Source organism: Flavobacterium chungbukense, from assembly GCF_020805785.1.
In the GTDB taxonomy this organism is placed as follows: domain Bacteria; phylum Bacteroidota; class Bacteroidia; order Flavobacteriales; family Flavobacteriaceae; genus Flavobacterium; species Flavobacterium chungbukense.
Genome location: NZ_JAJGZV010000006.1, coordinates 172241 through 229911, shown reverse-complemented (window position 1 = coordinate 229911; position 57671 = coordinate 172241). Strand labels below are relative to the sequence as shown.

Sequence of the window (57671 nt, the reverse complement as noted above, 5' to 3'; positions counted from 1 at the left end):
CATTTTAAATTCCAATTTTTTAAATTCCAAATTCCAATTCTTGCGAATAAATCCCAATCTTTTATCCCGATAGCTATCGGGACCAAATTCCAATCTTAACGAGATGGCTAAAATTGGAATTTGGGATTTATCTATTGGAATTTGCCGTTAGGCTCTTTCAGCTACAACAATATAATATCTTGGAGTAAAATATCTTAATAAGGGTCTTAATCCAAACTTTTTTACCGGATGTGTAAATTGTAAACGATCCGTTATTTTCCATCCCGTTTTTTCTAAAAGCCAGTCTAACTGCCAGTCTTCAAATTCGTGATAATGTCTGTCCCACATATCAGTTTTAGAACGATATGCTGGTGAAAACCATAAACGTAACGGAATCGAAATTAGTAATTTATCGCATTTTACGTTTTGTAAAATGGTGTATGGATTTAATAAATGTTCGAAAATTTCAAATGCTGTAAAAACAGTATAATCTTCTGTTTGTAATGCCGTTTGATCGTTATCTAAGTCTTCGCCTTTTGTATTTTTTACGGTATACCCATTTTCTTCCATTATTTTAGAAAACGGATTTGGTACGCCAAAATCAAAAATGGTTTCTGATGTTTTAACGTGTTTTTGTAAAAACTCTAAAGTAAGTTTGAATCTTTTATTCGGAAATGTTTTTTCGTACATTTTTTATTTTTTATCAGCAAAGGCGCAAAGATACTAAAAAAGTATTCAGTGTTCAGTTTTTAGTATTCAGTTGCGGAGCTAAGTTTGAAAAATAAATTTCTTTTAAAGATGTAAAGTTTTGATCAAAAAATAAACCATATAAGTAATATAAGTTCAATTAAGTAAAAACTTAAAATATCTTATATTACTTATATGGTTTAAAAAACTTTGCGACTTCGCGTCTTTACGAGATTATTTCACTCACAATAAAAATAAAACTTAATTTACTTTATATAAACACGTTTTTTAATGTCTATAAACAAAAGCATTGATATTCATTCCGGCTCCCACAGAAGCAAAAATGATAACATCACCTTTGTTGATTTCTTGATTTTCAATTTTTCCCTGAAGAATTAAATCGTATAAAGTTGGAACTGTTGCTACGCTGCTGTTTCCTAAATCGTGAATACTCATAGGCATAATGTCTTTAGGCGCAGTTTTGTCGTATAATTTGTAGAAACGTTCGATAATCGCTTCGTCCATTTTTTCGTTTGCCTGATGAATAAGAATTTTTTTCACATCGTCGATGGCAATTCCGCTTTTGTCTAAACAGCTTTTCATAGCTAATGGAACATTACTTAAAGCAAATTCGTAAATTTTGCGTCCATACATTTTAATATATTTGATGTCTGGATCTAAATCTGGATTGTATGATTTTCCGAAGAAAAGATAATTTGCTTCATCATTAGCGTAAGTAGCGCTTTCGTAAGCCAACAATCCCGCTTCGTCTGTTGAAGCTTCTAAAATAGAAACTCCAGCTCCATCAGAATAAATCATAGAATCACGATCGTGGTCGTCAACAACTCTTGAAAGCGTTTCTGCACCAATTACCATTACTCTTTTTGCCATTCCAGATTTGATGAAAGCATTTGCTTGAAGAACACCTTCAATCCATCCTGGACATCCAAAAAGAATATCGTAAGCGACACATCTAGGGTTTTTAATGCCTAATTTGTTTTTTACGCGAGTTGCCAGACTTGGTAAAATATCCGTTTGATGCGTTCCAGTTTTTACATCGCCAAAGTTGTGTGCAAAAATGATATAGTCTAAAGTTTCGGCATCAATTCCTGCATTTGCTATTGCTTTTTGAGCAGCAAAAAAAGCTAAATCAGATGCGGTATATTCTGGTTCTGCATATCGGCGATTTTCAATTCCGGTAATGCCTTTAAATTTCTTAATAACAACTTCGTTGGGGTAACCAAATGGAGTTCCATCTTCATTTAAAAAAATATGTTTGTCAAAGTCTGTGTTTTTTACTTCTAAATTAGGAATGTAACTCCCAATGCCAATTATTTTTATTTTCATTATTTCCCTTTAATTATCCGATAAATTTAGCGCTAATGTATAAATAATATTATGATAACTATCATAAAAAATAGTATGCATGCATATAATTATGAAAAAACAATTTTTTAGAAGATATATTGTGTTTCTTCTAATGATTTTTTAATATTTCCTAGATTTCAAACGATTGAAGCAAGTTTGGGAAAATGATTCTTTGGAATTATTTTTTATTTACTAAAATTAATTTCACAAAAATCTAACAAAAAGTTATGTTTTTATAAATCCGAATCTTCTTTATTGTTTTGACTGCGTGAGGGATAGGAGCTGGCTACCGAAGTAGCGCGGATAGCCCGACAGCATCCCGATAAAAGGGCGAATAATCGTAAAGTGAGTTGGCCCTTTTATCGGGATGGTGGCACGCCCAGCTTGATTTTATATTTTAGATTTTGGGATTTTTTAAATTTTTGAATTTAAAAAACAAAACCCGACAGGTTTTTAAAACTTGTCGGATTTGAATATGTATAAGAAAACTATTTCTTAGTTTTCCATGTAAGCTTCGATAGGAGCACAGCTGCAAACTAAGTTTCTGTCACCGTAAGCGTCATCTACACGACGAACTGATGGCCAGAATTTATTGTCAGCGATATAATCCAATGGATAAGCTGCTTTTTCTCTAGTATAAGGGAAATCCCAAGAATCTGTAGTTAACATTGCCAATGTGTGAGGTGCATTTTTCAATACATTGTTTTTGTCATCAGCAGTTGCAGCTTCGATCTCTTTTCTGATTGAGATAAGAGCATCACAGAAACGGTCTAATTCTGCTAAATCTTCAGATTCAGTTGGCTCGATCATTAAAGTTCCAGCAACTGGGAAAGAAACCGTAGGAGCGTGGAAACCGTAATCCATTAAACGTTTTGCGATATCACCAACTTCAATTCCGTTTTCTTTGAATGCACGGCAATCTAAAATCATTTCGTGAGCTGCTCTTCCGCATTCTCCAGTATAAAGAATTGGATAGTGTCCTTCGAAACGAGATTTCATGTAATTAGCATTCAAAATAGCGTGCTCTGTAGCGCTTTTTAATCCTTCAGCACCCATCATTGTGATGTAGCCGTAAGAGATTAAACATACTAAAGCAGATCCGTAAGGTGCAGATGAAATTGCTGTAATTGCTTGTTCACCACCTACTTTTAAGATTGGGTTGGTTGGTAAAAACGGAACTAATTTTTCGTTCACACAAATTGGTCCAACTCCAGGTCCGCCACCACCGTGAGGAATAGCGAATGTTTTGTGTAAGTTTAAGTGACAAACATCAGCGCCAATTGTTGCTGGATTTGTTAATCCAACTTGTGCATTCATGTTTGCACCGTCCATATATACTAATCCGCCATTATCGTGGATTAATTTAGTGATTTCGATAATTGAAGATTCAAAAACTCCGTGAGTAGATGGATAAGTTACCATTAAACAAGATAAATCATCTTTATGTTCAATCGCTTTTTCTCTTAAATCTTCTACATCAATATTTCCTTCCGGAGTCGTTTTCGTAACGATAATTTTCATTCCCGCCATCGCTGCAGAAGCAGGATTTGTTCCGTGAGCCGATGAAGGAATCAAACATACATTACGATGCCCTTCGTTTCTTGATAAATGGTAAGCACGAATTGCCATTAAACCAGCATATTCTCCTTGCGCTCCAGAATTTGGCTGTAAAGTTGTTCCAGCAAATCCAGTAATTACATTTAATTGCTGCTCTAATTTTTTAAGCATTGTGATGTAACCTTCAGCTTGTTCCACTGGTGCAAACGGGTGAATGCTGTTCCAGTTTGGCATTGAAAGAGGCAACATTTCAGAAGCTGCGTTTAATTTCATTGTACAAGAACCTAAGGAAATCATCGAATGATTCAACGATAAATCTTTACGCTCTAATTTTTTGATGTAACGCATTAACTGACTTTCTGAATGATGATTATTGAAAACATCATGTGTCAAGAAAGAAGATGTTCTTTCTAATGAAGCAGGTAATTGACTAGCTTCAGTTAATTCAGAAACCGTGAAAGTTTCTTTTCCTAAAGCTTCAGCAAAGATCGCAACGATTTGGTTGATGTCGCTAATTGAAGTCGTTTCGTTTAATGAAATTGAAACTGAATCAGCATCAGGGTAGAAGAAGTTTACTTTGTTTTTCTCAGCAACTGCTTTTACTTTTTGAGCATCAGCTTTTACTAAAATCGTGTCAAAGTAAGCCGTGTTAGTTTGGAAAACGCCTAATTTATTCAAAGCTTCAGCAGTAGTAACTGCCGATGCGTGAACTTTATTTGCAATGTATTTTAAACCTTCTGGTCCGTGGTAAACGGCATACATTCCAGCCATAACTGCCAATAAAACCTGAGCAGTACAAATATTTGAAGTCGCTTTTTCACGTTTAATGTGTTGTTCACGAGTTCCTAAAGCCATACGTAAAGCACGGTTTCCATTAACATCAATAGAAACTCCAATAATACGACCCGGCATAGAACGTTTGTATTCGTCTTTAGTTGCAAAAAATGCAGCATGAGGTCCGCCATAACCCATTGGTACACCAAAACGTTGTGAAGTTCCAACCACAACTGCAGCTCCCATTTCTCCCGGAGAAGTTAAAGCAGCAAGTGATAAAATATCGGCAGCGAAGGCAACTTTGATTTCGTTTTCTTTTGCTTTAGCAACAAAAGCACTGTAATCGTTCACCTGACCGTATTTTCCTGGGTATTGTAAAATAGCCCCAAAAAACTCAGTTGAAAAATCAAAAGTTTCGTGATTTCCAACAACTAATTCAATTCCAATTGGAGTCGAACGTGTTTGAAGTACAGATAAAGTTTGTGGTAAAATTTCTTCAGAAACGAAGAATTTGTGTATATTATTTTTCTTTTGATCTCTTGTACGAACATCAAATAATAAAGCCATAGCTTCTGCAGCAGCTGTACCTTCGTCCAATAAAGAAGCGTTTGCAATTTCCATTCCTGTTAATTCGATAACAGTAGTTTGGAAATTTAAAATAGCTTCTAAACGACCTTGAGCAATTTCTGCTTGGTAAGGCGTGTAAGCAGTATACCATCCTGGGTTTTCGAAGATATTTCTCTGAATTGGCGCAGGAACGATAGTTGGGTGATAACCCAAACCAATGTATGATTTAAATGTTTTGTTTTTCTTCCCTAATTCGCGAATATGATTTGCAAATTCGAATTCTGTCATTGCAGGATCTAAATTCAAAGGCGCTTTTAAACGAATATCGTCCGGAAGGGTTTCATAAACAAGTTGTTCAATAGATTCAACACCAATGGTTTGTAACATGTGTTGAAGATCTGTTTCTCTTGGACCAATGTGTCTTAAAGCAAAAGCATCTGTTTTCATTTGTAGCAGTCTATTTTTTAAAGATCAAAAGTAATTTTCCGAGCGTTTTATTTGACGTAATCTAATGCTACACAAGGTTTATTACATTTTAAAGTAAATGTGTTGTTTTTTTGTGGCGCAAAATTAAGTATTATTAATAATTTAATGGGTATTTTTAACTTCAATTTTTGTCAATTTTCTAACTAAAGAGTTGATTTGTTACCAATTGATTAGATTTCGGAATATGAAACTTCTAAAACAAATATTCAATTTTTATTTAAACAGCAGTATTCACGTGGCTTTATCGTGTTATGCTTTGGTTAGGATAACGTTTTATTTCTTTCATATTCAATATGATGAATCAATGGCGTTGTTCGTTTTTTTCGGAACAATTGTAGGATATAATTTCGTAAAGTACGATGCGCTTGTTCGAGTGAAAAGAAAACCAGTTGGCATTCAATTAAAAATTATAGCTGTTTTAAGTTTGATTTCGCTGATTTTAGTCGGCTATTATTTTTTCCATTTAAAGCGAATTACTCAAATTGTTTCGGTTGTAATTTTTGCCATAACGGCACTTTATACTTTACCTTTTTTCCCAAACAGAAAAAATGCCCGAAACTGGGCAGGAGTAAAAATCTACATTGTAGCGCTTTGTTGGGTTGGCGCAACTTTGGTTTTGCCGTATATAAATGCCGAAATTCCGTTTACAGCCAATTTTTTTATAAAATGCATTCAGCGTTTTGTTTTGGTTTTTGTACTGATTTTGGTTTTCGAAATTCTGGATTTAGCTAATGACGATCCGCATTTGCAAACCGTTCCGCAGACAATCGGAGTAAAACGAACGAAGATTCTAGGATTTTCTCTTTTAGTTCCGTTTTGGGTTTTAGGAATTTTGAGTTTTACACTTCACGATCTAATTATCAATCTGATAATGGTTGTGACTTTGATGTTGTTTATCTTCTTTGCCAATACCAATCGATCGAAATATTACACTTCTTTTTGGGTCGAAGCCGTACCTGTTTTTTGGTGGTTAATGATTGCGTTTTCTAAATAATATTATTTTGGGCGTGTCCCTCCGGGTCAGGCTATCGGCTAAATTCCCGATTAACAAAAACTACGGCTGAAAAAGCCTTGTTTTTCTAAATCGGGAGATACCGCCTCTATCCCTCACGCGAACCATAAAACGAGAAGATTTGTTTTTAAAAGAAGATTTGTTGCCACAATCTTGTCATTTCGACGAAGGAGAAATCTCCGCGAGAAGCTCGACAAAGATTGGATTCTCGTTGCGGAGTTACTTGTGGAGATTTCTCCTTCGTCGAAATGACAAGATTGCGTTTAAATATTGGACTTCGCCAAATTAATTTGTTAAAATCTGCGAGAAAAATCTATTTCACCTTTTGCTCAGCCAAAGCTTTATTCAAATCAGCTTTAGCTTCATTTAATTTCTTTTTTTTCTTGTCGATTTTTTCTTTGCTTTCATTGTCTTTAATGGCTTTGTTCAAATCGGCAGTTCTTTCGTTTACTTTTTGCTGTTTTTCTTTTACTTTTTTGTCAAGATCAGTATTGACTGTTTTAGTGGTACAGTTTTTCTTAGTCTGTGCTATAGCTTCTTCAACTCCTTTTATCTGGTTTTGATTTCCGGCTTTTTTCGCAGCAGTTAATTTTGTATTTAATTCACATAATTTTCTTTCGCAACCTTTTAGAGTTGTACAATTACTTTGTGCAAATCCGATAAAAGACATAGTAAATAAAAGTGCTGATAATATAATTTTTAATTTCATAAGTATATTTTTTGATTGTTTTGCTTCAATCATTCAGAAGCGAATTACTTATAAAAGTAAGAAAATTATTTTAATTCTCTTTTTCAGATACTTCCTTTAGGATTTTGTTTCTCTCCAAAAGGAAGTTAGTAAGATGTTTTTCTAAAAACAAAATATCAAAAAGTTCTCCAAATATCCCAAAAGGCGTTTCATATTGCAATTTATCTTTCATAATCGTAACGCCATTTTCTTCTTCAAAAAAATGTTCATGTTTAAACGATTTGAATTTCCCTTTTTCCATTTCATCCACAAAATAATCGTAGAAATTCATTGCAGTAATTCGGCTTTTGTGTGTGATATAAAATCCGAAATGTTTGCCACGCCAGGTTACCGTTTCGTTTAAATTTATTAAACCCGATGTTACGCCATCAATAGCTTTTTCTTTTGTTGGACTTGCAGATTGCTGGTGAATATCGATATTTCTTGACGCATCAAAAACGATTTGTTTTGAGGCGTTTATTTTGGTTGTGAGGTTTATTGTTGTCATTAATTTATTTTTTGCGCAATCTTGTCATTTCGACGAAGGAGAAATCTTCGCAAGTAACTCTACAATTCGAATTCAATCTTTGGCGAGTTTCTCGTGGAGATTTCTCCTTCGTCGAAATGACAAAACTATGTGAATTTGGATTCTAAATTAAATCTCGGAAAGCCTCATCAATATCACCAAACTTAAATTTAAACCCATTTTCCAAAAGTCGTTTCGGAATCACATTCCTACTTTTCAAAACCAATTCAGTTTCAGTTCGAATAAAAAAAGATCCAATTTCAAGAAAGAATTTATTCATCGGAATTCCAAAAGGAAAACCAACTGCTTTTCTAAGTTTCTGCATAAAATCAATATTTCGAATTGGTTCAGGAGAAACAATATTGATAATGCCAGTGATTTCTTTTTCAATAATAAGATCAATTGCATTCGCAAAATCATCTTCATGAATCCAGCTGATGAATTGATTTCCTTTTCCTTGTTTTGCTCCAAAACCAATTTTAGCCAAAGTCTTTAACGGAATAAAAACACCGCCATTTTTTCCTAAAACAATCGAAGTTCGCAAAGCTGTTTTCAATGTATTTGGAGTTTCAGTTTTAAAGAATGCTTTTTCCCAAGAAAGCGCCACATTTATAGAAAAATCATTTCCGATTTCGCCGTCAACTTCATCCATTTGTTTGTCTAAAGAAAAACGATAAATGGTTGAAGTCGATGAATTCAGCCAATGTTTCGGTGGATTTTGACAATTTAAAACCGCTTTATTTAGAATTTTGGTGCTTTCAATTCGAGATAATAGAATCTCTTTTTTATTTTCTTTCGTGTAACGGCAATCAACAGATTTTCCTGCGAGATTAATTAAAACTGTCGCGTTTTCTAATTCTTTTTCCCAGCCAGAAAAAGTTCTGGCATTCCAGTTAACATATTTAATTCCGTCAATTGTTTGAGATTTTCCTCTTGTTAGAATTACAATTTCTTCAAATTTATCTTTGAAATGATTGACTAAAACTTGTCCTAGAAAACCTGTTCCTGCTGCGATAATGAGTTTTTTCATTGGTGATTTTTTTTGCCACGAATTACACGAATTTACACTAATTATTTTTGCCACAGATTAAAAGGATTTTTAATGATTTTTACGCAATTAATAAATCCGAATAATCACTTTAATCTGTGGCAAAAATTATAAAAAGAAATTTGTGAAATTCGTGTAATTGCTTCGCCTGTTCGCTATCGCTCGAGTCGTGGCACACCACTTTTATATATTTAAAATTAAAAGTAAAGCAAGAATTCGATAAAGAATCCAAGTGAAAGATAAATAAAAAGGAAGTTTTAGAACTTTGACTCTTCTAAAATGTTCCAAAAACATAATCAAAACCGTCATTCCAAACCAACCTAAAATAATCGTTTGTGGAAGCTGGAAAAACTGATTCAAAATTAAAATTGGCATTAAAGTTAAACTTCCAAATAAAGAAACCGTCATTAAATTTCCTGCGTAATTGATAACAGCTTGTTTGTTGAACTTGAAAAGGAATAAGCTTTGAAAAACAATTTGTCCAAAAGCCAAAATAATTTCTCTGGTAATATTAGATTTTGGTAAAATCGGAATCAAATTAGAATATCCAAATAAAATAAAACTCGTCAATGTCAAAGCAAAACCGATAAATAGAAATCTGTATTTATAATTGAAATCTGGAGTACATTGCAATTTGTTTTCTTCTTTTACATTTCCTGGAATAATTACTTTTCGGTTGAAAGAAACAAAAGAATAAAGTTTTTTAAGAATAAAATGAATTGGTTTTACTGTCGCAATTTTTTCAATTAACGGAAAAGAAAATCCAATCACTTTTATCAAACTATCAATTCCGTAAGTAACCGTTTTTGTTTCATTATTGATTAAAGCAATTTCATTTGGTGCTCTTTTCAAGTCAACAAAATTTTGTTCTTCTGTAGATAATTGACAATATGATTTTCTTCCGTTTTCATCAAGCATGCCGCTTTTTACAAATCCAGTTGTGTACAAACTGCAAAGCGGACAATCTTCATCATAAAGCAAGGTTTGGTTTTCTAACGTTTTCATGATTTTTGGTTTTAAAGATGAATAGTTTTATGCGTATAATTCTTTCTGAACAGGAATCAATTCAATTTTTCTTTTATTTTTAACTGCAATTTTTGAGCCTTTAGCCAAGAAAATTGAAGTCGGTTTTTGAGTTTGAAGAAATCCAAAATCGGTTCCGTAAATTTTTTCGAAATCAATATCAATTCGATGATTTAAAACTTCAAATTGTTCCCATCTTGGATGTGTCACTTCATATTCAAAAGTGGTTTCTTCGTCAATTTTAGTATATCCGAAATAATGTTCTGTAATAAATTCAGCTTCAGAATCCATTTCGATTTTACTCAAATCTTTTTTGGTTTCAATTTCAATTGTGTTCCATTCTTTTTCATTTTTCCATTGATAAATGAAAGTATTGCTATTTTTATTTTCGATGATTTCATGTCTCATTTTCTGAGTTTCATAATGTTCCTGATACAAAGTGTTAGCAATAAAAGTGATCGCTTTTTTAGGGACAATTTCTTTAATAAAAACCACACCACGTTTCCATTGTCCATTTTCGAAACGTTTTACATAAAATCTCAGATTCACTTCTTCAAAATTGGTATGAAAAGGAACTTTCAATCCTAAAACTTTGGTGTTTTTAAACATAAATCCAACCAGACTAACATAACATTTGTTGTTCCAGATATCAATCTCAGTTCCTGCGGGAAGATATTTTTCTAGAATTGCGGCATCAACTGCATAATTGAAAAGTGCTAAATTTTTCCATTCTGCTTTTAAGAAGTTCATTGGTGTGCTTTTTTATAGATTAATATTGATAGATAAAATGCTAGTATTGGAGGTACTCCGAATAGTACATAGTTTAAAAAATTATATAACTCCAATTTAGAAATCACTACGAGGGAAATGAAGAAAAGAAAAACACTCACTACATATATTTTAAGATTTTTATCTTGAGGTTCATCAACTAACATTTTTATTCCAATAATTACTTGAAATATTCCAGTAGGTATTAGTGCAAGCATTGCAATTGATATAAAGCCAATGTTAAATGTTGCGAGCAAACAAAAGAATACTGGGAATCCAACAAAAAAATAATTGAAGTAATTAACGTTTTTCATAGTTATTGATTATTTTAAACTTTCAGAAATAATTGAAAGTTTGGGTTAAATTTTTTTAGTTTGAAGATTTATTTCATCATTTTTATAACCAATTTACCCAACCAGTTATCATTAAATTCAGTCATTTTATCCAGCATATTATCTGCTTTTAAAACGAAATCGTACAATTTGGTAGTTTGATCTACAAAATGTTTTTCTTCTGCCGAATCTTTTGCTTCAATAGTCGAAACTTCTTTTAAGATTTTCAGCGTTGGTTTGATTTCTCTTTTGCTTCTTTCTCTGGAAATTTTTACTGCTAATTCGTCTAAATCTTTTTCTGCCGTGAAAAATTCTTTTCTTTCTCCGGCTTTGTATTCTTTATAAACAATTCCCCAATCCATCAAACCTCTTAAGTTCATGCTGGCGTTTCCACGAGAAATCTGCAATTCTTCCATAATGTCTTCCATAGAAACAGGCTCGTTCGAAACCATTAATAAAGCGTGGATCTGTGCCATCGTTTTATTAATTCCCCATTGAGAACCTAATGCTCCCCAGGTTTGTACAAACTTATTTTTTGCTTCTTTGAATTCCATGAGTCAAATGTAAGTAAAAGTTTTCAAACTTTCAAAAATAATTGAAAGTTATTTAACGAATTATAAAGTTATGTTAATTCAAGTCTTGAATTTTTGATTAACTAATGATACAGCTATTTTTGTAAAAATCACATTTATGGAATTATACTACACATTTTCGGTACTAATTGTACTGGCTTCTTTCTTCGCCTATTTAAATTTAAGATTTTTAAAACTTCCAGGAACGATCGGCATCATGATTATTGCGATGCTGGTTTCCGTTGGAATTCGTCTTTTGGGAGATTCTTATTTTCCTGCAACTACAAAACATTTTTTTGATTTAATAAAAGAATTTGATTTCAACGAAATCCTAATGGGAGCAATGTTGAACTTTCTTTTGTTCGCTGGAGCGCTTCACGTAAATATGGCAGATCTTAAAGAGCAAAAAGTTCCCATTATGATTTATTCTACAGTAAGTGTAGTATTGTCAGCTCTAATAATTTCTGGTTTACTTTTTTACATCGCACCACTTTTAGGAATAAAAATCCCTTATATATTTTGTTTGGTTTTTGGAACCTTAATTTCTCCAACCGATCCAATTGTTGTTTTGGGCGTTTTAAAGGAAGCGAAAGTTCCTAAAAGAATCGAAACTAAAATCGTTGGTGAATCTCTATTTAATGATGGAGTAGCCGTAGTGATGTTTGCTGTTGTTTTGAAAATGGCAACCGACCCGACATTTGATATGACTTTTGGTTCTATTGCTTGGTTATTTGCAAAAGAAGGAATTGGCGGACTTTTATTAGGTGCTGTTCTAGGGATTTCGGCATCAAACGTTATGAAGAAAATTGACGATTATAAAGTCTCAGTTTTAATCACACTTTCTATTGTAATGGGAGGATTTTTGATTGCTCAAAGTTTACACGTTTCTAGTCCGCTGGCGATGGTTGTTGCCGGATTGATTATTGGAAATTACGGTAAAAAAGTTGCAATGAGCGAAATAACACAAGATTATTTAGGGAAATTCTGGGAACTTATTGATGAGATTCTGAATGCAATTTTATTCTTATTTATTGGTTTTGAGTTATTGCTATTGCCAGATTTAAATAAACAATTGCTAACCGGTTTCGTAGCTATTTTTATAGTATTGTTTTCAAGATTAACATCAATAGTTTTACCGTGGAAATTCTTTGATATTTTTAAGTTCTTCGGAATCAAATCTGCTTACAACAAAGGATCTCTGATGGTTTTAGTTTGGGGCGGAATTCGTGGTGGAGTTTCTATTGCTTTAGTACTTTCAATGCCAGAAGGAGAATATAAAAACCTTTTACTTGAAGTAACTTATATAGTAGTTTTATTTTCAATTGTAGTACAAGGACTTACTGTTGGGAAATTGGCGAAACGAGTTTTGGAGAAAGAGTAGAGAAATAGAATCAAGATTAAAGAGAAAAGAAAATAGACTTTAGAATATAGATTTATTTAAAACCATTTGATAAAAGACCTGCAAAAATATTTGCAGGTCTTTTTTTATGATTTGTCTTCGATAAGATATTTTAATTTTTTAAAACACACTTATAGTTTGAAAGATTTTTCTTAGTTTTATATTGTTATTTAATTTGTAACTAAATTATAGTTGCAGATTAAAGATTTAATTATAAATTTGTATGAGTAAGATTGATAAACTTATTGAAAAGTTAAAATCAAAACCAAAAGATTTTTCTTGGGATGAAATGGTGAAAGTTATAAATCACTTTGGCTATAAACAAATTGCACAAGGGAAAACTGGAGGTTCAAGAAGAAAGTTTGTAAATGAGAATAAACAAATTATAAGTTTACACGAACCACATCCGCAAAAAGTTTTGAAAGGATATCAGCTTGATATTATTATTGAACATTTGGAATTGTAACATGAAAAACTATTTAGAATATAACGGCTACATTGGGACTTTAGAATTTTCTGCGGACGATAAAATATTCTTTGGAAAAATTCAAGGTATAAATGATTTAGTAACCTTTGAAGGTTCTTCGGTCGCCGAATTGGAAGCATCTTTTAAAGAAGCTGTTGAAGATTATTTAGAGACATGCAAATTATTGAATAAAGCTCCAGATAAAACCTATAAAGGTTCTTTTAATGTAAGAGTTTCTCAGGAACTGCACCAAAAAATAGCGCTGTTAGGCGTTAAAAAAGGATTGAATTTAAATGAAGTTGTAAAAGAAGCGTTGTCTTATATAGTCAAACATGAAGAGATTTTAAATTAGAAAGCCCAAAACAGAAATGTTTCGGGCTTTTATTTATCTTTTATCTTCTTTAGAATAATTCGATTCTCCATTAATATTGATTTCGCCACCTAAAAAACGAGGTTCTCGATTTCTCAAAACATCAAAAAAGGATTTAAAAACCGAACCGTATTCTCTAAACCGAACATAATTGTAACCCAAATATTCTCCTTGATTTGCAGAATAACCAGCAGATTTAATTCCGAGTTTTTGTCCGATATAAATAGCACGATTTAAATGATATTCCTGCGAAATTAAAGTTGCTTTTTTAATCTTAAAAATGTGTTTCGCGCGATACATGGTAGAGTAGGTATCGAAACCTGCATAATCAATAAATATTTTTGTGGTGTCAACACCATGATTGAAGCAGTAATTTTTCATTACAGTTAATTCATCGTATTCTTCGCGACCGTTATCTCCAGAAAGTAAAATTTTATTGATGCGTTTGGCTTTCCAAAGCATAATTCCGGCATCCAGACGATCTTTTAAATATTTGCTTGGCTGATCACCATTTATTCCTGCTCCAAAAATAATTCCGACATCATTTTTAGGGAATTTTTTAATGGAGTAATGAATGTATTTTCTAGTTGAATTTTTTACGTAGTAGTTTACAGAAACAATTGCAATTAATCCGATAATTACGAGATAAAGGGCTATTTTAAAATATTTTTTCAATTTAGATCTAGGCATTATTCTTTAATATCAATTGCATTTATTGTCTGAATTTTTCCATCGGCATAAATCACAATTTGTCCGTTAGATTTCTTTTTACTTTCAATCATTTTTTTTGAAGAAACTTTTAAACCTTCCACAATTTTATGTTGTAGCTCTTTAATTTTATCTTTTGTCATAATTTTAAGCTATTTATTTTACTAAATAAGTTTTGATCTATAATTTGAATTTCTTCGTTCATTTCTTTTTCGGCAATTAATATTGGCAACTTATTTGAATTATCAAATAACATTACATTGTCACAATTATTAAGATAGATCTCAAAGAAATTTTTAATTCCTCTCTCATATCTTCTTTCGATGACATCTTCAGGTATATTATGACCGCCTTCTTTTACTCTTATTTTTACTCTTTGTTTTGCTAATTCAACTGAGCTAAGCCAAAAGAAAATTAATGTTACAAAATAACCTTGATTTTGAGCTTTTTTTACAATTGAGAGATAGCTTTTTGCAGAAAGTGTGGTCTCAAAAGCAAAGTCAACTTCTTTGTGAAATAATTCATCTATTCGATTAAGCATTATCCTTCCTGCTTCAAAACTTACTTTTTCAGGTTGAAAAGGAGATAATCCTTTTGCAATTTCGTCAGCATTTACAAACTCCTTACAATCTAATATTTCGGGCAGAATGGTATATGAAGCTGTTGTTTTTCCAGCTCCATTACAACCCGCAATTATATATAGATTTTTTTCTTTCAAATTTTAAATAATAAAACAAAGATATTAAATATTAAAGCAATCCCGCTCTTTTCAACAAAGCTTCAGGTTTTGGTTCTTGTCCTCTGAAACGTTTGTATAAAGTCATAGGATGTTCTGTTCCACCTTTAGAAAGGACATTGTCTTTGAATTTCTTCGCTACTTCTTCGTTGAAAATCCCTTTTTCTTGGAAAAATTCAAATGCATCGGCATCTAAAACTTCTGCCCATTTGTAGCTGTAATATCCAGAAGAATATCCGCCTTGAAAAATATGAGAGAATGCTGTACTCATAGCATTTTCTTTAACATCAGGATACAATTGTGTATTAGCAAATTGTTCCGTTTCGAATGCTTTTAAATCAGTAATATTAGTTGGATCTTGTCCGTGCCAAGCCATATCTAATAATCCAAAACTTAATTGACGCAATGTTGCCAAACCTTCTTGAAAACTCGCACTTTCTTTAATTTTCTGCACATATTCAATCGGAATAATTTCTCCCGTTTCATAATGATTTGCGAATAAAGCCAAAGCTTCTGGTTCGTAACACCAGTTTTCCATAATCTGACTTGGTAATTCTACGAAATCCCAGTAAACAGAAGTTCCAGATAAACTTGGATAAACCGTATCGGCTAACATTCCGTGTAAACCGTGTCCAAATTCGTGAAATAAAGTGGTTACTTCATTAAAAGTCAATAACGAAGGTTTTGTTTCTGTTGGTTTTGTAAAGTTACAAACGTTCGAAATATGTGGTCTTTCGTTTACGCCGTCTTTTACATATTGTGATTTAAATGAAGTCATCCACGCGCCATTTCTTTTTCCTTTTCTTGGGAAAAAATCAGCATAGAAAATTGAAACTAAATTATTATCAGCATCACGAACTTCATAAGTTGTAACTTCTTCGTGGTATTTATCGATATCAAAAACTTCCGTAAAAGTTAATCCGTATAATTTTTTGGCAACCGTAAAAGCGCCGTCTAATACTTTTTCTAATTGAAAATAAGGTTTCAGTTTTTCATCATCTAAATTAAAAAGCTGCTGCTTTAATTTTTCAGAATAATACGCACCGTCCCATTTTTCTAATTGTTCAATTCCGTCCAATTCTTTTGCGAAAGCAGTTAATTCAGCAAATTCTTTTTGAGCCGCCGGTTTTGCTTTTGCCAATAAATCATTCAGGAAAGAAAAAACTTTCTCCGGACTTTCTGCCATTCTTTCTTCCAGAACAAAATGTGCATGCGTTTTATAACCTAATAAATTAGCTCTTTCAAAACGAAGTTTAGCAATTTTTAAAACATTTTCCTGATTGTCGAATTCGTTATTCTGAAATGCTTTTGCACCAAATGCAATTGCCATTTTTTTGCGCAATTCACGATTATCTGCATAAGTCAAAAACGGAACATAACTTGGATGATCTAAAGTGAAAATCCAGCCTTCTTTTTCCTGATTTTTAGCTAATAATCTTGCTGCTTCGATTGTACCTTCAGGCAATCCAGAAAGATCTTTCTCGTCAGTCAAATGCAATTCGAAATTGTTGGTTTCTGCCAAAACATTTTCGCCAAACTGTAAACTCAATTTCGATAATTCCTTGTCGATTTCTCTTAATTGATTTTTCTTGTCTTCTGGAAGATTTGCTCCGTTTCTTGAAAAGCTTTTGTATTTTTTATCTAATAAAGTCGTTTGTTCAGGATTTAAACCTAAACTTTCTTTTTGATCGTAAACGGCTTTTACTTTTGCAAATAAATCAGCGTTTAAACGAATGTCATTTCCAAATTCTGAAAGTAAAGGCGAAACTTCCTGCGCAATTTTCTGCATTTCGTCATTTGTTTCTGCCGAATTTAAATTGAAGAAAATACTAGAAAGACGATCTAAAATATCGCCCGAAAAATCCATTGCCACAATGGTGTTTTCAAAAGTCGGCGCATCTGGATTATTTACGATTGCATCAATTTCAGCTTTAGCCAAAGCAATTCCTTCTTTGAAAGCAGGAACATAATCTTCGATTTTAATTTGAGAAAAAGGTGCGGTGTTATGTTTGGTTATAAATTTTGAAAGTAAAACACTCATTATGATATTATATTTTTTTATTAATAGAAGGCAGTTTTTTGAATTTCAAAGATAGCAATTTATAAAAACCTAATCATCTAAACAAAACCGATTCTCAGCATAAAATCCTCTTAAATTGTGTTATAGATATGTTATTTATTGATCTAGCCGTTTTTAAAAGCGTAAATTGAGAAATAGATTTGGCATTATAAAATGCGAATCATAATTAAAATAAAAAAATGATGAATTATCAAGTAGTAATAAAGAATATTGATACGGTTAATGAAGTGGAAGGATATTGGTCTGATGACGATTTTATTCAGTTGTTAGGTAAATTTAATTATCCCGATGGCGCGACGGCTGAAAAAAGCAGTTTGCCAGAATTGTTAGAAATGGCCATTTCTGATTACGAAGCTAATGAAGCCGCAGCAATAGTTTTAGAATATAAATTGGGAGAGGAACTAACCGAAGGACAAGTAGATCAAATATCGAACGATATGTTAATTGATAAGGTTTGTGAAGAATATCCAGAAATACACATGCAAGGCACTCTATTTCATATTAATCAATTGCTTTTTAAGGCTTACAATGGGAAGTTTCCAAATGCAAAAGCTTCTATAGTTCACTTTTCAATGACACCAACTAATGGAGGGCCGCAAAAACTGACAGCTGAAAACGTGTTGAAATTATTGAATAATGGTTTGTCTGATAGAAATCTGATCAAAAGATTATTCGAAAATCAAATCTCTCAAAACATTCCATTTCCAGAAGCTGAAAGTATTGTTTGGGAATTGAAAACAGAGGACAATATAAATTACGATCTGGTTACTTCAGAGAATTGGATAAATAAAGAAGATATAAACGAATCTGAATTTGAATCTATTTTGGAAGAAGTTGAAGATATCGCTTAATTTTAAAGAGGTAAAATCTTAAATTTAGTTTTACAGAGATACACAAAGAAAAAACACAGATATTCACAAAAATTTTGTGTCCCTCTGTGTCTTCTTTGTGTATCTCTGCGAAATTACTTTTTCAAACCTTCAGCCGCTTTATTAACCGCCGCTTTCAATTCTTCTTTATAAGAAATAATCGTATCTAAAACTTTTTTATCGTGGCTTCCGATGATTTGTGCTGCTAAGATTCCTGCGTTTTTTGCTCCGTTTAAAGCTACGGTTGCAACAGGAACTCCGCCTGGCATTTGAAGAATCGATAAAACCGAATCCCAGCCATCAATAGAATTGCTTGATTTTACAGGAACTCCAATTACTGGAAGCGGAGACATTGAAGCTACCATTCCAGGTAAATGTGCCGCACCGCCCGCACCGGCAATAATTACCGAAATACCGCGGGTATGTGCATTTTTACTGAAATCGAATAATTTCTCCGGCGTTCTGTGTGCCGAAACGATATCTACTTCAACTTCTACATTAAATTGTTTTAATATGTCGATTGCATCCTGCATAACTGGCATGTCTGAGATGCTTCCCATTATAATGGCTACTTTGCTCATTTGTTTTTTGTTTATTTTGTTTCAGGTTTCAGGTTTCAGGTTTTGTTGAGACTGAAAACTTTTTGTTTTATTTTAAGTTGTAAACGGCGACTAATCACTAATTACTACGTACTAATTACTTTAATAGTATTCTTAACTTCCTGCGCAATTCTTCTAGCTTCCTGCATATTCTCATTCACAATCGTAACGTGACCCATTTTTCTAAACGGACGAGTTTGTTTTTTACCATAAATGTGAGGCGTAACGCCATCCCATCCTAAAATGGTTTCAATATTTTCATAAACTACGTCTCCAGAATAACCTTCGGCACCCACTAAATTTACCATAATTCCGGCAACTTTACTGTCTGTGTTTCCTAACGGAAGATCTAAAATAGCACGTAAATGATTTTCGAATTGTGAAGTATAACTTGCTTCAATAGAATAATGTCCAGAATTATGCGGACGCGGCGCAACTTCGTTTACTAAAATTTCATCTTCGTTGGTTTGGAACATTTCAACAGCCAAAAGTCCAACGTGATTGAATTTTTCTGAAACATTCAAAGCAATTGCTCTGGCTTTTTCGGCTACTTTTTCGTCGATTCTGGCTGGGCAAATTACGTATTCCACTTGGTTTGCTTCTGGATGAAATTCCATTTCTACAACTGGATACGTTTTAATTTCTCCCGATGGATTTCTAACTACAATTACCGCCAATTCATTTTTGAACGGAACCATTGTTTCTGCAATGCATTCTACATTTGGTAAATCATCCATATCAGAAATTTGGCGAATTACTTTTACGCCATTTCCGTCGTAACCAAACTCGGTGCATTTCCATACAAACGGAATGGTGATTTCGTTATTTCCAACTGATTTTTGCAAATGCAACGGACTTTCAAAACGTAAATATGCTGCGGTTGGAATATTACTTTCGGTATAAAAATCTTTTTGAGTTCCTTTATTCTGAATTCCTTTTAAGGTTTTTGGAGACGGATAAACTTTTACGCCTTCGTTTTCTAATTGTGTTAAAGCTTCAAGATTTACCAATTCGATTTCAAAAGTCAAAACATCGACTTGTTTTCCGAAGTTGTAAACCGTTTCATAATCCATTAAATCGCCTTGAAAGAATTTGTTGCAGGCAATTTTACTCGGCGCTTCGTCACTTGGATCTAAAACATAAGTTTGTATGTCAAATTTTCTGGTGTCAGACAAAAGCATTTTACCTAATTGTCCGCCACCTAATATTCCTAATTTAAAATCAGAAGAAAAATAATTCATTTTGTGTTGTGTTTTTGCAAAGATACCTTTTAATCTTTTTTTAGCCAAAATTTCGTTGTGTTCAAGTTTTTTCTGCCACGAATTACACTAATTTCCACGAATTGTTTTTTTTAGTTTTGCCACAGATTAAAAGGATTAAAAAGGATTTTTTGTTTGTTACTAATTATTTTAAATCGAATTAAAGAAAAAATTCGTGGAAATTAGTGTAATTCGTGGCAACTAAAACCTATTTTATTTTCTTCAAAACTTCTTTGGCAACGGCTTTGTAAGCGGCAGAATGATTTGCGAAATCTTTATCAATAATCACTTTTAGTTCAGGATGAATCCAGTCGTAATAATTTCCTAAAACATATAAAGTTCGAATGGAATAAGCTTTTGTGGCGACTTTTGTATCGTTAATTAACCAATCAAAAGAAGCTTCAATACAATCTTGAATATTTTCTTCAGAAAGATGAATGCCGTTTTCGTTTTTCTTGTAATGCGATTTTACCAAAAGCTGAGTAACTTTTGCAATTGGCCGAAGCGAACTTTCATCTTTTAATATTTTCAAATTCGAACAGAAAAAATCAAGATGAGGTTGAAGCCAATGCAATTCTTCATAAGAAACGAATTCTAAAATCCAGCAGGCTTTATGATTGTTTTTGTCTTCTGGCGAAAAGCAAATGGAAACCAATTCACCGAAAAGGGATTGATTTTCTAAAATTTCTTGTGCAGCTTTGAGACGGTTTTCTCTATAAGCATTCACATAATCCAGTTTTTTTTGTAATTCCGACAGCATCTTCTAGCAGTATTTAAATACTTAGCTAAAATACGTAATTTAATGAGATAATTCCGTAATAATTTACAGGTAATCCAGGATAGTAAAATCTTGGTGCTGCATTTCCAACTCCAGTTGCATTGGTTAAAATCATCGAAGCGTATTTTTCATTTGTCACATTGTTGACTCCCGCATCTAAATGTGTTGTTAAAGCAGGTAAAATTTTGAACTGATAACCTGTTTTTAAATTTAATAAAGAATAAGAATCTGAAAAATTAACATTTGAATCATTCATCGGAATCTTATCTGTGAACTGAAAATCAGCTGAAAAATAAAACCCTGAATTCGTGTTTAAATTGAAACCAGCGCTTGCAGTATTGGCAGGAACTCCAGTTAGTTTGTTTCCAGAAAAATCATTTCCGTTATCGACAAATTCTTTAAATTCATATTTTCCGATTGATGTTCCGATATAGGAGTTTAGATTGAAAGTTGGATTTATTGGCCAATTGTGATTTAATGAGATTTCAATTCCTTCATGAAAAGTTTTTCCTGCATTTACGCCTTCGTATTGATCGTCGCCAATTCTTTTGGCAACTAATAAATCTTTAATTTCCATTCGATAAACGGCAATTTCAGTATATAGTTTTTTGTTGAAGAAATGCAATTTTCCTCCCAATTCAAAATTATAACCCGTTTCAGGTTTAATGTCTTGATTGATATTTCCTGTTGAAGTTAAAGTTTCTTCGGTTGCGGGAAGAGAAAATCCTCGGCTTACAGAAAAGTAAAACGTTCGAATTTCATTTGGTTTAAATAAAAAAGAAAGCTGAGGCGAAAAAATCCCATCATAACTATATTTTTCCTTCGGATTATTCGCGGAAGCGGGAAAATCATTCTGAAGTTCGAATTTAGTTTTGTTGTAATTTAATCCTGCTTGAATTTCGAATTGATCAGAAAGTAAAGTTCTAATTTGAGAAAAGATATTATAAAAATGCCTTTTTTGATCGGTTGCTGTAAGTTGATTGCCTTGTAAACTTCCGTTTCCGTTATTTTGCTGATATAAGTTTTGGAAAGTATTTCCGCTGTAATTATCTCTAAAATATTCAATTCCGCCAATAAACTGATTATTGATTTTCCCGATTTTAAAATCTCCCGAAAACTGAGTTCGCACGCCCGAGGCAAAAGTATATTGACGCAAAATATCAAAAGGACGCGGTTCGTTGCTGTCTTTATAATTGATAAAAACTGAAGTTGAATTGTTGAGGTGATCGTTTATTTTGAAATCATAAGCCAATCCGCCCAAAGTCGATTTGTATTCTTTAAAACCCTGCGAAGCAACCCAAGTTGGCGCACCGGCTTGCGGATTATTTTCGAAAGTGGTTTTATTGATAGAACTCGGGATGTAGGCTTTCAAATAAGTATAATTGGAAAAGTAAGTCAGTTTGCTGTTTTTCTTTCGAAATAATTCTCCGCCAAGGGTAATTCCTTCACGATTGTAAGCGCTGTTTTGACGCCAGCCGTCAGTCTTTAAATTGTGATAGCTCAAACTTAAAGAAGAACTTTTTTCATTTAAATCAAAGCTAACTCTGTTTTTCAATAATCCAAAAGAACCAAAAGTAGAACTTACCTCACTTTGATAATTGCCTTTTTTTAAGGTTTGAGGCGAAATTAAAATTGCGCCGCCCAAACCCGCGCCATAAATACTCGAAAGCGGACCTTTTATTACTTCAAGTTGATTGATATTTTGAAGATCGATATCGTCAATAACCGTTTCGCTATTTCCAGAAGTTAACGGAATGCTTCCGTAAAAAGCTCTGATTTTATTAGTTCCGTATGGAGTTCTTGCGCCAATTCCGCGAATCGAAATTCGGGTTGTGGTAATGTTTGATGATTGCATAAAAACACCTGGAATGGTATTAATGACATTGCTGATGTCTGTCGTATTATTTCGAAGCAATTCTTTTTCGGATAAAATACCAATCGATGCGGGACTATTTTGCAAATCTCGATTAATATGAAGCGGACTAATTAAAACTTCATTCAGTTTTTGAGTTTTAATAGAATCAATATTTTGAGCTTCTTTTTCTTGCGCAATTAGATTTTGTAGAATCGAAAACAGAATAATTAGGAAACAATATTTTTTTAAAAACATATATTTTATGTGGCAATCCTTGGAATTTGGAATTTTATCTTAAAGATTAATATTGGGATTTATTTTTAACACATAGAAACATAGCATTGATTGAGGCAAAAAAGGCGTTTCACTTAATCTAAATACACATAGTAGCTATGTGTGAAAACGAGTTTTCTTAAAAATCAACTTTTAAATGCAAAAAATCTATGTTCCTATGTGTTTAAAATCTTTTTCAATTTTGGAATTTTAAAATTTTATTTGTTCGTAGTTACTTTCCAAATCGTATTTCCGCTATCATCATTTACCAAAAGCGATCCATCATTCATAACAGTAACCGCAACGGGACGTCCGTAAACTTCAGCTTTATCGTTGTCAGAAATAAAACCAGTTAAAAAATCTTCTGGTTTTCCTGAAGGTTTTCCATCTTTAAAAGGCACAAACAACACTTTATAACCTGAAATTTTAGAACGATTCCAAGAACCATGCTGCCCCACAAATGCTCCGTTTTTATATTTTGCTGGAAAAGCATCTTTTGTATAAAAAGCTAATCCCAAAGAAGCAGTATGAGCACCAACTGGAACATCGGGAACAATAGCTTTTTCGACTAAATCTTTTCTTTCGCCTTTCCCTTTCCATCTTGGATCGGGAATACTTCCAAAATACGAATAAGGCCATCCATAAAAACCGCCTCTTTTTACACTCGTAATATAATCTGGAACCAAATCATCGCCAAGTTCATCTCTTTCATTTACCGCAGTCCAAAGTTCTTTTTTATTGACAGGATTCCAATCCATTCCCATTGGATTTCTAAGACCTTCAGCATAAATCTTTTCGCCAGTTCCATCAGGATTAATTTCTAAAATTGCAGCACGGCGAATTTCTTTATCCATTCCATTTTCTCCAACATTACTTCCTGAACCAACACCAATATAAATTTTTGTTCCTTCAGGATTAGCGAGCAAACTTCTTGTCCAGTGATTGTTGTATCCACCAGCTGGCAGTTCAACAATTTTAGTTCCTTGAGTTTCTAATTTTAATGGTGCGTTTTTATAAGGATAACGGTAAAGTCCGTCAGTATTGGCAATATAAAAAAAGTCTTTTAGAATTAACATTCCTAAAGGTCTGTTTAAACCAGAAATAAAAACTTCGCGAGTTTCATATTTTCCGTCTTTATCATTGTCACGCAAAACTATAATTCGGTTTTTGCTTGTTCTGGTTCCGCTTTCAACAACAAAAATATCATTGTTTGGACCTATATAACTCCAACGCGGATTCTCAAATCCGTCTGCAAATTTTGTAACAGTAAATCCTTCTGGGGCTTTTGGTGTTTTGCCAGCTGGCCATCCTATAACTTTACTATTGTTGGTTTTTGATTCTGTGGCGTAAGGCGGCGGGAGCGTAAGATCTCCAATTGCTGTTTTTACAACATTATTGGGTTGTTTTGCCAGCGCTTCTTTTTCTTCTTTTTTAACTTGCCCATTGCAGGCAGTCATTAATGCTAATAATGATATTGAAAATAATGGTAAGGATTTTTTCATTGGTTTATTGGAGTTAAAGAATTATATCACAACAATTTACTGAAATTAAAAATAGCGTCAAAAAATAATTTGTAATTATTAACTGATATTTAACATTCGTAAAAAATATCGCGATACAGTCCATTTTCATATAAGCAGTTACGTTGTAATTCTGTATCTTTGTGCATTATTTTAAAAAGGAAAATAATGATACAACTTCACGATAAACAATTTGTTCCGTTTATTTCGGCTAAAGAAATTGATTTTGCTTTAACTAAAATGGTGGCTCAGGTAGAGGATGATTTTGGAGATGATACACCTATTTTTATTGGAGTTTTGAATGGCGCTTTTATGGTCGTGTCAGATTTTTTAAAAAAATACAAAAAACCGTGCGAGGTTTCATTTATCAAAATGGCATCATATGAAGGAACTGAAACTACTAATTCGGTTAAAGAATTAATAGGAATTAATCAGGATTTGTCAGGAAGAACGGTCATAATTATTGAAGATATTATCGATACAGGAAACACGATTGAAGAATTAAAGCATTTGTTTAAAGCGCAAAATGTAAAGCATTTTAAGATTGCAACATTATTCTTTAAGCCAGAAGCTTATAAAAAAGACATTAAGATAGATTATGTTGGAGTTCGAATTCCAAATAAATTTATTGTAGGTTACGGTTTAGATTATGATGGTTTAGGACGAAATCTGACTGAAATTTACAAATTAGCAGAATAACAAAACACAACTATATATTCATTTAAAGACTTCTGGAAAATAAGAAGTAACAACACTCATTTCAATTATGATTAACATCGTTTTATTTGGAAAGCCTGGTGCAGGAAAAGGAACTCAGGCAGAATTTTTAAAAGAAAAATACAATTTAACACACCTTTCAACTGGAGATATTTTTCGTTTTAATTTAAAAAATGATACTGAACTAGGAAAAAAAGCAAGAGTTTTTATGGACAATGGAGAATTAGTTCCATGCGAAGTAACAACTGCAATGTTAATTGATGAGGTAAAAAAACACCCAGATACAGCAGGATTTTTGTTCGACGGATATCCAAGAACAATCAATCAGGCTGAAGCTTTAGATAAATTTTTGCCAACAATTGGATCAAGCGTAACAGCTACAATCGCTTTAGAAGCTGATGATGAAATTTTGGTTGCACGTTTACTTGAAAGAGGAAAAACAAGCGGAAGAGCTGATGATCAAGACGAAGAGAAAATTCGTGTAAGATATCAGGAATACAATGAGAAAACAGCTCCACTTATTGGATATTACAAAGAACAAAATAAGTTTCATGCCGTAGACGGTATCGGAACAATTGAACAAATTACAGAGCGCTTAACGTCAGTTATAGATAATTTGTAGAAGCTTTTTAAGCTGTACGTTTCATCCCGATAGTTGTCGGGACGAAAAAAAAAACTATTTTTCTAACTCTAAAACGGGCTTTTCAAATGTTTTTGACAATCGATGTTTTTGGGTTAGAAAAATTAGTTTTTTAATTCACAGCCATAATAATAAGATTGCAAATTATATTTAACGAGACCATTTTATAACGAATCCACAATCAATTGGAAATACTAATTATATTTTTTCTAATTCTTTTAAACGGAGTTTTCTCCATGTCTGAAATTGCATTGATTTCTGCCCGTAAAAACAGGTTGGAAACCGCAGCAAAAAAGGGTAATAAAAGTGCTAAAACAGCACTTGATTTAGCCAATTCTCCAAATAAATTTTTGTCTACAGTACAAATTGGAATTACCTTAATTGGAATTTTAACGGGTATTTATTCTGGAGATAAGATCACAGCAGATGTTGAGCTTTTTGTGGCAGGTTTTGCAGTTTTAAAACCTTATGCACATTCAGTTGCAGTTGGAATTGTGGTTGTAGTTTTAACTTTCTTTTCATTAGTTTTAGGAGAATTGCTTCCAAAACGAATCGGATTAAACTATCCAGAAGCAATTGCAAAAATGGTAGCAATGCCAATGAAAGTAATTTCCATAATAACAGCACCATTTATTTGGTTGTTAACTTCATCGACAGATTTTTTATTAAATGTTTTTCAGATAAAACCAACTGCTGACGGAAAAGTTACGGAAGAAGAAATTAAAGCTATTATTAAAGAAGGAACTGAAGTAGGAGAAGTTCAAGAAATTGAACAAGATATTGTGGAACGTGTTTTTCATATTGGAGACCGAAAAGTAAATTCTTTAATGACGCACCGTAAGTCAGTTGACATGTTGCCATTAAAAGAAACCAAAGAAAAAATCAAAGAATTAGTAGTTCAAGATTTACATGCCGTTTATCCAGTTTACAATGATAATTATGATGATATTGTTGGAGTAGTAACACTTAAAAATATCTTCGCGAATTTAGAAAAAGATAATTTCGATTTATCTGCAATCATGTCCGATGCGCCTTATTTAATGGAACAAACTACGGCTTATAAAGCTTTAGAAAATTTCAAAAAAACAGGAGTTCATTATGCATTAGTTTCAGATGAATATGGTGTTTTTCAAGGTATGATTACTTTGAACGATATTCTAGAAGCTTTAGTTGGAGATGCTTCAGAATTTTATAAAGACGAATTCCAGCTGATAGAAAGAGAAGATGGTTCATGGTTAGTAGACGGACATTATTCGTTACATGATTTCTTAACCTATTTTGAATTAGACGAATTAACAAACGATTACGAAGTAAATACCGTAAGCGGAATGATTATGACGGAACTTTCACATATTCCAAAAGAAGGAGAGAAACTAGTTTGGCAGAAATTCGTTTTAGAAGTTGTCGACATGGACGGCGTAAAAATTGATAAAGTGCTTGTAAAAGCGCTTAAAGAGTAAATAAAATAGTTTTCAGTCGCAGTTTTCAGTAACAGTTTGCGCTGAAATTGAAATTGAGAGAGAATACAAAAACAATAGAATTTAGATAGAGAATTTGGAGTAATCTAAAATCTGAAATCTAAAATCTGAAATTCAGAAAAATGACAGAAGGGAATTTTGTAGATTACGTTAAGATATATGTTTCTTCCGGAAAAGGAGGAAAAGGATCTACGCATTTACATAGAGAGAAATTTATTGAAAAAGGTGGTCCAGACGGAGGAGATGGAGGCCGTGGAGGACATGTATATTTAGTTGGGAATAAAGGACTCTGGACATTATTTCACTTAAAGTTTGCGCGTCACATTAAAGCTGGACACGGTGGAGATGGCGGTGGAGATCGTAGTACGGGAGCAGACGGAGAGGATAAAATTATTGAAGTGCCATTAGGAACTGTTGTAAAAGACAAAGAAACTGGAGAAACACTTTTTGAAATTACAGAACACGGAGAAAAACAGATTCTGGCAAGAGGAGGAAAAGGAGGTTTAGGAAACTGGCATTTTAGAAGTTCGACAAACCAAACGCCTCGTTATGCGCAGCCAGGTTTGCTTGGAATAGAGATGGATGTGATTCTAGAACTTAAAGTTTTGGCAGATGTTGGTTTAGTTGGTTTTCCAAATGCAGGAAAATCTACTTTATTGTCTGTATTGACTTCGGCAAAACCAAAAATTGCAGATTATCCTTTTACAACTTTAAAACCAAATTTAGGAATTGTTGCTTATAGAGATTTTCAATCTTTTGTAATTGCAGATATTCCAGGAATTATTGAAGGCGCTGCAGAAGGAAAAGGTTTAGGACATTATTTCTTACGTCATATCGAGCGTAACTCAACATTACTGTTTTTAGTTCCTGTTGATACGCCAGATATTAAAGGAGAATATGATATTTTAGTTAATGAGTTAACGAAATACAATCCGGAAATGTTAGACAAAGAACGTCTTGTCGTTATTTCAAAATGCGATATGTTGGATGATGAATTAAAAGCGGAATTAAAAGCCGAATTAGATGTAACCTTCAAAGGTGTTCCGTATATGTTTATTTCGTCTGTTGCCCAACAAGGTTTAACAGATTTGAAAGACAAACTTTGGAAAATGCTTAACGAATAATATAGCTTACTTAAATATTTAAAAGGTGTTCTGTTCTCAGAGCACCTTTTTTGTTTTTTAATGTTAAATTCGTAATAAACTGCTAAAAATCTACCCTCATTTTTAATTTTAAGATTGTTTAAGTTGAGATAACTGCTAAAATGGCTTATATTCGCATCACTTAAACAAAATAACATGAAAAAAGTAATTTTATTCTTGACCATGTGCCTTATGGCTTTTCCTATGAGAGCTGATGAAGGGATGTGGTTCCTGATGTTTATCGAAAGATTAAACCATAGAGATATGGAAAAAATGGGCTTGCAATTGACAGCCGAAGAAATTTATAGTATTAACCATCATAGTTTAAAAGATGCGATTGTACAATTTAATGGAGGTTGTACAGCTGAAATCGTTTCTAAAAGCGGATTGGTTTTAACAAACCACCACTGTGGTTATAGTGCAATTGCAGAACTTTCGACTGCAGAGCAAAATCATTTAAAAAATGGTTTTTGGGCAAAAAATCGTTCGGAGGAATTAAAGCCTAAATCGTTATACGTTCGTTTCTTTGTTCGTATGGATGATGTTTCAAAAAGAATTTTGTCTAAAGTAAATGATACGATGACAGAAACAGAAAGAAACAAAATCATTCAGCAGGAAATCGCTTTAATTGAAAAAGAAAATAGTGAAAATGGAAAATATACGGTTTCTGTTCGCCCTTTCTTTCAGGGGAATGAATATTACTATTTTGTTTACCAAGATTACACAGATGTTCGTTTAGTAGGTACTCCTCCAGAAAGTGTTGGTAAATTTGGTGGTGATACAGACAACTGGGAATGGCCTCGTCAAACGGGAGATTTCTCGATGTTTAGAGTTTATGCCGATAAAGACGCAAATCCTGCAGCTTATTCTAAAGATAATGTGCCATTGCAACCAAAACATTATTTACCTGTAAGTATCAAAGGAGTAAAAGAAAATGATTTTGCAATGATTTTAGGATATCCAGGTAGAACAAACCGTTGGATGCCTGCTGGTGGAATCGAACAAAACATTAAATATGCTTATCCTGCTTGGGTTGAAGGTGCTAAAACCGGAATGGACCAAATGAAAAAGTATATGGATAAAGATGATACTGTTCGTTTACAATATGCTTCTAAATATGCTTCGACTGCAAACTACTGGAAAAACCGTCAAGGTATGATTGATGCTCTAACAAAAGCGGGAACAGTCGATGCTAAAGCAGAACAAGAAGATAAATTTTATGAGTGGGCAAGTAAACCTGCAAATAAAGAAAAGTATGAAAATGTAATTCCGACAATAAACGATTATTACAGAGAAACAAACTTAAAAGCACGTCACGATAATTATCTGATCCAGCTTTTACGTACTTCTAGTTATGCAAGCGCACCCGCTAGTTTAGGAAATGCCTTAATTGCATATTACAAAGAAAATGATGCTAAGAAAGCAGAAATGCTTCCTAAAATAAATGCAATGATCGAAAGCATTTATGGCGAATTTTACGCGCCATTAGAAAAAGATGTTTTGACTGCTCAATTGAATTTATACGCTGCTAAAGCTGCTGAGTACGGACTTGCTCCAGAAATTGCAAAAATGAAAACGGCTAATAATGGAGACTTTACTGCTGATGTAGCAAAAGCAACAGAACAAAGTTACTTTACAACTAAAGAAAAAGTATTAGGATTTTTAGCAGATCCAAAACCATTGGCGATTGTACACGATCCATTGTACATTATCTCTAATGATTTGATGACTAAATACCGTGCTAAAACAGACGATCAGGCAAAAGCAGATGATGGTTTTGCAACTGCTTTCCGCAAATTGGTTGAAGGATTAAGAGAATCAAAATTAAATGCAATTCAATATCCAGATGCAAACTCTACTTTGAGATTGACTTACGGAAAAGTTCGTGCTTTACCTGCAGATCCTCGTAATGATGCTAAAATTAATAACTATACAACAATGGAAAGTATGGTTAAAAAATACAAAGCAGGAGATCAGGAATTTGACTTGCCAGCTCGTTTATTAGAATTGAACAAGAAAAAAGATTTCGGACAATATGCTGATAAAGCAGGATATATGCCAGTAAACTTTTTAACGGATAACGATATTACAGGTGGAAATTCAGGTTCGCCAGTTCTTAACGGAAAAGGAGAATTAATCGGAATTGCTTTTGACGGTAACATCGAAGCCATGGCTGGAGACGTTATTTTTGATTCTAAATTACAAAGAACGATCAACGTAGATATTCGTTACGTACTTTGGATTATCGACAAATACGCTGGTGCTAAAAACATTATTGACGAATTGACGATTGCTAAATAATCTCAATTTCTTTATAAAATTAAACCCGATAGATTTAAAATCTATCGGGTTTTTTATTGTTTGATTTCTTGACAAAAGCTAATTTTGAAATAGAATGTCATCCTGAGCGAAGTCGAAGGCTTGCCAATTGGAACGTGTCTTCGACTTCGCTCAGACTGACAAACTTCACTTGACTGATAAACTTATTGAACCTTCACTCGAATTCCTTTTGTATGACTTGCAAATTCCGGCGCATACATACTTTGAATAGTTGTAATTCCGTTTGAGAATTCTCCGCCGTTATTGACTCTTATTTCATATTCTAAAACATAAGTTCCTTTATTGATTTGATCAAAGAAGAAATGTGTGGCAGCATCTTTTGTGCTCATGTAGTATCCTAAACTGTCTTTATACTGATATTCAGAAAGCACATTTACAGGTTCAAAACAAGATGCTCGCATATCTTTCAAATGAATATATTCAGAATCTTCTTTGGCAGTAATAATTAATCGAACTGTAACTAAATCTCCAGTTTTTAAAGAATTTGAAGCTGTTATTTTTTCAAGTTCATCACCTTTTAAAGTGTTTTTCTTCAAATACAATTCTTTAGAAACCGATAAAACTGATCCTGAATTGTTTTTAATTTTATCTAAATCTTCAAAATATTGCCAATAGACACCACCAAAAGCAGGAACTTTTGATTTGTTTTGAATTTTAATAGAAGCCATTTCTTTCTTTACTTCGTCAGCTTTCCAGTTGAGTTTGATGTAACCTGTTTCGGCTTCTTTTTTATTTTCGGCTAATTTTTTGGTTAAGATTTTTTCATCTCCCAATTTAATAACGGTATTGTCTTTTACTGAAAGCCAATCGTTTCCTTGCATTAGTAAAGCATAAACAGCTTCGGTTGTAGATTTTGTTGTTGGCCAGTTTTTAGTTTGTTTGTTTTTCAATAACCAAACTTTCATTGCATCGACAGATTTGGTGTCATTGTTTACTTCGGCGAAAGCCTCAATTAATAAAGCCTGAGTTTCTATCGGCGCCTGATACCAGTACCAGCCCGCTTTATTTGAAATCCAGTACATTCCCCAATCTTCATTGTTTGATGAGGTTTCTTTTAAACTCTCGATAATTTTTTTAGCACTTTCTTTTTCTCCAAAACGATTCAAAGTCAAAGCTGCTAGTCCTTTTTCATAAATAGAATAATTGAGCCAGTCTTTTTTAGCCGTTTCTAAATATAGTTTTGAAGCTTTTTTTAAAGTATCGGAGAGCGGATATTTTTCTAAATAAAAACTTCTCGTATAGAAATAATGAAGATCAGAATACGGATTGATCCAGATTAGTTTGTCGGCTGCTTTTAAATTTTTGATTCTAGTTCTATGATATTCTGAGAACTTCGTGTCTAAAAATGAAACTCCGGTTTTGGTAATTTCATCAATTTTGGCATTACTATTTTTGCTTAATTTTTCTAAATGACCTAAGCCAGCCAGAATATGTCGAGTAATAAATTCGCTTTCATAACCGCCATCAAACCAAGAAAATCCTCCAGATGGTTTTTGTTTTTGTTTTAATTTTTGGAAAGTTGCTTCTTGAGAAGTTTTCATTTTTTCTAAATCAAACAAAAGCGCTAAATTTTTTTTCTTTTCATTGTCAGATTGAGCATCATTAAGCCAAGGAGTTTCTGCTAGAATTAGTGATTTTAATTCTTCGTTTTCTTCTAGTTTTGAATTTGCTTTTCCGTTTTTTCTCCACTCTTCAAAAATGTTAGAAATCTTCGGATTACTCAAAATGAGTTCTGAAGCTAAAGCATTGGCATAATAACGCGCAAAAGTCTGCTCGGCACATTCATGTTCATATTCCATTAAATAAGGTAGAGATTCAATGGCAAGCCAAGTTGGATTTGAAGTATATTCTAAAGTGAATTGATGGTTTTTTAAAGTGGTAGAATTGTTGTTTTTTAAGTTTTCAAAAGTGTATTCTTTTGTAGAATTCTCGCGAACCCAAATCGGAATACTTTCCGTAACCAACATATTATTGGTCAAAACTGGAAGAATACTTTCTTCACCATCCGAAAAATTATCAGCTTTAGCGACAATTCGATATTGAATTCCTTGCAAACCTTCTGGAATTGTAATGGTCCAGTTTGCTGTTGTATTTCCGTAAGCCGAAACATTAAAGTTTTTAATGTTTTTTGCATTTAGCATTTTCGCATCAATTGGTTGCATGGTTACAGCATCGAAAAACTGTAAACTTGCGATTCCGGTTTTTGCTTCGGCGGTAACATTAGAAATTTTAGCGCTGATTACAATTGTGTCTTTTTCTCTCAAGAATCTTGGGAAATTCGGCATCACCATTAATTCTTTTTGTGTAATAACACTTTTTTCAAGATAACCAGAAATAGCCTCTTTATTATGTGCGAACAAGCGAAGTTTCCAAGCCGTTAAAGCTTCTGGCGAAGTAAAATTGAAACTTACTTTTCCTTTAGAATCTGTTTTTAAATTCGGAAAAAAGAAAGCAGTTTCAGAAAGATTTTTTCTTGCTTTTACTTGGGTTAGAGCTTCCATTGCGCTTTTTGTTGTAATAACTATAACTCCATTTTCGGCTCTGCTACCATAAATTGCAATTGTTTTGTTGTCTTTTAAAACATCAACAGAAAGAATATCTTTCGGATTTAAGTTCTTTATGTCGTTAACAATTTTGCCATCAACCACATATAAAGGGTCTTTTCCGGAAACATTTGCTGCTCCTCTAATTTGTATACCTTGTACTTTTCCAGCTAAGGCATCAGCGGTATTATAAACTGAATTGTCTTCCTGAACAAATTCTGAACTGACCATTTTGCTAACTGCGCCTGTTACTGACATCTTTTTTTGAGTAGCATAACCCATCACTACAACTTCTTCCAGATTGTTTGGTTCTTCTTTTAAAGTAAAATCGATTGTTTTGCTTTTAGAAACTATTACAGATTGGCTTTTAAATCCGATGAGAGAAAAAACAAGTTCTTCATTTTCTTTTGCTTCAATTTCGTAATAACCATCAAAATCAGTTGTGGTAGTTCGCTGCGTATCTTTTATAGTTACACTGACACCAGGAATTGGCAAACTCGCCAAATCTGTTACAACACCAGAAATCAATTTGGCATGTAAAGGCTTTTTAGTTTTCTTGGTCAGCTGTCTTTGATATTCTCTTTGCAGAAAAAGTACATTACTGCTATTGTTGGCAAAATCAAATCCGAACCAAATTAATTTTGTAGATTCATTTTTAAGCTCAATTTGTTTATACGGCTTATTTAAATTGGCAATTGTGGTATGTGTTTTTTCGTTGCCCAGCAGTGACTTGAAATTATGCCCAAATTGGTATTCATTCATTCCTAAACTTTCCCAGTTTTTGGTAGTAAATTGATCTAAAGAACTATCATACATCGAAGCTAAAACTTCCGATTCTTTTTTGGCAGCAGTGCCGCTTAATTTAAAAGACCAGTTTTCGTTAATTCCAGGTTGAATTTTAGATCTAAATGTTTCTACATCAAATTTAAATTCTGGTTTTTGACTTTTTAAAATGACAAGAACATTATTATCAAATTTTTGATTCTCGAATACCGTTGTGAAATCGATAGTTAAGCCGCTTTGAAATTCTTTTTTTACTGGAATTTTAATGAATGCTTCGTGATTCTGAACTGGATAAATTTCTTCAGAATAGATTCTGTTTTCATAATTTGCCGTTGCAATTATATATAATTCTGGCATTGTTGAAGTAATTTTTAAGGAAACAAAACCGTCTTTTACAGCATCTAAATTGGTTTGTGTGACAGAAAATAAACTACTTGTGTCGAATTTGTCTTTATTTTGTTTGAGTTTGAAATTGGAAGTCTTTTCGATTAAATTTCCAAAACTATCTTTTGCAGAAAAAACAATTTTATAGTTTCCAGATTTGTAATCGGAAATAAAGTCCAAAGCCAGAATTTTGTCTTTTTGAGTATCAATATTTCTAGAAAACAATAATGTTTCTGTTACTTTTTCTTTTGTATTCTCATTGTTTTCATAAGGAAATAATTTTTCAAAATCAGAATCGGAAATAGTTGCAAAATCTGGTTTAGCAAAAACGCGAGATTTGAATTTCGTAGAAAAAGGATTAAGATAGTAAATTTTTATTTCGCCTTTAATAGCCGAGAATTCTCCATTTAAGTTCGTACTTATAAGTTGAACCTCGTTTTTGTTTTTCGTAGAAATTTCATTCGCAATTAAAGCGTTAAGTTCTAAATCATGATAACCAACTTTTACAGAAGTGTTAGCATCATGTGCTTCCCCGTTAATATCAGTCACAGTAACTTTTACCTGATAATTATAAATTGGAAGTTGTTCTTTGTCTGAATTTTTAGAAGGAACCGCAGTAAAATCGATCGTAAATTTTCCTGAGGCATCAGTTTTGGTTTCTCCAGCAGCTAAAACTTCATTGTCATGAAATTGAGTATAATAAATTCTTGAAAAACTGGTATGACGAGTAACGGTGTAAGTTACTTTTGCATCCGAAATGTTACTTCCTGCAAAAGCTTTTGCAATTCCTTTCACTTTAACCAATTGGTTGACCTGAAAACTCTCTTTTTTTGGTTCGAAAGTCACTTCAAATTTTGGACGTTTGTATTCTTCAACAGAAAAATAATTTTCGGAATATTCAAAACGTACCTTTTCCCAAAAAGGATGTTCTTCTTTTTCTTTATCAAAAACTTTGTCATTTTCATAATCTTCAGGTTCTTCTGCTTTAATATTAAATTGACCTGTTAAACCCGTTTTAGGCAAAATAAATTCGCCGGAAAAAGAGCCAAACTCATTTGTTGTAACATCAAATTCTTTAATTTCTGTATTGTTTGGATCTTCAACTATAATTTTGAAAGTTGTAAATGGCACTACAGAAGATTTTTGATTGATTTTCTGCATCGCAATTCCTTTATAATAAACAGTTTGTCCTGGACGATAAATGGCGCGGTCTAAATAAAAATTTACTTTTCCTTTAAAATCGACTTTATCGTCATCTTTGTCTTTGTATTGCGAATTGTACGAAAGGTAATTTTTATTAATATAAATGGTGTCTTTTGCAGTCGTCAAGGTAATAGGTTGATAACCAAAATATTTGTCTTTTATTTTTTCAAAAACTGCTTGTCCATTTTTATTGGTTTGATTAGTAAAAGATTGAGTATTGATAGTTAAATTTTCTAATGGTTTTCCAGTTTTTCGGTCTAAAACCTGATAGCTTTCAGAATTATCACTTTGAGTTCCTAAAACAATAAAATTAGAAACAGTAACGGTTTCAAAAGCAGTAGCTTTTTGTACTTGAGTATCAGATTCACTTTCAAAATAAACCAAATAAGAACCTATCTGAAGTTGTGGCAAAATAATCTCTGTCGAATAATTCAGATAATCTTTTTTATTAGTAAATGTATACGATTGAGAAACCACTGGTTTTGTAGTTTGAACAATTGTATCTCTAATTTCACCTTTCTTTATATAAGATTTGCTTAATGCTATCAATTGCGCATTGGTAATTTTGAAAAAGGAAATTTTTAGTTTTTCAACATTTTTGTATTGAATAAAAGCGCGTGTATTTTCGTTTTCATAAACATATTTTTGAAGCTGTACACTTAAACTTTTAAGTAAAATATTTTCTTTTTTCTGGAGAGCAAGTTTGTATGCGTTTGATCTGTTGTTAATTTGTAAAATGCTGTCTAAAATTGCAACCGCTTTGATATTATTGTCTGGATTAATTTCTTTTGAAGCATTTTCAGATAAGTAAGAAGCTTTTTCTAATTGAATATTTTGAAGTAAAAGAATGTTATCTGTCTTTTTTTGAAGTGCAATCAGAGCTTGAATATAATTTTCATCAACATCAATTATATTTCTTTTTAGAAACTGAATTCTGTCCCAGATATTTTCGGCTGTTGGATTGTTTATTTCTTGTTTCTGATATAGTTTTAAAGTGATTTTAAGGTTTTCGTTTGAAACAGAATCAAAATTTAGTTTTATAAAATCGTTTGGACTTCCTAAAAGTTCTTTTTTAGAAGATAAAAAGTCTGCGCGCTGAATTTCCCAAGAGCGTATTTTTTGCGATTGTATTGAAATATTTTCAGCAATTACATAATTCAATAAATTCAATGTTTTAAATTTTTCGATTGTCGGATAATCAAAAATGGCATCGTATTTTGTTAGCGAAGTGTTTTTTAGAATCGCTTCATTTTCCATTGAACTTTTTAAAGCTAGATCAATTTGTGTGTTGAAATTTTTTTCGGTCCACGTCAGGAAATCATCGTCAAGTTCTGTTGTATTTGTTCTACTTTGAATCTGATATTGATTTCTCTTGTAATAGTCTGTTAAACATTTTGCATAAACCAAATTCAAAATTGCTTTTGATGGAGCAGAAACACGATTAATATCTGTTTTCAGATTATTTAAAATTTTAGTCTGTGCATTTTCATCAACAACCTGTAAATATTTAGATTGATAGAAAAAACATTTTATCATTTTAACTTCGTCTTTCTGAGCTATTGCTTTTTTGTAAATTTTGGCAACAATTTCATTTGCAGATTTTACTTTCCCTTGATTTTCAAGAGCAATAACATTATCCCATTTTTTGTCATTTTGCTGACCAAAAAGTATTGTCGAAATCAATAAGAATACAAATACTATATTTTTCATAAAAGAGTTTTAATCTATAGAGGATTAAATTTTAAAAAAGGTTGGGAAGATTTAGAATTATTTTTAAAAATAATTTTCGTACAAATTAATAATTTATTTTCAAAACCAAATAGAGCATGTTATATTTCCTTATTTTTGAAAAATAATTACAGCGTTTTATTAGTTATTTGCTATTTCGATTAACCGATGAAACAGTTTAACGATTAAACATTTTAAATGAAAACACATTTCATCGCCATTGGCGGAAGCGCAATGCACAATCTTGCATTAGCATTACATAATAAAGGATATCAAGTTACAGGAAGTGACGATGCTATTTTTGAACCTTCAAAATCAAGATTAGAAAAAAAAGGAATCCTTCCTGCAGAAATGGGTTGGTTTCCAGAAAAAATCACTTCAGATATTGATGCTATTATTTTAGGAATGCATGCGAAAGCAGATAATCCAGAGTTACTAAAAGCACAAGAATTAGGACTGAAAATCTATTCGTATCCCGAATTTTTATACGAACAATCTAAAAATAAAACGCGTGTTGTAATTGGTGGTTCTCACGGAAAAACTACCATTACTTCGATGATTTTACATGTAATGCATTATCATAATATTGCTGTAGATTATATGGTTGGTGCGCAATTGGAAGGCTTTGATACAATGGTTCATCTTACTGAGGAAAATGATTTTGTGGTTTTAGAAGGAGATGAATATTTGTCTTCTCCAATTGACAGACGTCCGAAATTTCATTTGTATCAGCCGAATATTGCTTTGATTTCTGGAATTGCATGGGATCATATTAATGTTTTTCCAACGTATGAAAACTACGTTGAGCAATTTGAGATTTTTATTCAAAAAATTACAAACGGAGGTATTTTAGTATATAATGAAAATGATCCAGAAGTAAAACGTGTTTCTGAAGCTGCAACAAATCCGATTAGAAAAATTGCTTATTCAACTCCAGAATATGCTGTTAGTGATGGAGTAACTTTATTAAAAACGCCAGAAGGCGATATGCCAATTGAAGTTTTTGGAGCACATAATCTAAATAATTTGGCAGGAGCCAAATGGATCTGCCAGAATATGGGTGTTGATGAAGCCGATTTTTACGAAGCAATTGCAAGTTTTAAAGGAGCTTCTAAACGTTTAGAAAAAATTGCTGAAGGGAAAGGAAAAGTAGCATATAAAGATTTTGCACATTCACCAAGCAAAGTTGCTGCGACTACTAAAGCGGTAAAAGAGCAATATCCGAACAGAACTTTGGTGGCTTGTTTAGAACTGCATACTTACAGTAGTTTAAATGCCGAATTTTTGAAAGAATATGAAGGCGCTTTAGAATATGCAGATGTTGCGGTTGTTTTTTATTCGCCAGATGCGGTAAAAATAAAACAATTGGAAGAAGTAACGTACGAACAAATCGCAAATGCTTTCAATAGAAAAAATTTGATTATTTATACTAATCCAAGTGAATTTAAAGACTATTTGTTCAATTTAAATTTAGATAATTCGGCTCTTTTATTAATGAGTTCTGGAAATTATGGAGGTTTAAATTTTGATGAAGTAAAAGGTTTGATTAATTAGAAAATTAGTCAATTATATAATTTGCCGATTGTTTTCTACAATCGGCTTTTTTTTGCTTTTAAAATTTTCTAATTGACACATTTTCTAATTTGCTAATTCTCTTTTCTATTTTTGAAGGATTTTTCTTCTTTTTGTATATATTCGCTCTTTAAACATAATATTATGGAACAATCTCATTTTCCAATTACCAATTGGTCTGAAGATGATAGACCTCGCGAAAAGTTAATGCTAAAGGGGAAAAATGCTTTAAGTGATGCCGAACTAATTGCTATCTTAATAGGTTCTGGAAGTCGAAATGAATCGGCAGTAGATTTAAGTAAAAGAATTTTAAAGAATAGTGAAAATTTAAATGCTTTAGGAAAAATGAGCATTGCACAGCTGACTAATTTTAAGGGAATTGGTGAAGCAAAAGCAATTACAATTATCGCCGCTTTAGAGCTAGGAAGACGGAGAAGGGCAGAAGAAGTAGTTGAGTTAAAAAAAATAACTTCGAGTAAAATTGCTTTTGAAATTATGCAACCCATAATTGGGGAGTTATTGCACGAAGAATTTTGGGTGCTTTTTCTTAATAATGCCAATAAAGTGATTTTAAAGTCGCAACTAAGTAAAGGGGGTATATCTGGAACAATTGTCGATGTTCGTTTAGTTTTTAAATTAGCATTTGAAAGTGGAGCTACAAGCTTGATTTTGTGTCATAATCATCCTTCGGGTAATTTACAGCCAAGTGATGCTGATAGGAGCATAACAAAGAAAATTCGTGAAGCAGGTGACAATTTAGATGTTAAAGTTTTGGACCATTTGATCATTACTGAAACAAAATATTATAGTTTTGTAGATGAAGGAATTTTTTAACACATGACTACCCATATTACAGATATTTTTTTTGATTTAGATCATACGCTTTGGGATTTTGATAAAAACTCAGAAATGGCTTTTGATCGTATTTTTAAAGAAAAATACAAAGAAATAGTTACGCAGGATTTTATCAAAGCCTATATTCCAATTAATCAGGAATGCTGGAGATTGTACCAAAACGATAAAATTACACATCAGGAATTACGTTATAATCGTCTAAAGTTTTCTTTTGATGCGTTGAAATATTTTATTTCTGAAGAAAGTATTTTTGAAATTGCTAACGATTATATTGAATTCCTCACAGATAACAATCATCTTTTTGATGGTGCAATTGAAGTTTTAGAATATTTGAAACCAAAGTACAAACTTCATATCATTACAAACGGATTTGCAAACGTTCAGGATAAGAAAATTAATAATGCTGCGTTAGGAAGTTATTTCAGTACCATTACAAATTCGGAGTTGGCAGGTGTTAAAAAGCCAAATAGTATTATATTTGATTATGCAATTAATTTGGCAAATACCTCTAAAGAGAGCAGTATCATGATTGGCGATGATTTTGAAGCCGATGTTACTGGAGCTTTAAATGCTGGTTTAGATGCCATTTTCTTTAATGAAAAAAAACTGGATGTTTCCGGAGATTATAAACAAATTAACCATTTATTAGAACTAAAAAAATATTTATAATGATGAAAATTAAATTTTTACTTACTGCAATTTTATGTTCAGTTGTTGGATTCGCGCAGTCTGTTAATGATTACAAAGCTGTAATTGTACCTTTGAAATATGATTTTATAAAAACAGAAAATCAATATCGTCTTGCTACATTAAGTAAATCAAACTTAGTAAAAGCAGGTTTTGTAGGTTTTTATGCTAACGAACAACTTCCTGAAGGTTACACAGATCGTTGTCAGGTGTTGTACATGGATGTTGTTAGAGATAATGCATTTTTGGTGACTAAACTTTTTGTGCAATTTAAAGATTGCTTCGGTCAAGTTGTTTATACGTCAGAAGTTGGTAAAAGTAAAGAGAAAGATTTCGAATTAGCTTACAAAGAATGTCTTGATAATGCTTTTAAATCTATTTATGCTTTAAATTATAAATATAGCGGTAATGCGCCTGTAATAAATGCTAAAGCTCCAGCTCAAGTTGCTGCAAAAATTTCTCCAGCGGCAGCAGCAGTTACTACTGCAGCGGTAGCGACACAAGTTGTTGCAGCGGCTCCATCACCAGACTTAAAAGATCCAAATTTATTGTATGCACAGCCAACAGAATCAGGATATCAATTAATTGATAAAACACCAAAAGTGGTTATGAAACTTCTTAAAACTTCACAAAGTAATGTTTTCATTGCAATAAAAGATAACGTTCAAGGTTCGTTAATCTTAAAAGAAGACGGACAATGGTATTTTGAATCTTATCAGAATGATAAATTAGTTTCAGAGAAAATTGTAGTTAAATTCTAAAATATATAATATGGTTTAATAACCATATTTATCTTTCCAACGGTTCTTTAAAAATTCGCGGTTGCTGTTCTCTCTAGAATTGCTTCCAGGATTGTAAAGAACCGTTTCTTTTATGGCGTCTGGCAAAAATTCTTGTTCTGCAAAATTATTGGCATAATCATGAGAATATTTATACTCATCTCCATATCCTAGTTCTTTCATTAATTTTGTCGGCGCATTTCTTAAATGAATTGGAACAGGTAAATCTCCTGTTTGTTTTACCAATTGCTGCGCATTTCCAATAGCCATATACGATGCATTGCTTTTTGGCGAAGTGGCTAAATAAATCGCACATTGGCTTAAAATGATTCGGCTTTCAGGATAGCCAATTGTGGTTACAGCCTGAAACGTATTATTGGCCATAATAAACGCGGTCGGATTGGCATTCCCAATATCTTCGCTAGAAAGAATTAGCATTCTTCGGGCTATAAATTTTACATCTTCACCTCCCTCAATCATCCTAGCGAGCCAATAAACGGCTCCATTTGGATCGCTTCCTCGAATTGATTTTATAAAAGCAGAAACTATGTCATAATGTTGTTCTCCAGTTTTATCATACAAAACAGTATTTTGCTGAACCAACTCCAAAACACGGTCATTAGTTATGGTTATTTCGTCGCCAGCAGAAGCATTAACGACAAGTTCAAAAACATTTAAAAGCTTTCGTCCATCTCCTCCAGAAATACGCAATAAAGCTTCTGTTTCTTTTAGATTTATCTTTTTTGTCAATAAATAAGAGTCGGTTCTCATGGCACGTTCTAGTAGCGCTTCTAAATCGGCTTTAGTAAAGGCATTTAAAATGTAAACTTGGCAACGTGACAATAATGCAGGTATTACCTCAAAGCTCGGATTTTCTGTCGTAGCACCCACTAATGTAATCCATCCTTTTTCAACAGCAGCTAAAAGCGAATCTTGTTGCGATTTGCTAAATCTATGAATCTCATCAATAAATAAAATTGGGTTTTTAGCAGTAAATAAACCTCCACTTTGTTTTGCTTTTTCAATAACATCGCGAATATCTTTTACTCCAGAATTGATCGCGCTTAGAATATAAAAAGGTCTTTTAGATTCTTGTGCAATAATTTGGGCAAGTGTAGTCTTTCCGGTTCCAGGCGGTCCCCAAAAGATTAGAGATGGGATTATCCCTTTTGAAATTTGTTGTGTTAAAGAACCAGTTGGACCAACCAAGTGTAACTGGCTTATATAATCTTCTAATTTTTGCGGACGAATACGCTCTGCTAAAGGTGCTTCCATTCTACAAAATTACAGTTTTAAGATTTAAATTTCATTCACTAAAAAGTTAAAACGATTGATATAAAGAACGATTGTTATTATCTGAGACAATTTTGTTTTCTCTGACAAATTATCAGTAAAATATTTTTGGATAGTTTTTTGAGTCCTTTTTAAATAATTATGTATAAGAATATGAGCGATAATGATTTTAAATTCTCAAATGCGGTTATTGGACTGCCTTTGTTTTTTGTCCTTTTTTTATGGGTTATTTATTGGCTTCAGATTCGATTTGATTTTGACTTTTACCGATATGGAATTTATCCAAGAGATTTTATTGGATTGCGTGGTATTTTATTTAGTCCTTTCATTCATGAAAATTTAGAACATTTATACAACAATAGTATTCCGCTTGTCATATTGCTGGCTGCAATGCAGTTTTTTTATCCAAAACAAACTTTTGGAGTAATAGGATATGGAATAGTATTTTCGGGATTAATTACTTGGATTGTAGGGAGAGAGAATTTTCATATTGGTGCCAGCGGATTAATTTATGTTTTGGTGAGTTTTGTTTTTTTTAAAGGAATTCAAACCCGTTATTACCGTTTGGTAGCTTTGTCTTTGACTGTGATTCTGCTTTATGGAGGAATGATATGGTATGTTTTTCCCGATGTAGATCAGTCGATTTCTTGGGAAGGACATTTGGGAGGGTTTATTACCGGCTTTGTTTTGACTATATTTTACAGAACACCAGAATATTCCAAACCTATTGTTTACGACTGGCAGCGACCAGATTTTGATCCAAGCAGCGATCCTTTTATGAAGCATTTTGATGAAGAGGGAAATTTTATTCCTGCTTCGTCCGATGATGAAGATATAGTGGAATATTTCTCTTCTAGTCATTTAGTGAATTATATTATAACTAAAACAGACTTAGATACAGAAGATTAGATCGGTTTCTTTTGCGATAAAATGACTAAATTTGTTTTTAACAAATTAATTTAGAGCATTATGAAAAAGATTGTTTTTTTGACTTTGTTCTTGTTTTTAGGATTTTGCATAAATGGAGTAGCACAATGCGAAATTAAAAATAGAGTGCTGGGTGATGGAAGTATGATTTATTATTTTGAGCCGTCTGCTTTCTATACTACCAAATCAAAATCGTTAAAAATCAATATTGTTACAGACAAAGAGCACTATTTTGTCTCGTTACAGCCTACACCTTTTCCAGAGAAGAAAGTTGGAAAACAAATTAAAGATGATTTGATTATTCATCTTGCAGACAATAAAATCTATAAACTAGCCCATTACGATACACAATATCGACGTAACGATTCTATTATGCAGGTTCTCTATTTAATAGATGAAAAAGATATGGATGCCTTTTCTAAATATGAAGCTGTAACTGCAGAAATTAATATGAAAGGAACCGAATTTGTAAGGAGTTACAATTTTAAATTACATAAAAATGCAATTGTAGAGCAACTTAATTGTTTTTTAAAAAAGAATGATTAGCGATTTATTCTTCTTCTTTATCGGTTGACTGATGTTTAGAAGCGATTTTCTTTTTAAGATTTCGAATGAGATTATTGAAAGTAATTGTTAATGAAGCTGCATTGGTAACTTGATCGCTCGAATTTCTTGGAAGATACTCATTGCAATACGTAAGTTCAACTTGAATGTCATCTGTAAATAAATAACCGGCTCCTATAATTAATCGATTCCGGTCAAAAAAACTTTCTCCTGTAACTTTTGCTCCAGATTTTAAATAAATTTCGTCTGATAAAACTCCATAAACGACACCTTCACGAAGTATCTTACTGTTAAATGGCTGTATATATTTAATTTGCTGCCGATATCGAAATACATTTTCATATTCATCATCTTGATTTCTCATATGACGAAATTCAGAACGCATTCGGGTGTTTAAAGTGTAACCCGTTTTATGAAAGTAGTAAATTGCTTGAAGTGAAAAACGTATTTCTGGAGATTCAAATTGTCCTATTTCAGGAACGTCTTTATTGTTGAAGTAAGCAATAAAAGTCGAAAATTTCCAGCGAGGAGAAAAATAATAATGTCCCCAGCCTCTTACTGATCTTTGAATGGTATTTTCAAATAAGTTAGAAGAAGACGCAGTACTGCTGTAACTTGTTCCCAAGTCTATTTCGGTTGCCCATTTTTCGCTTAATGTTTGATTAAACTCAATTTGATTCCAAAATTGATTATAAGAAGTAGTTTGTCCGTAGCTGTTTGTAATTAGTAGAATTACAAACAGACAATGGACTATGGTAATTATTTGTTTTGGATTAGATTTTGAAAGCATTAATTAAGGTTTTTAATTATTCATTCTAATCTTTATTCTCAATATAATCTAACTTCTTTGGCGAACAGTTTCGTATAAAAATGCTCCGCAGGCAACAGAAACGTTTAGCGATCCTATAGAACCAAACATGGGTAATTTTGCTTTTTCATCTACTATTTTCAAGACAGAAGGGTTGATTCCTCTATCTTCCGAACCCATAATTATAGCAACTGGATCTGTTAGCGAAACATCGTAAATATTTTGGTCTGTTTTTTCAGTCGCTGCTACTGTTTTAATTCCAGAACCTTGCAGGTAGAAAATAGCATCTTTAATGTGTTCAACTTTACAGATAGGGACATTAAATACAGCTCCTGCTGAAGTTTTAACAGTATCTCCATTTACTGGCGCTGAGCCTGCTTTTTGAACAATGATTCCATTTACACCTGTACATTCTGCGGTTCTAATGATAGCACCAAAATTTCTTGCATCTGAAATTTGATCTAAGATTAAAAATAACGGTTTTTTTCCAGACTCAATTGTAGATTCAACCAAATGTTCTAGATCAATAAATCCGATAGGGGAGATAGTAGCTACCGCACCTTGGTGATTATTAGGAGTAAGACGGTTTAGTTTTTCTACAGGAACATACGAAAAGTTAATGTTGGCACGTTTCATGACCTTCATCAGGTCTTTCATTAATTCACTAGAAATTTCTTTTTGTATGAATACTTTGTCTACTTCTTTTCCTGCTTGAATTGCTTCTATAATGGCTCTAATGCCAAATATTTGATGTTCTTTTTCCATGGAGCAAATATAGTTAATATGTTTCTATAAAAAAACCGCTCTGAATGAACAGAGCGGTTAATATATAAGTGTAACTAAATCTTAATTAGATTATAGTGGACTTTGTACAATTAATGGGTTAGCATCAACTTCTGCTTGTGGAACCTGGAATGTAAATTTGTTGTCTCCAGCAGGAATGTTTAATCGTCCAAAAGCTGGATGATTTGTTCCTGTGTAATCTCTAGTAAGAGCAACTCCTAAACGTTTCATGTCAAACCAAGCGTAACCTTCTCCCCATAACTCAATTCTTTTTTGAAGAATGATTTCATTAATCAAAGCAGAACCTGAATTAGTAGATAATGTATAAGCTGGGTTTCTTGTAATTGTAATATCATACAAAACTTGTTTTGCAGCCGCTTCATTTCCTGATTTTGCTAAAGCTTCAGCTTCAATATAGTATAATGAAGCAGATCTCAAATAGATATAATCTCCAGAATCGATTGTAGGATCTCTAAATTTAGTATTTGCATATACAGGCAATGTTGGATAAAGAGGGTTTCCTGTTGCTGGTACGAATGCTTTTTTTCTGTAATCTGTTGCAGGAATACTAGCGTAAAGACGTGAATCTATATTTTTGTAAACCTGTAATCCTCCAGCATATCCTGAATCATTTGTGTTATCAAAATGACCAAAGAAACTTGCTACGAATGTACTTTGAGCAGATGTAATTGTAGCTCCCCACATTGTTTCACCACCTGTAGTGATGTCGTAGAATCCGCTATTCCAATCTGTTTCATTAAGTAACGTGTATCCTTGTCTTGCAGCATTTGCAGTAGTAGCTGCTAGTGCATATTTACCTTCTTCTAAGTAAACATCAGCTAAGAATGCTCTTGCAACAGATTGATCCAATCCGTCTTTGTTTGCACGTGTAAAACCTTGAAGTAATTCAATAGATGTTACTAAATCACTTTCAATTACAGCATAAACCTCTGCAACTGTAGCTCTAGCTTTACCTTCTAAAGATACTTCTGTATATAAAGGAACACATAGTTTTGCCTGATTTCCTACATAAGTAGGTCCGTACATACGTGCTAGCATAAAGTAGAAATAACCTCTTAAAGCTAAAGCTTGTCCTCTCAATGCTTTTAAACTTGCATCATCAGTATCAGCTGGAATAGCATTGATAACTGTATTAGCAGTTTTAATTTGAGGATAGTACATACTCCAAGCTAATTTTGATCTAGAGTTGGTTTGAGTTCTTCCTAAATAGTTATAGAAAGATCCATACCAGCTAGATATTGTCATTAATTCATCATTAGACATTAAATCAGTTGCCGAAAGAATAGATTTATGACCATAATCTTCGTGGCTACCCGCTACAGAAAGACCGTAAGATCTTAAAGCCGAATAGATACCTGCTATAATTGCTTTATTTGCTTCTGCAGATGTTGCAAGCTGTTCGTCGTTTATTGTTGATTCAGGCTGTGTGTCAAGGAAGTCTTTTTCACAGCTTGTAAGTACCAACAAGGACATTGTTATAATTAATAATTTTTTCATGTTCTTAGAAATTTACTGTTAAACCAAAAGAGATCGTTCTCATTACTCCATACACATTTAAAGACTGACCATTGTTTGATCTAGTACCTAAATTGTTCAATCTAGGATCCATACCTTTTCTTTCTGACCAAAGAGCTAAATTAGTTCCCATTACACTAAATTTTGTAGATGAAATACCAAGATCTGTAAGTGTGCTATTTTTGAAATCGTAAGATAAAGAAACATCTTGGATACTTATGTAATCTGATTTAGTTAAGAAGAAATCAGAAGTTGCCATCTGTAAATCAGAAATGTGATCAATTCTAGGAATATCAGAATTTGGATTATCTACTGTCCAAGCTTTTTGTACATCTCTATGGTAGTTTTGTCCAATATTGTCTGGTCCAGAGTACATTGCACTTGCATAAACTCCATCATACATGTATCCTCCAAATTGATAAGCAAAACTAGCTTGTAATGTTAAGTTTTTGTAACGAACAACAGTTCCAAAACCTCCGTATACATCTGGGTTTGCATCTTTGTCACTTAAGTACTGAGTTGCACTTCCGTAAACGTTAGTAGTAGTTTTACCAGTTACAGCTCCTGAAGCATCTTTTACATCCATATACCATAAAGCATCTCCATTTGTTTTATCAACACCTGCAAACTGTCTTAGGAAATAAGCATAAGCTGGAGCTCCAACTTGGAAACGGAAAATACCAGATGTAAATGGACTTGGTAATGATGTTACTTCATTTTTGTAATGAGTTCCATTTGCCCAAATATTAAAATCAAAATCTTGAGTTTTAACGATATCAATTCCTAAGTTAACCTCAATACCTTTATTAGCCATATCTCCAATGTTCTCACTAACAAAGTTTGTTCCTGTAGAAGGAGAAAGTGGTTTGTTGTAAATTAAATCGCTTACTTTTCTTTCGAAATACTCAGCTTCAATGTTTACTCTGTTGAATAATTCAATTTCGAATCCAACGTTCATGTTTCTAGAAACCTCCCATTTGATGTCTTTGTTTCCAGTAAATACTTGAAGTACTGTTGCGTTTCCGTCAGCATCTGGAACAATTTCGTATTGATTTTGGTAAGCATAGTAGTTTCTTGCAAAACCAAAATAACTACGGTGGTTGATTTGTGTACTTGCAGGATAGAAAATATTATCATTTCCTTGTTCTCCATAACTTCCTTTAATTCTTAAGTCTGTAACCACTTTAGATTGTGGGAAGAAAGATTCTTTAGCAACAGACCATGCAGCTCCAAAACCATAGAAATTACCCCATCTGTTATCTGGGTGGAATACTGAAGATCCATCTCTTCTGAAACTTGCATTAACAAAGTATTTGTCTTTGTAGCTGTAATTTGCTCTTGAGAAGTATCCTTCAACTTTATAAAGGTCATTATAACCATCTACATAGTTGTATTTTGTTGCATTACTTAAAACAGGTAAACCAGGAATAACAACTCCACTTTTTTGACCTGCTAACATTTTTGATGTAAAATCAGAAGACTCATGACCTACAAGAATATCAAGGTTGTGATTGCCTAAAGATTTTTTCCAAGATAATAATTGTTGGTTTGTGATAGTGTAATCATTTTGAGTAGCAGTACCAATTCTACCATTTACTCCAAAGTCATCACCACCTTCTCCAGTTGTACTGTTTAAGTAGTATCCAGACATTAAATCGTAACCAAGGTTATATCTGAAATTGAAATCTTTTAAGAAGTCAATAGATACATATCCTCTAGCGCCAAATTTGTTTTCTTGATTTAAGTTTGTGTTTAATAATGTAGTAGCATATGGGTTTAAGTTTCCTCCATAAGGACGATTTTCTGCACGATTTGGATCGTTGTTGAATTCGTAAACTCTACCTCCATTTTGATCAAGAATAAAGTTTCCACCTGCATCTCTTTGCCATATCTTGTAGATAGGTGCGATGTTTCTTGCCCAGCTGAATAAGTTACTATATGTCGCTGAACCTACTTGAGAGATTGGTGCATTCTGATCTGAATTTGCATAGTTTAAGTTTGCTCCAACTTTGATTTTACTATTTACATTATAATCTACGTTCGCTCTAACGGTTGCACGTTTAAAGTCTGAATTGATTGTATAACCATTGTCTTTTAAATATCCAACAGATAGGTAAGAGCTTAAATTGTCTGTACTGCTTGATAAACTCAAGAAGTGCTCTGTTCTTGTAGCATCTCTAAAAAGTGCTTTTGCCCAGTCATCGTGATATAATAAGCTTGCATTTGGATTAATTTTTCCAGTAGCAGTATTTATTACTTGATTTGCTGGTACATTATAATTGTTGTATCCTAAAGAATAAGACTCTCCACTGATTAATGTATTAGCAGCAATTGTAGATGCATTCGCAGCTGTTTCTCCGTCGTACATTAAACCGCTTTTGATTCTTCCATAAACAGTTTCGTAGTATTCTCCTGGATCTTTGATCATGTTGTACTCAGGAACTGCTCTAGAGTTAACCCCGATTTTTGTTTCGTAAGTTACTCTTAATTGTCCTTTTTTACCTTTTTTAGTTGTAACAATGATAACCCCGTTTGCTCCACGGCTACCATATAATGCATTAGAAGATGCATCTTTCAAGAAACTGATCGATTCGATATCTTGTGTTGCAATTGCATTAATATCTCCATTGTAAGGAATACCATCAACAACATATAAAGGGGCGTTAGAAGATGATAATGATCCTAGACCTCTAAATCTTACTTGAGGAGGATCTCCCGGCTGTCCTGAGTTTGCAGTAATTTGCACACCCGCAACTTTACCAGTTAAAGATTGGATAGCATTTGATGCTTGAGCAGTTTCTAACGCCTTTGCGTCAATTTTTGTAACGGCTCCAGTAATCTCAGATTTTTTCTGAGTACCAAATGCAACTACCACAACTCCTTCAAGTTCTAATGCATCTCCAACAAGTTTTGTGTTAACTGTTGTAGAAGCAGCAGACTCTTCTTGTGCTTTCATTCCAATGTAAGTGAAAACTAGAGTTTGAGTTGGAGTAGCCTTAATAGAGTACTTTCCGTCAAAATCTGTTTGAGTTCCTGTTTTAGTTCCTTTAACTAATACACTAACGCCAGGTATTGGCATTCCTGTATTGTCCGAAACAATTCCCGAAACAATTCTTTCTTGCGCAAAAGATAATTGCGCTACTAGTACTAAAAGTAGTACTAACAGTCCATTGAACTTTAGTTTCATTTTTAATTATTTTGAATTAGTACGGCAAAAATCTTAATTAATTGTTAATAAACCTAACACATATGTACTTTTTTTACCTTCTCAATATGTTAATTTAACATTTACCGCCTATTTTGCTATATTAATCACAATTCTGTAATTCTAATTTGGTTATTTTATTATTAATGTCAGTTGAATCTAAAAAATAAAAAAACCGCCAGTTTTGCTGGCGGTTTTGAATTTAATTGTTTTAGATTGTCTAAAATATTAAAGTTTTGTGTCCCAAAAAACAGGAACTGTTAATTTATCTCCTCCTATTGCTTCAGAAGCACTTGTCCAGTTTGTTCCGTTAACTGTTTGTTCTGCTGTTGGGTAAGTCCATCTTACTGGAACTTTTCCTTCTGCAATTTGAACTGAACTTGGATGTGAAGTTAGTTTAGGGAAATCTAATCTTCTGAAAGCAGTCCATGATTGGAAACTTCTATTGTATAAAGCGATCCATTCTTGGTAACCAATTTTTTCTTGCCAAGTACCAGTACCAGTTCCGGCAGTTCCTGAAATTGGAGTAGTAGCAGCTGTTGCGTAAGCAACTTTTGGATTTGCTAAGTATGCAGCGATATCAGCTGTTGAAACTCCCCAAAATTCACATGATTTTGTGATAGCATCATTATAGTAATGTTCTGCTGTGTTTCCAACATTGAATCCTCTAGCTGCAGCTTCTGCTAAATAAAAGTTTACTTCAAATGCTTCTAATAATACTCCAGCTGCGTCTGGCTTTTTGATAACATCTCCAACGTGAGAGTAGGTTGTTTCGTAAGGAAGTGAGTTACGTCCTCCAGGTACTCCTCCTACATATGATCCATCTGCCATTGGTGTGAAGAAGATTGGTCTTCTTGGGTCAGATAAACTATTCATTTGGTTTACCAATGTAGTTGCAGGAACGTTATCATTTCTTTGGCTAGCTACAAGGTTGTCAAAAACTGGATTGTAGTTTGGTGCAAAAGAAGCATATTTCAATAATGCATTATTAGCATTGTTCAAAAGAACTCCAGCAGTATAAGCTGATTCGATTGTTGTTTTTGCTAATGCAGCATCTTTGTCAGCGATATTAGTTCCTAATTTTAATTTTACAGAGTTTGCAAATATTTTCCAGCTTGCAACATCACCTTTATATATAAGGTCTCCAGTATCGAAACTTTTACCAGTAGTATCAAGTTGAGCTATCGCCGCATTAATACGAGTAATTAATAAAGGATAGATTGCAGCGTCATCATCATATTTAGGTAAAATGATTTTTGGATTCTGTAAAGATTCTGAGTAAGGAACGTCTCCAAAAGTATCTACTAAAATTTGGTAAGTATAGACTCTTAAAATCTCTAGAATAGCCACTTTATTTTTTTGTTGCTTTTGCCAATCAGCATCTGCTACGTCAGCAGGTTTTGTTTGAGCTTCAAGAACTTCTTGAGAAGTTTTTAAGTTACCTAAAACATCTTGGTATAATTTTGTCCAATGCGTATCAGGAATAGTTCTTGTTGTTAAATTATATCTTGACTCGGCAGTATATAATGTAGCTGCCCAATATTGAACATAATAACGTAAAGGATTATTGTTAACACTTGGTGTAGTTAACTGATCCGTTAATTCTTTCTGAGCATTTGATAATAATGATTCTGCAGAAACGTCATATGACTTTTTGATATCATCATTAAAATTTTCATTGTCACTAACACAACTCGATAGAGCTAAAAATGCCAGTGTTGCTATTGATAAAAATATCTTTTTCATTTTGTTTAGAAGTTAAGTTTTACATTAAACGAGTATACTTTTGTAGCTGGCATAACTCCTGATTGGAATCCTTGAATATTTCCTGCTGATGATCCTGCTTCAGGATCTGCATAAGGAAGGTTTTTGCTGATAATCCAAAGGTTGTTTCCAATCACACTAAATGACATACCTTTAATGTTCATTTTGTCTAAGATTTTAGATGGCACATTGTAAGTTAATCCAAGTTCTCTTAGTTTTACAAAAGATCCGTCGTAAACAGAAGCTTTTGTTGGGTTAGTATCAGAACTAAATGCAGTACCTCCAGAAGTAGATGCATCGATTCTTGTTGTGTTTGGTGTACCATCTTCGTGTACTCCAGGAAGAATAACTCCACCGCTATCTGCTCCACCAGTTAATGGGCTTCTAACAGAGTTTCCTAAATCGTTAACTCCTAAATCGTAAATACCAGTTTCTCTACCATAAGCTTGGTCAAGAGAGAAGATGTCTCCACCTTTTTTGACGTCGATTAAGAAATTGAAAGAGACATTTTTGTATGTTAATCTGTTTGATACACCACCAATCCATTTTGCTTGTGTGTTACCAATAACTTTATTTGAAGCTAAAACGTAGTAACCGTCTTCGTCAATAATTCTGTTTCCGTTAGCATCGTAAGTGTAATCTTTACCTCTTAATGTACCGTAAGATTCTCCAACAGTTGCGTTAAGAGAAGCGCCTCCTTGGAAAGTAGCTAATAATAAGTTATCTCTACCTTGGTTTAATGAAACTACAGTGTTTTTGTTTGTAGACCAGTTCACTCCAAGATCCCAGCTAAAGTTTTCAGTCTTAATTACTTTTCCTGATAAAGCAAGCTCGATACCTTTGTTTTCAATTTCTCCAGCGTTAACTGTTGCGTAGTTTACACCAGTTGAAGTTGATTGAGGTACATTAAAGATTTGGTTTTCAGTATTTGTTTTGTATAAAGATAAATCAAAGTTCAATCTATTTTTAAACATTGCCATCTCTAAACCTGCTTCCCAAGCTTTTTGAACCTCAGGTTTTAGGTTTGCGAAATCTAAATAAGTGTCACTGTTTCCAAATAATGGATTTCCGTCTAAACCGTAGTTGTTAACTTTGGCTCCTAATCTACCAGCTGCAGGGTCATTACCTACTTGTGCATAGTTGATTCGTACTTTTCCTAAATTTAACCAGTCAGCTTGTACTAATTCAGAGAAGATTAAGCTTGATCCGATAGAGTAGTAGCTATAGTTGTTCTCTTCTTCTGGTAAAGCGGTACTTTTGTCTAATCTGTAAGATCCTTCAACGAATAAAGTTTTGTTATAATCTAAAGATAACTGTCCATATAAACCTGATTTTTCGTAAGTAACTTGAGATTCTTTTGCAGGTAAGAATACGTTAGAGTTGTCTAAGCTGTATAAGCCTTCTTTTGCTAAACCTCCAGTTGTAGAAGCTTGGATGGAATAGGCGTCAGATCTTAAGAAAGTATATCCTGCTAAAGCTTTTGCTCCAATTTTATCAGATAATTTGAAGTTGTATGTAGCAATTACGTCATAAGTTTGTTGCATGAAATCTCTTTTATACAAAGAGTATCCTGAACCGTCATTAGCGCGACTGATACCAAAAGTTTCAGCGTGACTACCTACAGCTTTTCTTAATTCTTGTTGATCATTAGAATAATCAATTGTAGCACGACCTAAAACTGTAAAGTCTTTGTTGATGTCGTAAGATAAACTTGTACCAGCTAAGAATCTTGTTCTTGAATCTTGTTCGAAGTTTTGGTATCTGTCGAAATAAGGGTTGTTCCAGAATGCAGGTGCAAGGTTTCCGTTTGTTGGATCAGTCATGTTCCAAGTAACGTTTTGATGTGTTCTGTTGTATTCTTGCTCAAGTTCTTTAATGTCTACGTTTGTAGCCCACCATTGTCTGAAACCACCAATAAAGTTATCTCCGTATCCAGTGTTGTTTCTACCAGTAGTATTCTGGTTAGTAAATGTAAAGAACGCTGTAGAAGTTAATTTGTCAGATAGATCTCTTGAAAAATTACCGTTTAAACTGTTTTTGTTTAATAAACTGTTTGGTAATACTCCTGTGTTGTTAATGTTTGTGAAGCCTAAATTGTAAGCTCCTTTTTCGTCACCTCCACTAAAGTTGATATTGTTAGTGTAAGCAGTTGATTTTTGGAAGAAGTCTACGGGAGTGTGTTTAGCAGCTACCCAAGGAGTCGCTTTTTCGTAGTTTGGATTTCCTAATACGAATGCATTCCAGTTGTAAACCATGATATTAGGGTCGAAAGCATTACCATAAGAAGCGTCATCTCCAGTTGAAGCAACTAAACCATCAGGGTTTCCGAAAACTGGAGCAGTATAACTACTGTCTTCTCCTCCGTATCCTTCACCGTATTGGTTTTGGTAAGTTGGCATAGTAGATTTGTCGATTGCGCCAATAGAAACAGTCGAACTGAAGCTAACTCCTAAAGCAGTGTTCTTTTTTCCTTTTTTAGTAGTAATCATGATTGCGCCGTTTGAAGCTTGACTACCATATAAGGCTGTCGCTGCGGCTCCCTTAAGTACGTTGATAGATTCAATGTTATTTGGGTCAATATCTGAAGCGGCGTTACCGAAGTCAAATCCCTGTGATCCATCTTGCGAATCCATGTCATTTAAGTTGGCATTACTTACCGCTACACCATCAATTACTATAAGTGCTTGATTGTTTCCAGTCATACTCTTTACACCTCTCAAGACAATGTTTGTAGAACCTCCAAAGTTAGAGTTTGTTTTAATTTCCAAACCAGCAACTTTTCCAGATAAGTTGTTTAGGAAATTGTTTGTTGGACTGCTGTTTACTTGATCAGCTGTCACTAATTGAGAAGAATATCCTAATGATTTTTTCTCTCTTTTTACCCCTAAGGCCGTAGTTACAACAACTCCTTCAAGTTCTTGTGCGTCTCCTGCTAATTTTATGTTGATAACAGAAGAACTTGCTGCTACTTCTTGAGTTTTCATCCCAATGTAGCTAAATACCAAAACTTGGCTTGTAGTTGCTTTGATGGAAAACTTTCCATCAAAATCTGTTTGCGTTCCCGTTTTTGTTCCTTTGATTAATACACTTACACCAGGTAGAGGCATTCCTGCATTATCAGAAACTGTTCCCGAGACAGCTCTTTCTTGCGCAAATGATAATTGCGCCACTAGTACTAATAAAAGTACTAGGAATCCATTGAACTTTAGTTTCATTTTTAAATATTTTGAATTAGTGCGGTAAAACTCTTAATTATTTGTTAACTATCCTAATGTTCTTTTAATCTTTTTTTAATATACATTAAAATTTAACATTATAACATATGTTTACGATAGTGTTATAAAATTGTAAATCTGATGTTCTTTCCGCGCCATTACTGAGATTTATTCGTAAAATTCCACTCGTTGTCTGAATTGTTGTTCCGATGCCTAATCCTAATAATTTTTTAATCTGATTTTTGTTTGAAACACTAGTTTGATCTTGGTAAAGTGAATAATCTAAAATTGAGTTGATGTATAGGTTTGGTGATATTAAATAGCGATACTCTGTCAAAATCATTGTTGCAAAGTTGGCTTGTAAGCTATTTTCTAAAAATCCCCTAATAGAATTCATTCCACCAAATCGATATAATTCATTTGAAATATAGTTTTTGCTTTTTAAGAAAAAATTTTGTGAATTTATGTTAATGAAATTTTTAGGGTTTATTTCGAAATTGTATTTCAAATTGAGGTTTGCAAAAAACTGACTGCTTTTGCCTACTGTTTCAATAGAGTTGTTAGTGGTGCGATTTCCAAAACCAATTGAAGTGGCGATATAGGCTTTGTTGGAAAATATGGCATTTGTAAAATCGCTTTTCTGATAATCATATGTTGTGGTTACATACGAGTTGTTGAAATCGCTTATCGTTGAATTATTGGTGTTTTGAATATCACTTGATTCGGTTGATTGATATCCTAGGTATAGTTTTGAATTGTAATTTAAATAATATCCTAAATTGATGTCTGTCTTGGTGTTTTGAAACGTACTATCTTGTTTGAAAATATTTAATTGTGCTTTTATTCCGATTGGAGACTGAAACAGGTATGGTATTTCGATTTTGGTATTGAAGGTTTTCTGCTGATTGCCATCACTTTTCCAGTAAAGCGAAAACTTTTCTCCGGCACGCAATGTATTTATCAGTAAAATGTCTACATAGCCATTTAGATTCAGTTTTTTGTCTTCATCATTAGAAAATCCAATGTATCCATCAAAAGTATTTGCCTTTCTCTTTTCAATGTAAGTATATGCTTTAGTAGAATCTGTTGTGAATAATATTTCTGGATATTTTGTCTGCGAAATGAAATCAAAACTATTTATGTCGTTGTACAAATTTTTGACTGCTTCCTGATTGAATGTTTTGTTGGTATATTTCTTATTTAATTGTTTTAATGCTCCTTTTGGGAAAAAATCTTTCGAATCGCTATAATTTAGGATAATTGAATTTAAGGTTCTTTTTTTTTCGGAATCCAAAATTAGATCGGCATAAATTATTGAGTTTCTTCTTTTGATGTTTGCTAGTTTTATTTTAGAAAAAGCAAAACCATCTTTTTCTTTGTTTTGAATTTCTCGATTTAATAAATTTTCTAACTCAGAATATGGGATAATTATACTGTCTTTGACGGTTTTTTTTGAATCAAAAAATATATTATTTGTACCTATATATATATGTATAGTTTTTATTCTGTTTTTTAAATCAAAAATAGCGGTAAAAGTGCTGTCATTTGTTTTTCGATTTTCTAAAGTAATGATATCGAGGTAGCCTTGTTTTGTGAGCTTATTAGAAACTAAAGTGATTTCATTAGTAAGCGATTTTAGGTTTTGATGCATTCTATTATAATTAATAGAATCAATCGTTTGGTTTTGTTTTTCATTTGTTCCTTTAATAGTTAAATAAAAAGACTGTCCAAAACCTTTCGAGCCTAGAAGAAAAAAGAGAATATATATTAATTGTTTTGGTTGCAATTGATTAGTTTATTAAATGATTAAGCAAATATCATATGTTTCTTTGTGAAATCATACATATAAATAATCTTATTGAAAATTAATGATTTAACGTTTGTATACTGAAAAATATTTTATACATTTGCAACCCCGTAAAAAGCGGGAATTTAATAAACATAATAATTTTTAGTATTAATTATGCCAACAATTCAACAATTAGTAAGAACAGGAAGAACTCAGATAACTAAGAAGAGTAAATCGGTTGCTTTAGATTCTTGTCCTCAAAGAAGAGGGGTTTGTACGCGTGTTTACACTACTACACCAAAAAAACCAAACTCTGCAATGCGTAAAGTTGCGCGTGTACGTTTGACAAATGGTAATGAAGTGAATGCTTACATTCCTGGAGAAGGACACAATCTACAAGAGCACTCGATAGTATTAGTTAGAGGCGGAAGGGTAAAAGATTTACCAGGTGTTAGATATCATATCGTTCGTGGAGCGCTTGACACGTCAGGTGTTGCAGGAAGAACGCAAAGAAGATCTAAGTACGGTGCTAAACGCCCAAAAGAAGTAAAAAAGTAATTTAAAAACTTTTAAGAAAAAGACATGAGAAAAAGAGCGG

At 32.9% G+C, this 57671-nt stretch carries 47 protein-coding genes (2 of these 47 running past the window's edge); 18 read left to right on the top strand and 29 right to left on the bottom strand.

All coding sequences use genetic code 11. The features are described 5' to 3' along the window. The 4 genes from LL966_RS17635 to gcvP all read right to left on the bottom strand — a co-directional run. Window positions 1-3, bottom strand: partial view of a glycosyltransferase gene (locus LL966_RS17635; protein WP_229355043.1) — the start only. 846 nt of this gene lie to the left of the window's left edge; only the first 3 of its 849 coding nucleotides appear in the window; it begins with the start codon at window positions 1-3; its stop codon lies off the left edge, out of view. Between the two features lie 144 nt (window positions 4-147). Continuing rightward, window positions 148-669 (bottom strand): methyltransferase, encoded by a 522-nt coding sequence (locus LL966_RS17630; protein WP_229355041.1) that lies wholly within the window; start codon window positions 667-669, stop codon window positions 148-150. Window positions 670-954: 285 nt separating this feature from the next. Beyond that, window positions 955-2013 (bottom strand): 3-oxoacyl-ACP synthase III family protein, encoded by a 1059-nt coding sequence (locus tag LL966_RS17625; RefSeq protein WP_229355039.1) that lies wholly within the window; start codon window positions 2011-2013, stop codon window positions 955-957. A 516-nt stretch (window positions 2014-2529) separates the two neighbouring features. Next, entirely contained in the window at window positions 2530-5379 is a 2850-nt protein-coding gene (gene gcvP / locus LL966_RS17620) for an aminomethyl-transferring glycine dehydrogenase (protein ID WP_229355038.1), read from the bottom strand. Between the two features lie 223 nt (window positions 5380-5602). Between gcvP and LL966_RS17615 the strand changes: the two genes are divergently transcribed. Continuing rightward, the gene (locus LL966_RS17615) at window positions 5603-6412 is read left to right on the top strand and encodes a UbiA prenyltransferase family protein (RefSeq protein ID WP_229355035.1); all 810 of its coding nucleotides are present in this window, start codon (window positions 5603-5605) and stop codon (window positions 6410-6412) included. A 331-nt stretch (window positions 6413-6743) separates the two neighbouring features. Here the strand turns inward: LL966_RS17615 and LL966_RS17610 are convergent, their stop codons facing one another. The 7 genes from LL966_RS17610 to LL966_RS17580 form a co-directional block, all read right to left on the bottom strand. Beyond that, on the bottom strand, window positions 6744-7139 hold the full coding sequence (locus tag LL966_RS17610) for a DUF1090 family protein (protein ID WP_229355034.1): 396 nt from the start codon (window positions 7137-7139) through the stop codon (window positions 6744-6746). A gap of 70 nt (window positions 7140-7209) precedes the next feature. Continuing rightward, window positions 7210-7665 carry an SRPBCC family protein gene (locus LL966_RS17605; protein ID WP_229355033.1) on the bottom strand — a complete coding sequence of 152 codons (456 nt, stop codon included), beginning with the start codon at window positions 7663-7665 and terminating at the stop codon, window positions 7210-7212. Between the two features lie 142 nt (window positions 7666-7807). After that, window positions 7808-8713 (bottom strand): TIGR01777 family oxidoreductase, encoded by a 906-nt coding sequence (locus LL966_RS17600; RefSeq protein ID WP_229355032.1) that lies wholly within the window; start codon window positions 8711-8713, stop codon window positions 7808-7810. A gap of 201 nt (window positions 8714-8914) precedes the next feature. Further along, window positions 8915-9736, bottom strand: coding sequence for a thiol-disulfide oxidoreductase DCC family protein (locus LL966_RS17595; RefSeq protein WP_229355031.1), 822 nt, complete (start codon window positions 9734-9736; stop codon window positions 8915-8917). A gap of 27 nt (window positions 9737-9763) precedes the next feature. Then, complete coding sequence (locus tag LL966_RS17590) at window positions 9764-10504, bottom strand: YqjF family protein (RefSeq protein WP_229355030.1); 741 nt, start codon at window positions 10502-10504, stop codon at window positions 9764-9766. Then, the gene (locus tag LL966_RS17585) at window positions 10501-10836 is read right to left on the bottom strand and encodes a hypothetical protein (RefSeq protein WP_229355028.1); all 336 of its coding nucleotides are present in this window, start codon (window positions 10834-10836) and stop codon (window positions 10501-10503) included. Before LL966_RS17585 ends, LL966_RS17590 begins: the two co-directional genes overlap by 4 nt. A 68-nt stretch (window positions 10837-10904) precedes the next feature. Continuing rightward, window positions 10905-11408, bottom strand: coding sequence for a GbsR/MarR family transcriptional regulator (locus tag LL966_RS17580; RefSeq protein ID WP_129054171.1), 504 nt, complete (start codon window positions 11406-11408; stop codon window positions 10905-10907). A gap of 136 nt (window positions 11409-11544) precedes the next feature. Between LL966_RS17580 and LL966_RS17575 the strand changes: the two genes are divergently transcribed. From LL966_RS17575 to LL966_RS17565, 3 genes are all read left to right on the top strand, one after another. Beyond that, window positions 11545-12807 (top strand): cation:proton antiporter, encoded by a 1263-nt coding sequence (locus LL966_RS17575; protein ID WP_229355027.1) that lies wholly within the window; start codon window positions 11545-11547, stop codon window positions 12805-12807. 241 nt (window positions 12808-13048) lie between these two features. Beyond that, window positions 13049-13291 (top strand): type II toxin-antitoxin system HicA family toxin, encoded by a 243-nt coding sequence (locus LL966_RS17570; protein WP_229355025.1) that lies wholly within the window; start codon window positions 13049-13051, stop codon window positions 13289-13291. 1 nt (window position 13292) lies between these two features. After that, window positions 13293-13643, top strand: a complete 351-nt coding sequence (locus LL966_RS17565; protein ID WP_229355024.1) for a type II toxin-antitoxin system HicB family antitoxin — start codon at window positions 13293-13295, stop codon at window positions 13641-13643. 33 nt (window positions 13644-13676) lie between these two features. Here LL966_RS17565 and LL966_RS17560 read toward each other — a convergent pair whose 3' ends face one another. Genes LL966_RS17560 through LL966_RS17545 form a run of 4 tightly spaced genes read right to left on the bottom strand, consistent with a single transcriptional unit; the run spans window position 13677 to window position 17146 of the window. Further along, a complete protein-coding gene (locus LL966_RS17560) occupies window positions 13677-14351 on the bottom strand; it encodes a SanA/YdcF family protein (protein ID WP_229355023.1) in 675 nt (224 codons plus the stop codon). Then, a complete protein-coding gene (locus LL966_RS17555) occupies window positions 14351-14512 on the bottom strand; it encodes a hypothetical protein (RefSeq protein ID WP_229355022.1) in 162 nt (53 codons plus the stop codon). Before LL966_RS17555 ends, LL966_RS17560 begins: the two co-directional genes overlap by 1 nt. Then, a complete protein-coding gene (locus tag LL966_RS17550; RefSeq protein ID WP_229355021.1) occupies window positions 14509-15087 on the bottom strand; it encodes a zeta toxin family protein in 579 nt (192 codons plus the stop codon). The genes LL966_RS17555 and LL966_RS17550 overlap by 4 nt, the downstream gene beginning before the upstream one ends. A 31-nt stretch (window positions 15088-15118) precedes the next feature. Then, window positions 15119-17146 carry a M3 family metallopeptidase gene (locus LL966_RS17545; RefSeq protein WP_229355020.1) on the bottom strand — a complete coding sequence of 676 codons (2028 nt, stop codon included), beginning with the start codon at window positions 17144-17146 and terminating at the stop codon, window positions 15119-15121. 221 nt (window positions 17147-17367) lie between these two features. On the opposite strand from LL966_RS17545, the gene LL966_RS17540 reads away from it, so the two are divergent. After that, window positions 17368-18036 (top strand): hypothetical protein, encoded by a 669-nt coding sequence (locus LL966_RS17540; protein WP_229355019.1) that lies wholly within the window; start codon window positions 17368-17370, stop codon window positions 18034-18036. Between the two features lie 113 nt (window positions 18037-18149). On the opposite strand, the gene purE is transcribed toward LL966_RS17540, so the two are convergent. From purE to LL966_RS17515, 5 genes are all read right to left on the bottom strand, one after another. Next, complete coding sequence (gene purE, locus LL966_RS17535) at window positions 18150-18635, bottom strand: 5-(carboxyamino)imidazole ribonucleotide mutase (RefSeq protein ID WP_012022518.1); 486 nt, start codon at window positions 18633-18635, stop codon at window positions 18150-18152. Window positions 18636-18739: 104 nt separating this feature from the next. Next, window positions 18740-19894 (bottom strand): 5-(carboxyamino)imidazole ribonucleotide synthase, encoded by a 1155-nt coding sequence (locus LL966_RS17530; RefSeq protein ID WP_229355018.1) that lies wholly within the window; start codon window positions 19892-19894, stop codon window positions 18740-18742. Window positions 19895-20120: 226 nt separating this feature from the next. After that, entirely contained in the window at window positions 20121-20672 is a 552-nt protein-coding gene (locus tag LL966_RS17525; protein WP_229355017.1) for a hypothetical protein, read from the bottom strand. A 25-nt stretch (window positions 20673-20697) separates the two neighbouring features. Then, on the bottom strand, window positions 20698-22800 hold the full coding sequence (locus LL966_RS17520) for a TonB-dependent receptor (RefSeq protein ID WP_229355016.1): 2103 nt from the start codon (window positions 22798-22800) through the stop codon (window positions 20698-20700). 236 nt (window positions 22801-23036) lie between these two features. Further along, complete coding sequence (locus LL966_RS17515; RefSeq protein ID WP_229355014.1) at window positions 23037-24320, bottom strand: PQQ-dependent sugar dehydrogenase; 1284 nt, start codon at window positions 24318-24320, stop codon at window positions 23037-23039. Window positions 24321-24506: 186 nt separating this feature from the next. On the opposite strand from LL966_RS17515, the gene hpt reads away from it, so the two are divergent. From hpt to LL966_RS17490, 5 genes are all read left to right on the top strand, one after another. Next, the gene (gene hpt / locus LL966_RS17510; RefSeq protein ID WP_229355012.1) at window positions 24507-25037 is read left to right on the top strand and encodes a hypoxanthine phosphoribosyltransferase; all 531 of its coding nucleotides are present in this window, start codon (window positions 24507-24509) and stop codon (window positions 25035-25037) included. A 67-nt stretch (window positions 25038-25104) separates the two neighbouring features. Continuing rightward, complete coding sequence (locus LL966_RS17505; RefSeq protein ID WP_057114947.1) at window positions 25105-25677, top strand: adenylate kinase; 573 nt, start codon at window positions 25105-25107, stop codon at window positions 25675-25677. 203 nt (window positions 25678-25880) lie between these two features. Further along, window positions 25881-27155, top strand: coding sequence for a hemolysin family protein (locus LL966_RS17500; protein WP_262909484.1), 1275 nt, complete (start codon window positions 25881-25883; stop codon window positions 27153-27155). 140 nt (window positions 27156-27295) lie between these two features. Further along, window positions 27296-28297 carry a GTPase ObgE gene (obgE, locus tag LL966_RS17495; RefSeq protein ID WP_229355009.1) on the top strand — a complete coding sequence of 334 codons (1002 nt, stop codon included), beginning with the start codon at window positions 27296-27298 and terminating at the stop codon, window positions 28295-28297. Window positions 28298-28471: 174 nt separating this feature from the next. Continuing rightward, window positions 28472-30616, top strand: a complete 2145-nt coding sequence (locus LL966_RS17490; RefSeq protein WP_229355008.1) for a S46 family peptidase — start codon at window positions 28472-28474, stop codon at window positions 30614-30616. A gap of 182 nt (window positions 30617-30798) precedes the next feature. Here LL966_RS17490 and LL966_RS17485 read toward each other — a convergent pair whose 3' ends face one another. Continuing rightward, entirely contained in the window at window positions 30799-37278 is a 6480-nt protein-coding gene (locus LL966_RS17485; RefSeq protein ID WP_229355007.1) for an alpha-2-macroglobulin family protein, read from the bottom strand. A 216-nt stretch (window positions 37279-37494) separates the two neighbouring features. Here LL966_RS17485 and LL966_RS17480 point away from each other — a divergent pair, with 216 nt between their 5' ends. From LL966_RS17480 to LL966_RS17465, 4 genes are all read left to right on the top strand, one after another. After that, on the top strand, window positions 37495-38850 hold the full coding sequence (locus tag LL966_RS17480; protein ID WP_229355006.1) for a UDP-N-acetylmuramate--L-alanine ligase: 1356 nt from the start codon (window positions 37495-37497) through the stop codon (window positions 38848-38850). 162 nt (window positions 38851-39012) lie between these two features. Further along, window positions 39013-39702: a RadC family protein gene (radC, locus tag LL966_RS17475; protein WP_229355005.1), complete on the top strand. Its 690-nt coding sequence runs from the start codon at window positions 39013-39015 to the stop codon at window positions 39700-39702. A 3-nt stretch (window positions 39703-39705) separates the two neighbouring features. Then, window positions 39706-40392: a YjjG family noncanonical pyrimidine nucleotidase gene (locus LL966_RS17470; protein WP_229355004.1), complete on the top strand. Its 687-nt coding sequence runs from the start codon at window positions 39706-39708 to the stop codon at window positions 40390-40392. A 2-nt stretch (window positions 40393-40394) separates the two neighbouring features. Beyond that, complete coding sequence (locus LL966_RS17465) at window positions 40395-41171, top strand: hypothetical protein (RefSeq protein ID WP_394799465.1); 777 nt, start codon at window positions 40395-40397, stop codon at window positions 41169-41171. A 15-nt stretch (window positions 41172-41186) separates the two neighbouring features. Here LL966_RS17465 and LL966_RS17460 read toward each other — a convergent pair whose 3' ends face one another. After that, window positions 41187-42464, bottom strand: coding sequence for a replication-associated recombination protein A (locus tag LL966_RS17460; RefSeq protein WP_229355001.1), 1278 nt, complete (start codon window positions 42462-42464; stop codon window positions 41187-41189). A gap of 171 nt (window positions 42465-42635) precedes the next feature. Here LL966_RS17460 and LL966_RS17455 point away from each other — a divergent pair, with 171 nt between their 5' ends. Both LL966_RS17455 and LL966_RS17450 read left to right on the top strand, forming a co-directional pair. Beyond that, window positions 42636-43391, top strand: a complete 756-nt coding sequence (locus tag LL966_RS17455) for a rhomboid family intramembrane serine protease (RefSeq protein WP_229355079.1) — start codon at window positions 42636-42638, stop codon at window positions 43389-43391. A 60-nt stretch (window positions 43392-43451) separates the two neighbouring features. Next, window positions 43452-43955, top strand: a complete 504-nt coding sequence (locus LL966_RS17450; RefSeq protein ID WP_229355000.1) for a hypothetical protein — start codon at window positions 43452-43454, stop codon at window positions 43953-43955. 4 nt (window positions 43956-43959) lie between these two features. On the opposite strand, the gene LL966_RS17445 is transcribed toward LL966_RS17450, so the two are convergent. From LL966_RS17445 to LL966_RS17415, 7 genes are all read right to left on the bottom strand, one after another. Continuing rightward, window positions 43960-44763, bottom strand: coding sequence for a DUF2490 domain-containing protein (locus LL966_RS17445; protein WP_229354998.1), 804 nt, complete (start codon window positions 44761-44763; stop codon window positions 43960-43962). 48 nt (window positions 44764-44811) lie between these two features. Continuing rightward, window positions 44812-45546 carry a 23S rRNA (guanosine(2251)-2'-O)-methyltransferase RlmB gene (rlmB, locus tag LL966_RS17440; RefSeq protein WP_229354996.1) on the bottom strand — a complete coding sequence of 245 codons (735 nt, stop codon included), beginning with the start codon at window positions 45544-45546 and terminating at the stop codon, window positions 44812-44814. A 90-nt stretch (window positions 45547-45636) separates the two neighbouring features. Continuing rightward, complete coding sequence (locus LL966_RS17435) at window positions 45637-47082, bottom strand: RagB/SusD family nutrient uptake outer membrane protein (protein ID WP_229354994.1); 1446 nt, start codon at window positions 47080-47082, stop codon at window positions 45637-45639. 4 nt (window positions 47083-47086) lie between these two features. Further along, window positions 47087-50287 carry a SusC/RagA family TonB-linked outer membrane protein gene (locus LL966_RS17430; protein ID WP_229354993.1) on the bottom strand — a complete coding sequence of 1067 codons (3201 nt, stop codon included), beginning with the start codon at window positions 50285-50287 and terminating at the stop codon, window positions 47087-47089. Window positions 50288-50533: 246 nt separating this feature from the next. Continuing rightward, a complete protein-coding gene (locus tag LL966_RS17425) occupies window positions 50534-52051 on the bottom strand; it encodes a SusD/RagB family nutrient-binding outer membrane lipoprotein (RefSeq protein ID WP_229354992.1) in 1518 nt (505 codons plus the stop codon). Between the two features lie 5 nt (window positions 52052-52056). Continuing rightward, a complete protein-coding gene (locus LL966_RS17420) occupies window positions 52057-55284 on the bottom strand; it encodes a SusC/RagA family TonB-linked outer membrane protein (RefSeq protein ID WP_229354991.1) in 3228 nt (1075 codons plus the stop codon). Between the two features lie 85 nt (window positions 55285-55369). Continuing rightward, window positions 55370-57070 (bottom strand): BamA/TamA family outer membrane protein, encoded by a 1701-nt coding sequence (locus LL966_RS17415; RefSeq protein WP_229354990.1) that lies wholly within the window; start codon window positions 57068-57070, stop codon window positions 55370-55372. 177 nt (window positions 57071-57247) lie between these two features. Here LL966_RS17415 and rpsL point away from each other — a divergent pair, with 177 nt between their 5' ends. Next, a complete protein-coding gene (rpsL, locus tag LL966_RS17410) occupies window positions 57248-57631 on the top strand; it encodes a 30S ribosomal protein S12 (RefSeq protein ID WP_144893908.1) in 384 nt (127 codons plus the stop codon). 24 nt (window positions 57632-57655) lie between these two features. Next, window positions 57656-57671 carry the 5' end (the start) of a 30S ribosomal protein S7 gene (gene rpsG, locus LL966_RS17405; protein WP_017495022.1) on the top strand. Its footprint extends 461 nt past the window's final position, so 16 of the gene's 477 nt are visible here — the first part of the coding sequence; its start codon is at window positions 57656-57658; the stop codon falls past the right edge of the window.

Excerpts from the sequence above, each read along its gene's own strand:
- LL966_RS17585 (WP_229355028.1), bottom strand. The coding sequence starts at position 10,836 with ATGAAAAACGTTAATTACTTCAATTATTTTTTTGTTGGATTCCCAGTA.
- LL966_RS17420 (WP_229354991.1), bottom strand. The coding sequence starts at position 55,284 with ATGAAACTAAAGTTCAATGGATTCCTAGTACTTTTATTAGTACTAGTG.
- LL966_RS17525 (WP_229355017.1), bottom strand. The coding sequence starts at position 20,672 with ATGCTGTCGGAATTACAAAAAAAACTGGATTATGTGAATGCTTATAGA.
- LL966_RS17575 (WP_229355027.1), top strand. The coding sequence starts at position 11,545 with ATGGAATTATACTACACATTTTCGGTACTAATTGTACTGGCTTCTTTC.
- hpt (WP_229355012.1), top strand. The coding sequence starts at position 24,507 with ATGATACAACTTCACGATAAACAATTTGTTCCGTTTATTTCGGCTAAA.
- LL966_RS17455 (WP_229355079.1), top strand. The coding sequence starts at position 42,636 with ATGAGCGATAATGATTTTAAATTCTCAAATGCGGTTATTGGACTGCCT.
- LL966_RS17460 (WP_229355001.1), bottom strand. The coding sequence starts at position 42,464 with ATGGAAGCACCTTTAGCAGAGCGTATTCGTCCGCAAAAATTAGAAGAT.
- LL966_RS17505 (WP_057114947.1), top strand. The coding sequence starts at position 25,105 with ATGATTAACATCGTTTTATTTGGAAAGCCTGGTGCAGGAAAAGGAACT.
- LL966_RS17520 (WP_229355016.1), bottom strand. The coding sequence starts at position 22,800 with ATGTTTTTAAAAAAATATTGTTTCCTAATTATTCTGTTTTCGATTCTA.
- LL966_RS17560 (WP_229355023.1), bottom strand. The coding sequence starts at position 14,351 with ATGCCTAGATCTAAATTGAAAAAATATTTTAAAATAGCCCTTTATCTC.
- LL966_RS17515 (WP_229355014.1), bottom strand. The coding sequence starts at position 24,320 with ATGAAAAAATCCTTACCATTATTTTCAATATCATTATTAGCATTAATG.
- LL966_RS17600 (WP_229355032.1), bottom strand. The coding sequence starts at position 8,713 with ATGAAAAAACTCATTATCGCAGCAGGAACAGGTTTTCTAGGACAAGTT.
- LL966_RS17625 (WP_229355039.1), bottom strand. The coding sequence starts at position 2,013 with ATGAAAATAAAAATAATTGGCATTGGGAGTTACATTCCTAATTTAGAA.
- LL966_RS17565 (WP_229355024.1), top strand. The coding sequence starts at position 13,293 with ATGAAAAACTATTTAGAATATAACGGCTACATTGGGACTTTAGAATTT.
- LL966_RS17555 (WP_229355022.1), bottom strand. The coding sequence starts at position 14,512 with ATGACAAAAGATAAAATTAAAGAGCTACAACATAAAATTGTGGAAGGT.
- LL966_RS17430 (WP_229354993.1), bottom strand. The coding sequence starts at position 50,287 with ATGAAACTAAAGTTCAATGGACTGTTAGTACTACTTTTAGTACTAGTA.
- LL966_RS17445 (WP_229354998.1), bottom strand. The coding sequence starts at position 44,763 with ATGCTTTCAAAATCTAATCCAAAACAAATAATTACCATAGTCCATTGT.
- LL966_RS17540 (WP_229355019.1), top strand. The coding sequence starts at position 17,368 with ATGAATTATCAAGTAGTAATAAAGAATATTGATACGGTTAATGAAGTG.
- LL966_RS17425 (WP_229354992.1), bottom strand. The coding sequence starts at position 52,051 with ATGAAAAAGATATTTTTATCAATAGCAACACTGGCATTTTTAGCTCTA.
- LL966_RS17590 (WP_229355030.1), bottom strand. The coding sequence starts at position 10,504 with ATGAACTTCTTAAAAGCAGAATGGAAAAATTTAGCACTTTTCAATTAT.
- LL966_RS17490 (WP_229355008.1), top strand. The coding sequence starts at position 28,472 with ATGAAAAAAGTAATTTTATTCTTGACCATGTGCCTTATGGCTTTTCCT.
- LL966_RS17570 (WP_229355025.1), top strand. The coding sequence starts at position 13,049 with ATGAGTAAGATTGATAAACTTATTGAAAAGTTAAAATCAAAACCAAAA.
- LL966_RS17470 (WP_229355004.1), top strand. The coding sequence starts at position 39,706 with ATGACTACCCATATTACAGATATTTTTTTTGATTTAGATCATACGCTT.
- gcvP (WP_229355038.1), bottom strand. The coding sequence starts at position 5,379 with ATGAAAACAGATGCTTTTGCTTTAAGACACATTGGTCCAAGAGAAACA.
- purE (WP_012022518.1), bottom strand. The coding sequence starts at position 18,635 with ATGAGCAAAGTAGCCATTATAATGGGAAGCATCTCAGACATGCCAGTT.
- LL966_RS17465 (WP_394799465.1), top strand. The coding sequence starts at position 40,395 with ATGAAAATTAAATTTTTACTTACTGCAATTTTATGTTCAGTTGTTGGA.
- LL966_RS17615 (WP_229355035.1), top strand. The coding sequence starts at position 5,603 with ATGAAACTTCTAAAACAAATATTCAATTTTTATTTAAACAGCAGTATT.
- LL966_RS17480 (WP_229355006.1), top strand. The coding sequence starts at position 37,495 with ATGAAAACACATTTCATCGCCATTGGCGGAAGCGCAATGCACAATCTT.
- rlmB (WP_229354996.1), bottom strand. The coding sequence starts at position 45,546 with ATGGAAAAAGAACATCAAATATTTGGCATTAGAGCCATTATAGAAGCA.
- obgE (WP_229355009.1), top strand. The coding sequence starts at position 27,296 with ATGACAGAAGGGAATTTTGTAGATTACGTTAAGATATATGTTTCTTCC.
- LL966_RS17630 (WP_229355041.1), bottom strand. The coding sequence starts at position 669 with ATGTACGAAAAAACATTTCCGAATAAAAGATTCAAACTTACTTTAGAG.
- LL966_RS17595 (WP_229355031.1), bottom strand. The coding sequence starts at position 9,736 with ATGAAAACGTTAGAAAACCAAACCTTGCTTTATGATGAAGATTGTCCG.
- LL966_RS17580 (WP_129054171.1), bottom strand. The coding sequence starts at position 11,408 with ATGGAATTCAAAGAAGCAAAAAATAAGTTTGTACAAACCTGGGGAGCA.
- LL966_RS17610 (WP_229355034.1), bottom strand. The coding sequence starts at position 7,139 with ATGAAATTAAAAATTATATTATCAGCACTTTTATTTACTATGTCTTTT.
- radC (WP_229355005.1), top strand. The coding sequence starts at position 39,013 with ATGGAACAATCTCATTTTCCAATTACCAATTGGTCTGAAGATGATAGA.
- LL966_RS17485 (WP_229355007.1), bottom strand. The coding sequence starts at position 37,278 with ATGAAAAATATAGTATTTGTATTCTTATTGATTTCGACAATACTTTTT.
- LL966_RS17450 (WP_229355000.1), top strand. The coding sequence starts at position 43,452 with ATGAAAAAGATTGTTTTTTTGACTTTGTTCTTGTTTTTAGGATTTTGC.
- LL966_RS17530 (WP_229355018.1), bottom strand. The coding sequence starts at position 19,894 with ATGAATTATTTTTCTTCTGATTTTAAATTAGGAATATTAGGTGGCGGA.
- rpsL (WP_144893908.1), top strand. The coding sequence starts at position 57,248 with ATGCCAACAATTCAACAATTAGTAAGAACAGGAAGAACTCAGATAACT.
- LL966_RS17605 (WP_229355033.1), bottom strand. The coding sequence starts at position 7,665 with ATGACAACAATAAACCTCACAACCAAAATAAACGCCTCAAAACAAATC.
- LL966_RS17435 (WP_229354994.1), bottom strand. The coding sequence starts at position 47,082 with ATGAAAAAATTATTAATTATAACAATGTCCTTGTTGGTACTTACAAGC.
- LL966_RS17545 (WP_229355020.1), bottom strand. The coding sequence starts at position 17,146 with ATGAGTGTTTTACTTTCAAAATTTATAACCAAACATAACACCGCACCT.